Below are 54,266 nucleotides of genomic sequence, written 5' to 3' on the forward strand. Positions count from 1 at the left end.
GTGCAGGAATGCGTGCAGCAGGGAACTGGAGCCATTTTTTCTGACCACGGAGCTTGTCACCCAGCCGGCGCTGGGGTATCAGTGCAGTCGCTCCGCCCCCTGATCGAGTTCGGAATTGCCCATGACCTTCGAAGTCCCCGCCCATAGCAGCAACGGCAAGCCCGCCGGGCGCATCCGCCAGCAGAACGAAGAAGCCATCATCAAAGCCGCCGAGGAAGAGTTCGCCCGCCATGGCTTCAAGGGCACCAGCATGAATACCATCGCGCAGAATGTCGGCCTGCCCAAGGCCAACCTGCACTATTACTTCAACAACAAGCTGGGCCTGTATCTGGCCGTACTGAGCAACATCCTCGAGTTGTGGGACAGCACCTTCAACAACCTGACCGTCGACGATGACCCGGCCGAGGCACTGGACAACTACATCCGCGCCAAGATGGAGTTCTCCCGCCGCCATCCGAAAGCCTCGCGCATCTTCGCCATGGAAGTGATCAGCGGCGGCGACTGCCTGTCGCAGTACTTCAACCAGAACTACCTGGAGTGGTTCCGTGGGCGCGCGGCGGTGTTCGAAGCCTGGATCGCCGCCGGCAAGATGGACCCGGTCGACCCGATCCATCTGATCTTCCTGCTGTGGAGCAGCACCCAGCACTACGCCGACTTCGCCTCGCAGATCTGCCGGGTCAAGGAGTGCAGCCGCCTGACCAAACAGGACTTCGAGGAGGCGTCCGAGCAGTTGGTGCAGATCATCCTCAAGGGCTGCGGCCTGCGCCCAGCCACGTCACGGTAACCTCATCGTCATAAACCCGTTCTAGTCTGCCGGCCACCAACGTACGAGAGTGGCCGCACATGCACGACAACGAACTGACTGACCTGCAGCGCCTGGTAATGAGCCGTCGCCGCTTCATCGGCACTGGCGCCCTGGCTGGCGCCGCCCTGTTTCTCGCCGGCAGCCCACTGGGCCGCAGCGCTTTGGCTGCCAGCATCTCCGGTACCGGGCCGACGCTTGGCTTCGCCAACCTGGCTGCCAGCACTGCCGACACCATCACTCTGCCGAAAGGCTATCGCTTCGACCCGCTGATCAGTTGGGGCCAGCCGCTGCATGACGACTCCACCGCCTACCGCGGCGACGGCAGCCACAGCGCCGCCGAGCAGCTCGGCCAGTTCGGAGAGAACAACGACGGCATGAGCCTGTTCCCCTGGCCCGGCGACGACAGCCGTGCACTGATGGCGATCAACAACGAATACTGCAACTACCAGTACCTGCTGCAGCACGGCAAACCGCCGCAGTCGCTGGAAGACGTGCGCAAGGCGCAGGCCGCCGTTGGCGTCACCATCATCGAAGTGCGCCGCAATGCCGAAGGCAACTGGCAGTTCGTCCAGGGCTCGCCGTACAACCGCCGCATCCACGCCAACCTGCCGATGGAGTTCGGCGGCCCGGCGCGCGGCCACGAGCTGCTGAAAACCGCCGCAGACCCGGCCGGCATCGCCCCGCATGGCACCTTCCAGAACTGCGCCAACGGCATGACCCCGTGGGGCACTTACCTGACCTGCGAGGAAAACTTCACCGATTGCTTCGGCAGCAGCGATGCCAACCTCAAGCTGAGCGCGGCGCAGAAGCGCTATAGCGTCAAGCACGAAGGTGCCAGCGACAATCGCTGGCATCTGTATGACGAGCGCTTCGACATCAGCCGCCACCCCAACGAAGTGAACCGCCACGGCTGGGTCACCGAGATCGATCCGTTCGACCCGCAGTCCAAACCGATCAAGCGCACGGCACTGGGCCGCTTCAAACACGAGAACGCCGCCATCACCATCAGCCGCAACGGTCACGTGGTGGTGTACATGGGCGACGACGAACGCGGCGAATTCATCTACAAGTTCGTCAGCCGTGACCGCTTCAAGGCCAATGACCCGGCCGCCAACCGCCACCTGCTGGATAACGGCGACCTCTACGTCGCCCGTCTCGGCGGCCAGCAAGGCGAGCAGCGCGGCACCGGTCAGTGGCTCAAACTGGCATACGGGCATAACGGCCTGAACGCCGAGAACGGCTTCAGCGACCACGGCGACGTACTGATCCGCGCCCGCGCCGCCGGCAGCCATGTCGGTGCCACGCGCATGGACCGCCCGGAGTGGATCGCCGTCAGCCCGAAGGACGGCCAGGTCTACTGCACCCTGACCAACAACGTCCAGCGCGGCACCGAAGGCCAACCGGTGGACGCCGCCAACCCGCGCGCCAACAACGTCTACGGGCAGATCCTGCGCTGGCGTGAGGTCGGTGACGATGCCGCCGCCGAGCGTTTCGAATGGGACCTGTTCGTGGTCGCCGGCAACCCGGTGGCGCATGCCGGCACCGCCAACGCTGGTTCGGCCAACGTCAACGCCGACAACATGTTTAACAGCCCCGACGGCCTGGCCTTCGACAAGGACGGCCGGCTGTGGATCCAGACCGACGGCAACTACAGCGACAGCGGCGACTTCGCCGGCATGGGCAATAACCAGATGCTCTGCGCCGACCCCGTCAGCGGTGAAATCCGTCGCTTCCTGGTCGGTCCGCGAGGTTGCGAGATCACCGGCGTGGCCTTCGCCCCGGACCAGCGCGCCATGTTCGTCGGCGTGCAGCACCCCGGCGAAGACGGCAAGTCGAGCTTCCCCGAGCATCGCGACGGCATGCGCCCGCGCTCCACTGTGGTGGTGATCCGCCGTGAAGACGGTGGCGTGATCGGCGCCTGACAGCCAACAGCCATGCACGGCACGACGCCCGCCCCTATACTGGCGGGCGTTTTTCATTGAGCTGCCGTCTCCATGCCCAGTACCCTGCTTGGCCCTTGCGACTACCGTGAGGAGATCCGCAAGAGTCGCTTCCTCGCCCTCGCCGCGCCGGTCAGCAGCGCCGCCGAGGCGCAGGCCTTTATCGATCAGCACAGCGACCTCACCGCCTCGCACAACTGCTGGGCATGGAAGGTCGGCAACCAATACCGCTTCAACGACGATGGTGAACCCGGCGGCACTGCCGGCCGGCCGATTCTCGCCGCCATCGAAGGGCAGGACTGCGATCAGGTGGTGGTGCTGGTGATCCGCTGGTACGGCGGCATCCAGCTCGGCACCGGCGGCCTGGCCCGCGCCTACGGCGGCAGCGCGGCCAAATGCCTGCAACTGGGCGAACGCCAGGAACTGGTGACGCGCCTGAACCTCAGCTGCCATCTGCAATTCGCCGAGCTGCCGTTGTTCAAGGCGCGCCTCAACGAATTCGACACCCTGCTCGCCGGCGAGGAGTACGATGCCAGCGGCGCACGCCTGCAACTGGCCGTCCCGGCCGAACGCCAGGAAGCCCTGGCCCGCCTGCTGGCCGACATCAGCCGCGGCCGCGAACAGTTGCACAGCTTATGAAACGCCTGCTGCTTCTGCTGGGTTTCAGCCTGAGCGCGCAGGCGCAGGTGGAGGAACGCTTGCAGTACCAGTACTACGACGTGCTGGTCGCTTCCGGAGAGTCGCTGCGTCAGGCGGTCAACCAGGCCTCGACCATTCGCCAGGACGGACAGGTCTACCACGCCTACACCCGCTGGCGCGTGAAATGGAACTACTGGTGGCAGGAGGAGCGTGACGGGCGCTGCCGCCTGCCCCTGACACGTACCGAGCTGAGCGCCCAAATGACCCTGCCACGCCTCGGCGGCGGCGACGCGGTGCAACGCCAGCGCTTCGCCCAGTACCTGCAGGCGCTGCGTGAACACGAACTGGGCCATTACCGCATCGGCCAGGCAGCCGCCGCCGCAATCGACGCCACACTGCTGGCGACGCCTGAATATCCCAGCTGCACGGAAATGCAGGCGCAGGCCAACCAGCGCGCCAATGCCGTGCTGCAACAGCATGTCGAGCGCGAGCGCAGCTTCGACCGCGACACCGGGCATGGTCGTACACAGGGCGCCTGGCTGGCCGAGTAAGTGCGCTATGCTGGCGGCCTTTATCACCCGTCATGGAGCCTGATATGACTGCGCCCCGATCCATTCTCATCATCGGCGCCTCACGCGGCCTTGGCCTTGGCCTGGCCAGCGAGTTCGTCGCCCAGGGCTGGAACGTCACCGCCACCGTGCGTAGCGCCACTCAGCAAGCGCCGCTGCAGGCACTGCCCGGCGTGCACGTGCAGCAGCTGGAAATGACCGACCCGGCCAGCCTCGAACAACTGGCCGAGCGCCTCGGAGGGCAACGCTTCGACGTCATCTTCGTCAATGCCGGGGTTTCCGGCCCGGCGCACCACAGCAACGCACAAGCCACGGCCGAGGAAATGGGCCAGCTATTCCTGACCAACGCCGTCGCCCCGCTGCGCGTGGCCGAACGCTTGCTGCCGAACCTGGCCAGCGAGCACGGGCTGATCGTCCTGATGAGTTCGATCCTCGGCAGCATCGAGGCCGGCGCCGGCCTGGGCATGCCGCTGTACGGCGCCAGCAAGGCCGCGCTCAACCACCTGGCGCAGTGCTTCGTACGCACGCAGGACAACCCCAAGCTCGGCGTACTGCTGATGCACCCGGGCTGGGTGCGCACCGACATGGGCGGCGCCGACGCCCCGCTGGACATCGCCAGCAGCTGCAAGGGCATGGTCGAACAGGTCAGCGCCAAGGTCGGCCAAGCAGGCCTGCACTACCAGGACTACCAGGGCACGCCGCTGCCCTGGTAAACGCCCAGCGCCGGCTCGAGATCAGCGGCGGGCAACGCCAGCCCGCCCAGCTCTTCTACCTGGCGCGAAGCATTTCGCGCCAGAGCGCACAATCCAAACCACATGATCGCAGTATCCTTACCGGCGCTGAACACCCTCGCAGGATGCGAGCCTCCCACCACCGTTATCTGGATCTAGGAAATGGACAACCTCTATCAGCCCCCGAAAGCCGAACTGCTGGACGAACAATCCCCTTCCCGTAGCGCCTTCTTCGTTACCTCGGAAAACAAGCTCTATCTGCTGTATTTCGCCACCTTCGGCCTGTACGCCATCTACTGGTTCTACAAGCAGTGGGACAGCCAGCGCAGCGCGATGCTGCCGCAAAAGATCACGCCCGCGGCCCGCTCGTTCTTCCAGGTATTTTTCACCCACTCACTGTGCCGCCGGATCAGCGAGCACAAGCAGCGCCAAGGCCAGGAACCCTGGGACTACTCGAGCACTGCCTGGCTCTATATCGGACTGAGCTTGGCCAGCAATGGCCTGGCACGCATTGATTTGCAGAACGACATCCTTGACCTGCTGCTGTTGATCGGCTGCGTGATGCTGCCCGCCATTCCCCTGGCGCAAATCCAGCAGCAGGCCAACCAGGCCAGCGGCGACGATAGCGGGCAGGGCAACGCCCGCTTCAGCGCTTACAACCTGCTGCTCGTCACCCCAGGAGCACTGCTCTGGTTACTCGTACTGGTTGGCGTCTTTCTGTAACGCCACAACGAAAAAGGGGCGGCTTCATCGACCGGCGACAACGCCGGACAATGAATCCACCCCAGCCCTAAGCGCTGTACGAAAAGTGCCTGCGCTCGGTGATTTTCCTGCGCACCCTAGCCAAAAATCGAACTGACGACATTGCCGATCATTTCAAAAATGGACAGCACGCCATCGAGCAGGATTTCGAAGAAGCCGGCGACACACTCCAGCGTCGACTCGGCGCTAATCACTGCCGGCGCCAGGATGCTGCCAAAGGATGAAACCAGCACCAAGGTGGCGAGCATATTGAAACCTGCGACCGCAACGTAGGTGCCCGCCCCGATCAGCGCCAGTGATGAAGTCGCCCTAAGCAGCCGTAGCCCGACGGATCGCTGTGTTCTGCGTTTCATATCATTCCCTGAACAAGTGGCCTTACTAGCGTGCGCACACTAACCCGAAGCGTCGAGTAATACGATTTACGGACAGATTAATCGTGGTCTGTGCCCGGTTTTTCGCCTTATCCACCCTAAGTCCTGACCTCGCTGAAAAGAAGTTTAAAAGCGGCGACACCAAAGAACGCGGCAAACACCCCCTCGAACAGGGTCTTTGACTTCATGTACAGACGTCTTACCCCTGCGTGGGAAAAGACAAGCGCATAGCCCAAGAAGATCGTGGCGCTGGTCACACCGACCACCGCCACGACGGAGAAAAGCTCCTGTGGCGTTGCCGTTGCAGGGACGCCCATCGAGTACAAAGCGGCAAAGAAGAGAATGGCTTTTGGGTTAGTCAGATGGATAAGCAAACCTCTGACGTAGCTGCTTGCCTTCGAGTCGAGCTGCAGTGTCGGGATGGCTGGTGACGTCGCGCTCAGCGCAGCCTTCAGCGACTGGCAGGCAAGGTACAGCAGATAGAGAGCACCAAAGTACCTGAGGACTTCAAACAACCAGACGGTCGACTTCAGTACCGCAGCCAAACCAAAAGCTGCCAGCATCGACCAGATCAGAGACCCCGTCAGCACCCCCAGGGCCAAGTGCAGACCAAACAACCGACCTTTCGCCATGGATGCGCCAGCGATAGCCAGTGTCGCCGGTCCTGGGCTGGCAATCGCCGCTATCGCTGAAAATACGATGAGGAAATAACTGATCTCTTCCAACTCATGGCTCCATGCAAGTGAACGCCGAGCGCAGGCAGATGCTGTTCTGCACTGACCCAATAGCGGAGAAGGCGATATGGCGAGAGAGCATACGCCCTCACGGTAGGAAGCAGCCATCGAGAGTCCGTCGTTTGGGCAACTGAAAGCCAAGCATGATGAGCCAGTGCTCATGGGTTGCACCTAGCTACGAACGAGGTCGCGGCAAGCGTGCAAATACGGTGCGCGCGGCGCCCAGCTTCGATCTACGCGCACCAACATCACGCACAAAAATATCTCCTCTGAATTGGCAATCCCTCAACCACGCATTTTCTGACTCCCTGGCCAAGTTTTTGCTTTAGCCCCGCTCAGTTACTTCCACGAGCGATTTCCATGTCTGCCTCACCCGACTCCCCGCGTCTGCAGCTGACGTCCATCAGCAAGCAATACCCCGGCTGCCTGGCCAATGACCGTGTCGACCTGGCGATTGCCCCTGGCGAGATTCGCGCCCTGCTCGGCGAGAACGGCGCCGGCAAGAGCACGCTGATGAAGATCATCTATGGCGTCAACCAACCCAGCAGCGGCGAGATTCGCTGGCAGGGCGAGGCGTTGACCATGCGAGACCCGGCCATGGCCCGCAGCCTGGGCATCGGCATGGTGTTCCAGCACTTTTCGCTGTTCGAGACCCTCACCGTGGCCGAGAACATTGCCCTGGCGATGGGCGCCGACGCCGGTACACCGAAGCAGCTGGAGCCGAGGATTCGCGAGGTGTCTCAGCGCTATGGCATGGCGCTGGAGCCGACTCGCCTGGTGCACAGCCTGTCCATCGGCGAGCGCCAGCGGGTGGAAATCGTGCGTTGCCTGATGCAGGACATCAAACTGCTGATTCTCGACGAGCCCACTTCGGTACTGACTCCGCAGGAGGCCGACGAGCTGTTCGTTACCCTGCACCGCCTGGCAGCCGAAGGCTGCAGCATCCTGTTCATCAGCCACAAGCTCGGCGAGGTACGCGCGCTGTGCCAGAGCGCCACGGTGCTACGCGGTGGGCGCGTATCCGGCCATTGCGTGCCGGCCGAATGCAGCGATCTGCAACTGGCGCGGCTGATGGTCGGCGATGCCGAAGGGCTGGAAAGCAGCTACCCGAAAGTCAGCGGCGGCCTGCCACGGCTGCGCGTGGATGATCTCAGCTGGCATAACCCTGACCCGTTCGGCTGTTCGCTGCAGAACATTCGCCTGGAGGTGCGCAGCGGCGAGATCGTCGGTATCGCCGGGGTGGCCGGCAATGGCCAGGATGAACTGCTTGCCCTGCTCAGCGGTGAAATCCGCTTACCCCGTGGCGAGCGCGAACGCATCAGCCTGGATGCTGCGCCGGTGGCCAACCTGCACCCGGATGCACGGCGCCGACTGGGGCAGGCCTTCGTCCCCGCCGAACGCCTCGGCCACGGCGCGGTGCCGGAAATGAGCCTGGTCGACAATGCGCTGCTCACCGCTTTCGGCCAGGGCCTGATCAAGGGTGGCCTGGTGCAGCGCGGCAAGGCGCGTGCGCTGGCCGAGCAGATCATCCAGCGCTTCGCGGTGAAAACGCCGGATGCCGACACGGCCGCGCGCAGCCTGTCTGGCGGTAACCTGCAGAAATTCATCCTCGGCCGGGAAATCCTGCAAAACCCGAAACTGCTGGTGGCCGCGCACCCGACCTGGGGCGTGGATGTCGGCGCGGCTGCGGCCATCCACCGTGCGCTGATCGCCCTGCGCGATGCCGGCGCGGCGATTCTGGTGATCTCCGAAGACCTCGACGAACTGTTCCAGATCAGCGATCGCATCGGCGCGCTGTGCAGCGGGCGCCTGTCGCCGCTGAGTGCGACGGCGCAGGTCAACACCGTGGAAGTCGGCCGCTGGATGGCCGGTGAATTCGATCAACCCGCCGCTACCGCGGCCTGCTGACGGAGCCGTCATGCTGTTATCCCTGGAACCGCGCGGCCAGCAATCGCGCCCGATGCTTTGGCTGTCACCGCTGCTGGCTGCCGTACTCACGCTGCTCAGCGGCATGCTGCTATTCACCCTGCTTGGCCATGACCCGCTGCAAACCCTGCACACCTTGCTGATCGACCCGCTCAGCGACTGGTATGGCGTGTCCGAACTGCTGGTCAAGGCGCTGCCGATTCTGCTCTGCGCCCTCGGTCTGGCCGTGGCCTATCAGGCGCGCATTTGGAATATCGGCGCCGAAGGCCAGTTGCTGCTCGGCGCCCTGGCCGGCAGCGCCATGGCTTTGCAACTTATCGACTGGGACAGCCGTTGGGCGCTGGCCTGGGTGGTACTGGCCGGCACCTGCGCCGGCGCGGCCTGGGCCGGGCTCACCGCCTGGCTGCGCACGCAATTCAACGCCAACGAGATCCTCACCAGCATCATGCTCAACTACATCGCGCTGAACCTGCTGCTGTTCTTCGTGCATGGCCCGCTGAAGGACCCGGCCGGCTTCAACTTCCCCGAGTCGGCCATGTTCGGCGATGCCAGCCGCCTGCCGCTGGTCAGCGAGGACGGCCGCCTGCACGGTGGGCTGTACCTGGCGCTGCTGGCTCTGGTGGCGGTGTGGGTGCTGCTGCACAGGAGCTTTCTCGGTTTCCAGATCAAGGTGCTCGGCCTGGACAGCCGCGCCGCCGGCTTCGTCGGCTTTCGCGAGAAGCGCCTGGTGTGGTTCGCCCTGCTGGTCAGCGGTGCGCTGGCCGGTATGGCCGGGGTCGGTGAAGTGGCCGGGCCGATCGGCCAACTGGTGCCGCAGGTATCGCCCGGCTACGGCTATGCGGCCATCACCGTGGCCTTTCTCGGCCGCCTCAACCCGCTCGGCATCGTCGCCGCCAGCCTGCTGATGGCACTGCTGTATCTCGGTGGCGAGAACGCGCAGATGAACCTCAACCTGCCGCAGGCGATCACCCAGCTGTTCCAGGGAATGATGCTGTTCTACCTGCTGGCGTGTGACGTGTTGATCCTTTACCGGCCACGGCTGAAGTGGAAATGGGCGAAGCGCGATAACGGCGCCGAAGCACTGGCCTGAAACGAACCCGTAGGAGCCCGCTTGCGGGCGATCACCCGGTCATCGCCCGCAAGGACTAGGCGTCCCCCGGCTCCTACACAAGGCATACGCATAGGAATCCCCATGGATCTCGATCTGTTGACCAATATCTTCTACGCCATGGTGCGTACCGGCACGCCGCTGCTGCTGGTGGCGCTGGGTGAGCTGGTGTGCGAGAAGAGCGGCGTGCTCAACCTCGGCCAGGAAGGCATGATGCTGTTCGGCGCGGTGATCGGCTTCATCGTCGCCTTCAGCACCGGCAGCCTGTGGCTTGGCGTGCTGCTGGCGATGGCTGCTGGCATGCTGCTGTCGCTGCTGTTCGCCGCCGTGGCGCTGGGCTTCAACGCCAACCAGGTGGCCACCGGCCTGGCCCTGACCATCTTCGGCGTCGGCCTGTCGACTTTCGTTGGCGCGGCCTGGGTCGGCAAACCGCTGAGCGGCTTCGAGCCCATCGTCATTCCGCTGCTGTCCGACATCCCGCTGATCGGGCGCATGCTGTTCGCCCAGGACGTGCTGATCTACCTGTCCTTCGCCCTCTTCGCCCTGGTGGCCTGGGTGCTGCTGAAAAGCCGTATCGGTCTGATTATCCAGGCCGTCGGCGAAAACCCGGACGCAGCCAGCGCCATGGGCATGCAGGTGCTGCGCGTGCGCACCCTGGCGGTGCTGTTCGGCGGTGCCATGGCCGGTTTGGCCGGTGGCTACCTGTCGCTGGCCTACACGCCGATGTGGGCGGAGAACATGACCGCCGGGCGCGGCTGGATTGCCCTGGCGCTGGTGGTGTTCGCCAGTTGGCGCGTCTTGCGCGTGCTGCTCGGTGCCTACCTGTTCGGCCTGGCCAGCATCCTCCATCTGGTCGCCCAGGGCATCGGCCTGTCGATCCCCTCCAACCTGCTGGCCATGCTGCCTTATGTGGCCACCATCGTGGTACTGGTGCTGCTCTCGCGCGATGCGATCAAGACCCGGCTGTATGCACCGGTGTCGCTGGGGCAACCTTGGCAGCCGGGGCATTGAGATCCCCGTGAATCGCGGCTGAGGCGGAATGCCGCCCGGCCACTCCTACACAAGCAGCGCACGCCCGTAGGAGCGGCTTCAGCCGCGATCAACTGCTATACAGAACGGATCACGATCAGGAGGCAAAGGAATGCTTCGTCCAGACAAACCGCATGCAGGTGCATTACGCAGGGGGCGTTTTTCCGAGCCTGGCCACGCCTATTTGCTAACGGCTGTGCTGAATGAGCGTGAAGTACTGTTCGAAGAGTTTGCCCTCGGACGGCTGCTGGTCGCCGAACTACGCAATGCCCACGAGACCGGTCTAGTGAACTCATTAGCATGGGTTGTGATGCCTGATCATCTGCATTGGCTGGTGCAACTGGAGAGCACTACGTTGAATGAGCTGATGCGCCGGGTAAAAGGCCGTAGCGCACGGCAGATCAACCAGCGTTCGTCGCGAACAGGCCCATTATGGCAGCACGGCTTCCATGATCGGGCTTTGCGTCAGGAAGAGGATTTACGAGCTGTCGCGCGTTACGTGATTGCCAATCCTGTGCGGGCAGGTCTGGTGAAGCGGGTGGCGGACTACCCGCTATGGGATGCGGTCTGGCTCTAGCGTTTATCGCGGCTGAAGCCGCTCCTACAAAAACAGCACCTCCCATAGAAGCGGCTTCAGCCGCGAAAAGCTTGTTGCGGCTCCCTTACCGGCCACAACTGCGCCACGCCCCAGGCCAGCTCGAAGGCCAGAAACACCGCGATCAGTGGCGTCGCCCCTTGCATCAGCGCGTAGATCTGCCAGGTAGAGAACAGCAAACGGCCGGCGGCGTCGTAGCGGCCGAATATCAGCTGCGGATCACGAATACGCAGCACCGACCAGACGCAGACGATCGAACCCATGAGGTTGGCCAGCAGCATATGCATCGGCTCGAACGCGGGCAGCGCGCCGGGCAGACCAAGACTCTGATGCACACTCTGCAGCAAGCAGTGCAAGGCCAGGAAACTCCAGGGCGTAACGAAAGCGGCGGTTACCAGCAGGTCGTACCAACCGCTGGCGCGCACCAGGCGGCGATACTGTCGAGGGCTCCACATGGGTATTTCTCCAATCATTCAAGGAGCACCCAGGCTAAGGCCTGGAGTATGCTCCAAGGTCAATACCCAACGAGCGATGACAATGCGTATTGGAGAACTGGCCGAAGCCTGCGAGGTCAGCCGTGACACCCTGCGTTTCTATGAACAGCGCGGGCTGATCGCCGCACGGCGCAGCGCCAATGGCTATCGCGACTATCCCACAGAGACGGTGCAGCTGGTCGCCTATATCAAGACCGCACAGCGCCTGGGTTTCAGTCTCAGCGAAATTGGTGACCATGTCGGTAACCTGTGGCAAGCCAGCGACCCGGATCAGGCGGTGACCCAACTGCTGCAGGACAAACTGGCGCTGATCGAGAGCCGCATCGACGAACTGCCGCAATTGCGCCGCGAACTGCAGCAACGTCTTGCTACCACCTGCCCGTTGCGCAGCTGACGGCGATTGCATGCTGACCTGGAAGTCAGGTATCTTCGCCGCACGTCATTTGCGACGAACCTGGATCAGCAGACAGGGTCAACACTGAGCTGGCTTACCTGACATCAACCTCAGAGGAGCCACTCAATGGCTGCTACCCGTATCTGGATCAAGAACCCCCTCGCCATCTTCACCGCCAATGACCTGGACGCCTCCGGCGGCCTGGTGATCGAGGATGGCCGCATCTGCGAAGTGCTCAGCAAAGGCCGGCAGCCCGCCACGCCTTGCCAGCAAGTGTTCGATGCCGGCGAGCACGTGGTGCTGCCAGGCCTGATCAACACCCACCATCACTTCTACCAGACCCTCACGCGTGCCTGGGCGCCGGTGGTCAACCAGCCGCTGTTCCCCTGGCTGAAGACGCTCTACCCAGTGTGGGCACGCCTCACCCCGGAAAAGCTGGCACTGGCCAGCAAAGTGGCCCTGGCCGAGCTGCTGCTGTCCGGCTGCAGCACCGCTGCCGATCACCACTACCTGTTCCCCGGCGGCCTGGAGAATGCCATCGACGTGCAGGTCGAAGCCGTTCGTGAACTGGGCATGCGCGCGATGCTCAGCCGCGGTTCAATGAGCCTGGGCGAAGCCGACGGCGGCCTGCCACCGCAGCATACGGTGCAGAGCGGCGAGACAATCCTGGACGACAGCCAGCGCCTGATCGGCGAGTACCATGAACGGGGCGATGGCGCGCAGATCCAGATCGCCCTGGCACCCTGCTCGCCCTTCTCGGTCACCCGCGACATCATGCGCGCCAGCGCCGAACTGGCCGAACAGCTCGATGTGCGTCTGCACACCCACCTTGCCGAGACTCTCGACGAAGAAGACTACTGCCTACGCCAGTTCGGTCTGCGCACCGTGGATTATCTGGAGAGCGTCGGCTGGCTTGGCCCGCGCACCTGGCTCGCCCACGGCATCCACTTCAACCCCGAGGAGATCGCCCGCCTCGGCGCAGCAGGTACCGGCGTCTGCCATTGCCCCTGCTCAAACATGCGCCTGGCGTCAGGCATCTGCCCGGTACATGACCTGGAGGCAGCAGGTGTACCGGTAGGCCTGGGCGTCGACGGTTCGGCCTCCAACGACGCCTCGAACATGATCCTCGAAGCGCGTCAGGCGCTGTATATCCAACGCCTGCGCTATGGCGCCGAGGCGATCACCCCCGAGCGTGCGCTGGGTTGGGCAACCCGTGGTTCGGCACGCCTGCTCGGTCGCAGCGATATCGGTGAACTGGCAGTGGGCAAGCAGGCCGATCTGGCGCTGTTCAAGCTCGATGAACTGCGCTTCTCCGGCAGTCACGACCCGCTCTCCGCCCTGCTGCTGTGCGGCGCCGACCGCGCCGACCGGATGATGATCGGCGGCAACTGGCGCGTTATCGACGGGCAGATCGAGGGGCTAGATGTGGCCCAACTGATCGCCGATCACCGCCAGGCGGCGAAGCAACTGGTGAACGGCTGACCCCGAACCGTAGGGTGCGCCATGCGCACCGAGAGACTGCTGGTGCGCACGGCGCACCCTACGGTTTGCAGCAGGACACTCGCACCACAACGCAGCATATGCAGGCGCGGCGCACCAATAGCGCTCCGCCGCATTGCCAGCCCTTGTCCGCAGAGGCTTTCACCACGCCTATCTGTCCTATTGGTCAGCTTTTTGCAGTCATGGGATCAGCCAACCAACGGCCACCCCAACACCAAGACTGGAGCTGCACCTACCATGCACAAGAAGAGCAAGAAACCGCTGCTGCGCACCCTCGTCGCCGCCCTGGGCTTTGGCGCCATGCTCAGCGCCTCTGCCGCCGATCCCCTCAAGGTCGGCTTCGTCTACATCGGCCCCATCGGCGATCACGGCTGGACCTACCAGCATGAACAAGGCCGGCAGATGCTGATCAAGGAAATGGGTGACAAGGTCACCACCAGCTTCGTCGAGAACGTGCCGGAAGGTGCCGATGCCGAGCGCGTGATCCGCAACATGGCCAAGGGTGGCTTCGACCTGATCTTCACCACCTCCTTCGGTTACATGAACCCGACCATCAAGGTGGCCAAACAATTCCCCAAGGTGACCTTCGAACACGCCACCGGCTACAAGCAGGACAAGAACGTCGGCACCTACCTGTCGCGCTCCTATGAAGGCCGTTACGTGGGCGGTTTCCTCGCCGCGAAGATGACCAAGACCAAGAAGGTCGGTTACATCGCCTCCTTCCCCATCCCCGAGGTGATCCGCGACATCAACGCCATCCAGCTGGCGCTGGACAAGTACAACCCGGGCACCGAGATCAAGGTGGTGTGGGTCAACACCTGGTTCGATCCGGGCAAGGAGTCCGACGCCGCCAACGCGCTGATCGATCAGGGCGTGGACGTGATGTTCCAGCACACCGACAGCCCGGCCCCGATCCAGACCGCCGAGCGTCGCGGCATCTACTCCGTCGGCTACGCCTCGGACATGGCCCACTTCGGCCCAAAAGCCGTGCTCACCTCCATCGTCAACGACTGGGGCCCGCACTACGTCAAATCCGCCCAGGCGGTGATCGACGGCAACTGGCAGCCGCAGGACTTCTGGGGCGGCCTGGCCGAGGACACCCTCTCACTGCCGATCAGCGACCTGGTACCGGCTGATGTGAAGAGCGAGGCCGAGCAGATCATCGCCGACATTCGCAGCGGCAAGTTCCACCCCTTCACCGGTCCGATCAAGGATCAGAGCGGCGAAGTACGTATCGCCGAAGGCGTCAGCGCAACCAATGCCGAGCTGGCCTCGATGAACTACTACGTGGAAAACGTGAAGGCCGAACTGCCGAAGTAACAACACAAAGCATCGCGGCTGAAGCGGGATGCCGCCCAGCTGCTCCTACTTCCACACCTGTAGGAGCGGCTTCAGCCGCGATAATTTGAAAATCACCGATGCCGTCCCTGCTCTGCAGAACCGCATCAAGGGGACGTTTCAGCAGAAACGTCCTTTTTCGCTGCCCTGGGTACGAGAAGACTCGCAGCAACACCCCGGAGCTTTTATGAACAGCCTACCCATCATCAACATCGCCCCTCTGTACCGCGACGACGCCTCCGCCTGGCCGGACGTTGCAGAACAGATCGACCGCGCCTGCCGCGAATGGGGTTTCTTCTACATCACCGGACACCCGATCAGCGCCGAACGCATCGACGCACTGCTGAGCGCCGCGAAGCACTTCTTCGCCCAGCCCGCCGAAGAAAAACTCAGGATCGATATCACCCAGAGCACTCACCATCGCGGTTATGGGGCAATTGCCACCGAGCAGCTCGATCCGAGCAAGCCGAGCGATCTCAAGGAAACCTTCGACATGGGTTTCCATATGCCGGCGGATCATCCCGAAGTGCTGGCCGGCAAGCCATTGCGCGGGCCGAATCGTCACCCGGATCAGGCAGGCTGGGCCGAGCTGATGGAGCAGCATTACGCCGACATGCAAGAGCTGGCCAAGACCCTGCTACGGGCCATGGCCCTGGCGCTGGATATCGAACGCGACTTCTTCGACAAGCGCTTCGAACAACCGATCAGCGTGCTGCGCATGATTCACTACCCGCCGCGGCAGAATGCGACCAGCGCCGAACAACAAGGCGCCGGGGCGCACACCGACTACGGCTGCGTCACCCTGCTCTATCAGGACCAAGCCGGCGGCCTGCAGGTACGCGCACGCGGCGGTGACTGGATCGATGCACCGCCCATCGCCGGCAGTTTCGTGGTCAATATCGGCGATATGATGGCGCGCTGGAGCAACGACCGTTACACCTCCACGCCGCATCGGGTACTCAGCCCGCTGGGGGTGGATCGCTACTCCATGCCGTTCTTCGCCGAACCGCACCCGGACACCGTGATCGACTGCCTGCCGAACTGCTCCAGCGCCGACAATCCACCCAAGTACTCGCCCGTGACCAGCGCCGCATACCTGCTGTCGCGCTTCGCCGATACCTATGCCTATCGGCGGGAGGAGGCATAGGGCTGAATAGCCCCAACTGTAGGAGCGACTTCAGTCGCGAAATTCGCGGATGAATCCGCTCCTACAGAACGTACAACACCCTAGGGTGGATGACGCTTTTTTCATCCACCGCTTCAGCATCCGAGCCTGCACATCGGTGGACATGAAGAGCGATGTCCGCCCTTCATTCGAACACCGCGGCGTGTAAAAAGCGGATCGCCGTCCGGCCTCCCGCCCAGCAAAATCCTGTCCCAGCGGTTAAACTTTACGGCTACCTCAAGCCTGACCACGAGAAACGACCATGCCCGAATGGCTCAACGCCCTGCCCAAGGCCGAACTGCACCTGCACCTGGAAGGCTCGCTGGAGCCCGAGCTGCTGTTCGCCCTGGCCGAACGCAACCGCATCGCCCTGCCCTGGTCCGACGTCGACAGCCTGCGCGCGGCCTATGCCTTCAACAACCTGCAGGAGTTCCTCGACCTGTACTACCAGGGCGCCGACGTGCTGCGCACCGAGCAGGACTTCTATGACCTGACCTGGGCCTACCTGCAGCGCTGCAAGGCGCAGAACGTCATCCACGTCGAACCCTTCTTCGACCCGCAGACCCACACCGACCGTGGCATTCCCTTCGAGGTGGTGCTGCGCGGCATTCAGCAGGCACTGGTCGACGGCGAGAAGCAGCTGGGCATCAGCCACGGCCTGATCCTCAGCTTCCTGCGTCACCTGTCCGAAGAAGAGGCGTTCAAGACCCTGGAACAGGCCATGCCGTTCCGCGACGCCTTCATCGGCGTCGGCCTCGACAGCTCGGAAAAAGGCTTCCCGCCGCGCCTGTTCGAGCGCGTGTTCGCCAAGGCGCGCAGCGAAGGCCTGCACGCAGTGGCCCACGCCGGTGAGGAAGGCCCGCCCGAGTACATCTGGGAAGCGCTGGACCTGCTCAAGGTCAAGCGTATCGACCACGGCGTGCGCGCCAGCGAAGACGAGCGGCTGATGCAGCGCATCATCGACGAGCAGATTCCGCTCACCGTCTGCCCGCTGTCCAACATCAAGCTGTGCGTGTTCGAGCACATGGGCCAGCACAACATCCTCGACATGCTCGAGCGCGGCGTGAAGGTGACGGTGAACTCGGATGACCCGGCCTACTTCGGCGGCTATGTCGGCGAGAACTTCGAAGCGCTGCACGAGCACCTGGGCATGACCGAAGCGCAGGCCAAGCGTCTGGCGCAGAACAGCCTGGACGCACGCCTGGTCTGAGCCATCGCATCGCCGCTGAAGCGCCTCCCACAATACCCATGCTCCGTGGGAGGTGCTTCAGCCACCAGGGCCGCCCCGGATTTCATCCGGGCTACGCCCAACACCATCGCCCGCAAGCAGGCTCCTGCCGTAAGAGCCCGCTTGCGGGCGATGCGTTTGCCAAGGCTGCTCCCACATTGTTTGCCAGCTACTGTGGGAGGGGCTTCAGCCGCGACCAGGCACTCAATGACGGTCCAGCTTGCGCCGCTTGCCGGTCACCATCGACAGCGGCAAGTTCTCACGCAACCGATAGCTCTCGAACAGCGCTGCGGCGATATGCAGGCCGACCAGCGCCATCAGCGCGTTGGCGCAAAATTCGTGAATCTGCAGCGGCAGATCGGCGCCCCAGAAGTAGTCGACCTCCTCCATCAGAAAGCCGGTCACGCCCAGGCCGAGCATCAACGTCATCATCAGGATCATCACCAGCGCGCCCAGCGGCGAATGCCCAAGGCGATGGTGCGGCTGGCCGCTGAGCAGCGCGCGAATGTGCGCGCCGAGCCGTGCTCGGGTCGGCCAGAAGTCGCTCCAGCGCGCCGACCGGCTGCCGACGAAGCCCCACACCAGGCGAATCGCCAGCCAGGCTACGGCGTAGTAACCGAACCAGCGGTGCCAGCTCTCGCCCTCTTCTGTGAATAAGTAGTTGGCCAGGAAGGCACCCGCCAGCGACCAGTGGAACAACCGTACAACCGGGTCCCACAGACGCACGGTTGCGCTGCTCATCAGTCTTCCACGTTGCTCTTGACCGGCTTGCCGCTGACCGGGTCGAAGTAGATTTCGACTTTCTTGCCGTCCTTGTCGAAGCCGTAGATCTCGTAGCAATCACCGCTGGTGACCTTGAATTTCTTGATCTGGTAGCCCTGGGCTTTCAGCTCGCTCTGGAACTTGTCCTGATCCTGCCACTGAGCCTGATCGACGTTGGTGCACTGGGTGGCCGCAAAACTGGCCGGAGCAGCCAGCAGCAGGGAAAGCAGAAACATCTGGTTCATCGTGTCGTCCTCAAAGCAGTGGGAGGTGAGTGACTGCGGGAAGCACTATCGCGTGCGAACCTTAAGGCTCTATTAGCGCGCCGAAAAACGTAGCCCGGATGCAATCCGGGGCCTGTTCGATGCCCCCGGATTGCATCCGGGCTACGACGTCATAAGCGACGATTCGCCCCCTCTCCCATAAACAAGAGAGGGGAACAACAGCACAGCCACTCAGAAGTCGTAGTCGACCTTGGCCCAGAAGGTGCGCCCCGGCTCGTCGATGCGGGTGTCGGCGGGGAAGCCGAAACCGGCGTCGCCGGCCAGGTTGAGGTGCTCGGAGTAGTTCTTGTCGAACAGGTTGTCGACCCCGGCACTGAGCTTGACCTCTGAGGTCACCCGGTAGGCGCCGTTGAGCGAGAACACGGCGAAGCCGGCGCTCTCGCCCAGATCCTGGCCGACCACGTTGCCGCGCGCCTCGGCCACCCGGCCCTGCCCGTCGGCCAACCGCCACAGGCCGCCGACGCTCCAGTTGTCCTGCTGATAGGTCAGCCCCAGGCGCGCTTCCAGCGGTGGCATCTGCGGCAGCGCTTCGCCGTCGGAGCTGTTCTTGCCCCAGGCGTAGGCCAGGGTGGCGTCGGCCTTCCAGTTGGAGTCGAAGGCGTAGGCCAGGCCCAGTTCACCGCCCATGATCCGCGCATCGACGTTGTCGGCGCGGCTACCGCCCATCATGCCGGCGCCGCGGTAGTCGAACAGGATGTAATCGCGCACCTGCCCGGCATAGGCCGAGGCCCAGGCCTGCAGCGCCTCGCCCTGGTACTGGATGCCGACATCGAGCTGGGTGGTCTTCTCCGGCCTGATGCCGTCGAAGGCATTGAGCGAGCCGGCCGGGCCGTTCTCCCCGGCGGAGAACAGCTCCCAGTAATCGGGGAAGCGCTGCACATGGCCGAGGCCGGCGTAGACGGTGGTCGGCGAGCCGCTGAGGTCATGCTCGTAACGCACGAAGCCGCTCGGCAGGATATCGGCGCGGGTGCTGCCGGCGGTCGGGTTGGGCGTCGACATGCCCATCATGCTGTCGAAGCTGGGCCGGTAATCCTTGGCCTTGGCCCGGTCGAGCCGGGCGCCGCTGATCAGCCGGTCCTGCTGGCTGACATTCCAGGTGGCTTCGGCGAACAGACCGTAGTTGTGCATCAGCGCGTCCTTGTCCCAGGCGTAGCGGTCGGCATCGACATAGGGCATGCCCATCATGCCGCCGCTGGAGCTGCGCTGACGGTGTTCGCTGCGCTGCGCGTCGAGGCCGGTGATCAACTCCACGTCCTGCCATTTCCAGGTTGCCGCCAGCCGCGCGCCGAGGGTGCGGCGGTCGACCTGCGCCGCCATCGGCCCGGCCATCATGCTACTCGGATCAGGCCGGCGCAGGCGGAAGTTGTCCATGATGTGGTCGGCGTAGTTGTAGTAGAGCTTGGCCTCGACCTTATCCAGCACGCCGCCGAGGTTGCTGCGTTCGAAGCGCAAGCCGAGGCTTTCGCGCTTGAACTGGGTGCCGTCCATGCCGCGCCCGGCGTAACGCGCCTCGCCATCGCCACGGCCGGCGGTGAGCTCCAGCAGGGTATCGGCGTCGGGCGTCCAGCCGATGGCCACGTCGCCGTTCCACTTGTCCCAGCGCGAGCCGATGGTGTCGCCGTCACCGTTTTCGTAGTCATCGGAATGCGAGCGGTTGCCGGTGAAACGCAGGTAGCCCTGCGCGCCGCCCACGGCACCATCCAGCACCTGATCGAAGCGGCCGTTGGAGCCGGCCAGCACACTGGCGTGCAGACGCGCACCGAGCTCGCCGAACTGCTCCGGCGCGCGGTCGAAACGCACCACCCCGGCGGAGGCGCCCGGGCCCCAGATCACTGTCTGCGGGCCCTTGGTCACGGTCAGCTGGTCATAGGTTTCCGGCGAGATGTAGGAGCTGGGCGAGTCCATCCGCGCCGGGCAGGCGCCGAGCATCTGCCCGCCATCGGTGAGCAGCAGCAGGCGCGAGCCGAACAGGCCGCGCAGCACCGGGTCGCTGTTGCTGCCGCCACTGCGGATGGCGGAGAAACCGGGAATGGTCTTCAGATAATCCGCCGCGTCGCTGGCCGGCACCGGCTGCCGGGCATCCTTGGGATTGGCCAACACGGTCAGCGGCGACACCTGCTGCACTGCGGTGATTACTGTCGGCGGCAACTCATGCACAGGCTCTTCGGCAGCGTGCAGAGCAGTGATTGTCGACAGGCCACAGACCATGGCCAGGGCAGACAGAGCAAAACTTGGGCGCACGAAAGCGGCGCCCGGAACATAAGAAACGGACATGCGAGTACCTGAAAGATCGGTGTGTGAAGAGGCCAGATAAGGGCCTCGGTAACCAGAGAATGCTTCAGGTCAGTAACGGCGGCGCGCGTGACAGCGCATGCGGATAGTGAACACTGGCCAGCAGTGGCGGCGGCCATTGCAGGCTGCTGCTCTGCGCCAGTGACAGGCGTCCTGGCAGGGCGCAGTAACTTTCGGCCAACACCGGACAGTGGGAAAACAGCGAACAGTAGCCGCAGGGGTCAACCTGCGACACCGGCTTGCTGTCCTTGAGCGCAACAGTACTGAGGGTCGCCCCGTCGTGGCAGCTGAGTTCGTTCAGCCAACGCCAGTCAGCGGGCGCGGCACGCAGTTGCGACGCCAGTGGCGCAAAAATGATCAACACGAACGCCAGCAGCCCGAGGCGGGCTGCGAACGTACGTCTGCGCGCCGTGAGCATGATCAATGCTGATGCTTGTCCGCATCATGCCCAGCAGCATGGTCATGCTCGGCCGGCGCGTCTTTCTGCACCGCCACTTCGACCTCGACCTGACCGGCTTTTTCGAAGTTCAAGGTCAGCGGGAAGCGCTCGCCATCCTTGGCCTGCTGTTTCAGGTTGAACAGCATCACGTGGTAGCCCATGGGCGCGAACTTCACCTCACCGCCGGCGGGGATGGTCACGTCCTGCACCTTCTGCATCTTCATCACACCATCGGCGTGCACGTGCTCGTGCAGTTCGGCCTTGCCGGCCACCGGCGTGCTGACGCCGAGCAGGCGGTCGGATTCGCTGCCGTTGTTGTGGATGACGAAGTAGGCCGAGGCAGTCGGCGCCACTGGCGGCATCTCGCGCGACCAGGGGTGATCGATATGCAGCTGGCCGACATCGTACTCGTGGGCCTGGGCCAGCATCGCGGGCAGGATCAGAGCGAGGCCCAGCAGGATTTTGCGCAGGTTCATAGGGATTGTCTCCGGGTGGGTAAGGTTGAAAACATGACACTTCTTCAGTTGGCGAATCGGGTTCCGGGCAGCAGACACAGCGAGCGGTCGAGCCCCCACATCAACAACAGCGAGACGCCCACCAGCGGAAAGATCATGCCCAGCACGATCATCACGCAGATGGCGATCTTCCAGCGCGGCAGGTCGTGGCGCAGCGGCGGTACGCCGAGACGACCGGCCGGGCGGCGCTTCCACCAGATCACCAGGCCGCTGAGCGCACTGAAAATGATCAGCAGGCAGACCAGCGCCATCAGTACCTGGTTGGCCAGGCCGAACATCTTGCCTTCGTGCAGCTTCACCCCGCTCTCCACGGCCCGCGCCACCATGCCGTAGTCCGCCCAGCGCACATCGGCCAGTACCGCACCGCTGTATTGATCCAGGTGCAGGGTGGCGTCGTTGCGTGGGTCGTCGGCGAACAGTCCGATGCTGTAAACGCCCGTGGCGCCCTGCGGGAAGCTGATGCTGTAGCCGCGCTGCACGCCACGCGCATCGGCGGTGTCGACCACCTGCTGCAGGCTGATGCGCGGCGCAGCAGGGCCGTGATCCTGACGGGCATGGCCGCGGTGCGCCGCATGCGGATCGGATGCCGGCAGCGGTGTGACCTCCGCCGCCCAGGACACGGTCTGCTCGCGGCTGCTGTTGAGGCTGCCGGCAAGCTGCCCGGACTTCGGCACGTCATCCCACATCGCCGCGGGAAACTGATTCCAGGCACCGGCGAACTGGGCGCCCCAGAAGCCGGTCCAGGTCATCCCGGTGAGCAGCATGAACAACAGCAGCAGAGAGCCCCAGAACCCGGTCACCGCGTGCAGATCGCGCCACAGCAGGCGCCCTCGCGCATGCAGGCGCGGCCAGAGTACGCCGGCCAGGTTGTTGCCGCGCGGCCACCACAGGTACAGGCCGGATACCACCAGCACGATGCCCCAGCCGGCGGCCAGCTCGATCAGCCGGTCGCCCAGTGTGCCGATCATCAGGTCGCCGTGCAGGGTGCGCGCCACGACTTGCAGGTTCCATTGCCCGTCCTGCTCGCCGAGCAGCGTGCCGCGGTAGGGATCGACGAACAGGTTGAGCAGACGACCATCCTGCTCGATGACGAACTGCGCGCTGCGCCCTTCGCCAACAGGGGGCAGGTACTTGCTCACCGAGGCACCGGGGTACAGCTGCTCGACCAGTGCCAGCTGCTGGTCGGCGCTGACGCGCTGCTCGGCCGCTGGCGCCAGCATCAGATGTGGGTACAGCCAGGTGTCGAGCTGCGGCTTGAACAGATAGATCATCCCGGTGACCGACAACAGGATCATGAACGGGATGACGAACAAGCCGGCATAGAAATGCCAGCGCCAGGCCAGGTTGTAGAAAGACGGGGCCGCACGAACAGGTGCGGAGCTATCGGGGGAAGACGCCATGAAGCTCTCTCCAGCCCACCGCGGTCAGGGACGCGCGGTCAGGCATTCGCATGATAGGGACGCCCGGAGCGGGCGGACGGATCAGGCGAACAAAGGAGAAGCGCGGGGATTGGCCGGAGGCCAGCGATAACGGGTGATGCGCGGCAGATGCAGCGCGGACGCCGACCAGCTGCGCTCGACAGTCAGCAGCCCGAGCAGGCCGAAGAAGGCAGCGAGAATGCTGGCGCTGAACAGGCTGGCCAGGGCGCAGTTGGAGCCGGTGGCCGGGTTCGGCGGGACGATGCCGGAGCCGTCCAGATCTGCCCCCGCGCCGAAGTTGCCATCGAACGAGCAGTACTGGCCATCGAGACCACTGAGCTGCATACCGGCCATCTGGCCATGACTGATTGCGCAGACGAACGCACTGAACAGAATGCTGAAGTACAGCACCCAGGCAGTCAGTGAGCGGTCTTTGCGAGCCAGTTTCATGGGGCGCGACTCTAAACAGAGGATGGCGGTGCGACACTGCGGTGCGTTGCCGCAGGTGTTCGCGGCTGGAGTCTAGCAGAGGCTGAAAGCCATATCGCGAAACGCATCAATACGATTGCCACGGTGCAGCATCCAGCAAACGCTGGCAGCGCAGTTGCACGAACTCGCGCAGCAGATGCACCGCCTTGCTCAGCTGAGCACGGTGGGCGCAGACGAGGTACAGCGGCGTGGACTCGCCACGCCAATCCGGCAACAGCACTTGCAGACGGCCTTCGCGCACATCCTGGGCCACATCAAGCCAGGACTTGTACACCACGCCCTGCCCTGCAATGGCCCAGCGCCGGGTGACATCGGCGTCATCGCAAACCCGGTCACCCTTCACGCTCAGGACGACGTCGCGCTTACCATCCTGAAAGCGCCAGCGGTCATGCACGCGGCCATGCAGCATGTAGAGCAGGCAATTGTGCTGGTGCAGTTCTTCCACGGCCTGCGGCGTGCCGTGCCGGGCGAGATAGGCCGGTGAGGCGCAGAGCACACGGCGGTTATCCAGTGCCACCGGCAGCGCGACCAGGCTGGAGTCTTCCGGCGCGCCATAGCGCAGGGCGATATCCACCGGCTCGCGAAACAGATCGGCCACCCGATCAGCCAGCAGCAGGCGTAACTGCAACTGTGGATGCTCGTCCTGAAATTCGTCCAGCCAGGGCAGCAGCGTATTGCGGCCGAAATCCGACGGCGCCGACAACTGCAACAGGCCGCGTATGCCTTCCTGACTGCCGGCCAGTTGCTGGCGGCCTTCTTCCAGGCTCTGCAACGCCAGGCGCGCGTGCACCAGATACAGCTCGCCCTCAGGCGTCAGGCGCAAGCTGCGCGTCGAGCGCGCCAGCAGACGTACCTGCAGTTGCTGTTCCAGACGCTTGAGGGCGGCACTGGCCACCGCCGGCGATACATCCAGCAAGCGCGCAGCCGCAGAAAGGCTGCCGGATTCGGCAGTCCGTACGAACAGTTGCAGATCATCGAGTCGCAGCATGCACGCCACTTTCAAAAAAATAATGAAAGAGACTCTACTCGCCGGTCCTTTTTATAGCCAGTTAAACAAACGAGCATGCTCCCACACCGCTAACGGAGCGCTCCGATGCACATTCCACTGAGTCTCATCGCCACGATCAACGTCCTGCCAGGCCATACCGAGGCAGTTGCTGCCGGTCTACGAGAACTGGTTACGGCCAGCAATGCCGAGCCGGGTTGCCTGCGCTACGAACTGCATGGCAACCCGGGTAATCCCGAGCAGTTCGTGATGATCGAGCAGTGGCGCGATGAGCAAGCCCTGGAGCTGCATCGTAACGCGCCTCACTTCCAGCATTTCACCAGCACCTTCGGCGAGCGGCTCTCTGGCATCGAGCTGCTGCCCTTGCATCGCCTTGCCTGACCTTTCCATGAGGAACCAATCAATGAAAGCCGTCGCCTACTATCAGTCCCTGCCCGCCGAGCACCCTGAAGCGCTGCAGAATGTCCAACTGGCCGAGCCACAGCCCGGCCCACATGATCTGTTGGTCGAGGTCCGCGCCATTTCCGTCAACCCGGTGGATACCAAGATCCGCCAGGGTGTGGCCCCACAGGATGGCGCGGCCAAGGTACTGGGCTGGGACGCCAGCGGCGTGGTCAAGGCTGTCGGCAGCCAGGTCAGCCTGTTCCAGCCTGGCGACCGGGTGTTCTATGCCGGCGCCATCGACCGTGCCGGCGCCAATAGCGAACTGCACGTGGTCGACGAGCGGATTGTCGGCGCGATGCCCGAAAGCCTCTCCTTCGCTGAAGCCGCAGCGTTGCCGCTGACCGCCATCACCGCCTGGGAGTTGTTGTTCGAGCGCCTAGAGATCAGCGAAAGTCCGAACGATCAGGGCCAGAGCCTGCTGATCGTCGGAGCAGCCGGTGGTGTCGGCTCGATCCTCACGCAGCTGGCACGCCGCCTGACCGGGCTGACCGTTATAGGCACTGCCTCGCGACCACAAACCCAGGCCTGGGTACGTGAACTGGGCGCCCATCACGTGATCGACCACAGCAAGCCACTGAGCGAAGAGCTGGCCCGCATCGGCATCGGCCAGGTCACTCACATCGCCAGCCTGACCCAGACCGAGCAGCATTATGAGCAACTGATCGAAGCGCTGGAGCCGCAAGGGCGCCTGGCACTGATCGACGACCCGGTGCAGCCGCTGGACGTGATGAAACTCAAGCGCAAGAGCCTGTCACTGCACTGGGAGCTGATGTTCACCCGCTCGCTGTACCAGACCGACGACATGATCGAGCAGCACCGCCTGCTGCAACGTGTGTCGCAGCTGGTCGACAGCGGCGTGCTGAAAACGACGCTGGGAGAGCACTTCGGTCGCATCGACGCCGCCAACCTGCGCCGCGCGCATGCTCTGCTGGAGAGTGGCAAGGCCAAGGGCAAAATCGTGCTCGAAGGCTTCTGATAAGCGAAAGTTCGGGCGCGACAGACGTGCCCGGGCTGCCGTTCATCGCCAGACCGCCCCTGCTCCGATCACCGGTTTGATCCAGGTCAGAAAACAGTCATGCGCCAGGACTATGCTGATCGCTCCTGCAACAGACCTCGATAGATCGTCACAGCTCAGGGGGTGGTCAGCATGAACATTGTCGTCCAGCAGCACAATCAAGGCGGCGAGTACCTTTGGCAGGTACGTCTGGATCAGCACTGCGTGAGTTTTCGTAGCGAAGAGGAGGCTCGCCAGTTCGTCAACACGCTGGAAGCCCGGCTGCGTGCCCCGCACCGCCTGCCGGATCTGCCCGCCTATCGCCAGGCGAGCTGAGCGTCAGCCCTGGCGCAAGGCCGGGCTGCACAACATATCCAGCGCTGTATCGACCAGTGCGGGCGCCTGCGCGGCCAAGTCGAAGTTGGGCATCAGCAACCAGTTGGTCTCGATGCCTTCCATATAGGCGTGCAGACAAACGGCAGCGCGCGGGCAATCCAGGTCGTGCGGAAGCTGGCCTTTGCTGACCGCATTGCCCAATGCCTTGGCGATACGCTGGTCACACTCGAGGCTGAGCGCCTGCATGCGCTCACGCAGACCGAGCAGCTCGCCAGTGTACTCGCATTTGTAACGCAGGATGTCATGAGTACGGCGGGTTTGCGCATCCCGAGCCAGGCGCGTCAGTGCCTTTACCAGCAATTCGCGCATGCAACCCAGCGGGTCCGGCTCATGCTCGCTCTCGCTGGCACGCGCCAATTCCTCCAACGGTAGCCGCAAGCGCTCGAGCATGGCCTGAAACAGGTCTATCTTGTTCTCGAAGTGCCAGTAGATCGCACCGCGACTGACGCCGGCCTCCTTGGCCACCTCAGCCAGAGAGGCACGGGAAACGCCCTGGGCATGAAATACCCGCTCGGCCGCGTCGAGTATATGGACGCGTGTCGCCTGCGCTTCCTCTTTGGTTTTTCTGGCCATCTGTCTACCTGCGTGCGTATTGCCGTCACCCTCCGGTAAAGGAGAACGAGCGAGAGTATGCAGGCAGCTTTAGGCATTTACAAACATTCACGCATGTAAGTATATTTCCCGGCTACTTCCCTGCCTTCGCCCCTCTTTGCCCTCCGGGTACAGATTTCAATTAGAACGAGGTTTCTTCAGATGCACACGAAGCCAGCCTTCGCCGCCTTGGTTTCCGCCGTCGCTTTGGCTCTGCTCAGCCTCACTGGCTGCCAGGAAGACAGCGCCCCGCAAGCTCAACAAGCCCCCCAGGTCGGTGTGGTTACTCTGCAACCCCAGCCTTACGCGTTGACCACCGAAGTACCTGGTCGCACCGCCGCTTACCGCATCGCTGAAGTGCGTCCGCAGGTCAACGGCATCATCCAGAAACGTCTGTTCACTGAAGGCAGTGAAGTCAAGGCCGGGCAACAGCTGTATCAGATCGACCCGGCAACCTACGAAGCCGCATTCAAGAGCGCTCAGGCCACACAGATTTCTGCCAAGGCCCTGGCCGATCGCTACAAGTTGCTGGTCGCCGACAAGGCCGTCAGCCAGCAGGCCTACGACGAAGCCCGCGCTGCCGGCCTGCAGGCCGACGCCGCGCTGGAACAGGCGCGCATCGACCTGCGTTACACCAAGGTACTGGCGCCGATCAACGGTCGCATCGGTCGTTCCGGTGTCACCGAGGGCGCTCTGGTGAGCAACGGCCAGGCTACTGCGATGGCCACCATCCAGCAGCTCGACCCGATCTATGTAGACGTCACCCAGTCGAGCAAGGAATTGCTCAGCCTGCGTGCCGACCTCGCCGAAGGTCGCCTGCAGAAAGCCGGTGACAACTCCGCGAAAGTCCAGCTGGTACTGGAAGACGGCAGCCACTACAGCCATGAAGGCACCCTGGAGTTCTCCGAAGTATCGGTCGACGAAGGCACCGGCTCGGTGACCCTGCGCGCCGTGTTCCCCAACCCCGATCACCTGCTGCTGCCCGGCATGTTCGTGCACGCCGAGCTGCTGGCCGGCGTCAAGCAACAGGCCATTCTGGCCCCGCAGCAGGGCGTGACCCGCAACTTGCGTGGCGAGCCGACTGCCCTGGTGGTCAACGCCGAGAACAAGGTGGAGATGCGTCAGCTGAAGGCCTCGCGAACCGTCGGCAATGCCTGGCTGATCGAGGACGGCCTCAACGAAGGCGACCGCCTGATCACCGAAGGTCTGCAATTCGTGCAGCCTGGCGTCGAGGTCAAGGCGGTACCGGCAGGTAACGTCAAGACCGAGCAGAAGGCAGATGATGCCGAGCCAGGCAACGGCCAGGGCTGAACGGAGAAATACTGAATGTCCAAGTTCTTTATCGACCGGCCCATCTTCGCCTGGGTGATCGCCCTGGTGATCATGCTCGCTGGCGGCCTGTCCATCCTCAAGCTACCGATCAACCAGTACCCGAGCATCGCTCCGCCTGCAGTTTCCATCGCGGTGAGCTACCCGGGCGCCTCGGCGCAGACGGTGCAGGACACCGTGGTGCAGGTGATCGAGCAGCAACTCAATGGCCTTGATGGTTTGCGCTATGTCAGCTCGTCGAGCAACTCCGACGGCAGCATGGAAATCATCGTGACCTTCGAACAGGGGGTTAACCCCGACATCGCCCAGGTTCAGGTGCAGAACAAACTGCAGCTGGCCGCGCCGATGCTGCCGCAGGAAGTGCAGCAGCAAGGTATCCGGGTGACCAAGTCGGTGCGTAACTTCCTGATGGTCATCGGTGTCGTCTCCAATGACGGCAGCATGACCCGTGAAGACCTGTCGAACTACATCGTCTCCAACCTGCAGGACCCGATCTCGCGGACCAAGGGCGTGGGTGACTTCCAGGTGTTCGGTGCCCAGTACGCCATGCGTATCTGGCTCGACCCGGCCAAGCTCAACAGCTTCCAGCTGACTCCGGTTGACGTACGCACCGCCATCCAGGCGCAGAACGTACAGATCTCCTCCGGTCAGCTCGGCGGTCTGCCAGCGGCCCCGGGCACCCAGCTCAACGCCACCATCATCGGCAAGACCCGCCTGCAGACCCCGGAAGAGTTCCGGAACATCCTGCTCAAGGTTGCGCGCGATGGCTCCCAGGTTCGTCTGGGCGACGTGGCCAAGGTCGAACTGGGCGGCGAGAACTACTCGATCAACGCCCAGTTCAATGGCAAGCCGGCGTCCGGTCTGGCGATCCGTCTGGCCACCGGCGCCAACGCCCTGGACACTGCCAAGGCGGTACGCGAGACCATCGACAACCTCACGCCGTTCTTCCCGGCAGGCATGGAAGTGGTGTTCCCGTATGACACCACTCCGGTGATCTCCTCCTCGATCGAAGGCGTGGTGCACACCCTGTTCGAGGCGATCGTACTGGTGTTCCTGGTGATGTTCCTGTTCCTGCAGAACCTGCGGGCAACGATCATCCCGACCATGGCGGTTCCAGTGGTACTGCTGGGCACCTTCGGTGTACTGGCGGCGTTCGGTTTCTCCATCAACACCCTGACCATGTTCGCCATGGTGCTGGCGATCGGCCTGCTGGTGGACGACGCTATCGTGGTGGTGGAAAACGTCGAGCGGGTGATGCGCGAAGACGGCCTGTCACCCAAGGAAGCCACGCGCAAATCCATGGGCCAGATCCAGGGCGCGCTGGTCGGTATCGCCCTGGTACTGTCGGCGGTGTTCCTGCCAATGGCCTTCTTCGGTGGCTCCACCGGGGTGATCTACCGGCAGTTCTCGATCACCATCGTCTCGGCCATGACCCTTTCGGTACTGGTTGCACTGGTCTTCACCCCGGCGCTGTGCGCCACCCTGCTGAAACCCATCGACGGTGAGCACCACGAGGCCAAACGCGGCTTCTTCGGCTGGTTCAACCGCACCTTCGAACGCGGCACCGAGCGCTACCAGCGCGGTGTATCGGCGATGATCAAGCGCAAGATCCCGTTCCTGCTGCTGTATCTGGTCATCGTCGCCATCATGGCCTGGATGTTCTCGCGTATCCCCACCGCCTTCCTTCCGGAAGAAGATCAGGGCGTACTCTTCGCCCAGGTCCAGACCCCGGCAGGCTCCAGTGCCGAGCGTACCCAGGTGGTCGTCGACGACATGCGCAAATACCTGCTCGACGACGAAAGCGATGCGGTCCAATCGGTGTTCACCGTGACCGGCTTCAACTTCGCCGGCCGCGGTCAGAGCTCGGGTATGGCGTTCATCATGCTCAAGCCCTGGGGCGACCGTCCCGGCGCAGAAAACGGCGTCGCGGCATTGGCTCAGCGTGCACAGGGGCATTTCTTCAGCTTCCGTGATGCGATGGTGTTCGCCTTCGCCCCGCCGGCGGTTATGGAAATGGGTAACGCCACCGGCTTCAACCTGTTCCTGCAGGATCAGGCTGGCGTCGGCCACGAAGTGCTCAACGAAGCCCGTGACAAGTTCCTTCAGCTGGCCAACGCCAACCCGGTACTCGACAGCGTGCGAGCCAACGGCCTGCGTGACGAGCCGCAATACCAACTGCTGATCGACGATGAACGTGCCCGCGCCCTCGGCCTGTCGCTGTCGGACATCAACAACACCCTGTCGATTGCCTGGGGTGCCAGTTATGTCAACGACTTCATCGACCGGGGCCGGGTCAAGCGTGTGTACCTGCAAGGTACGCCGGAATCGCGCATGAGCCCTGAGGACCTGAACAAGTGGTACATCCGCAACGATCAGGGCCAGATGGTGCCGTTCAGCGCCTTCGCCAGCGGCGAATGGACCTACGGCCCACCCAAGCTGTCGCGCTACAACGGCGTCTCGGCGGTGGAAATCCTCGGCGCCCCGGCCCCTGGCTACAGTACCGGTGACGCCATGGCCGCAGTCGAGGAAATTGCCTCGCAGCTGCCGGAAGGTGTCGGCTTCGCCTGGACCGGCCTGTCCTACGAGGAACGTCTGGCAGGCTCGCAGACCACCGCACTGTTCGTGATTTCGGCGATTGTGGTGTTCCTCTGCCTGGCTGCGCTGTACGAGAGCTGGTCGATTCCGTTCTCGGTGATGCTGGTGGTGCCGCTGGGGATCATCGGTGCGCTGCTGTTCACCGAGCTGCGCGACCTGTCCAACGACGTGTTCTTCAAGGTCGGCCTGCTGACCACCATTGGTCTGTCGGCACGTAACGCCATTCTGATCGTCGAGTTCGCCAAGGCGCAGTACGAACAAGGTATGACGTTCGCCGAAGCGGCCATCGAGGCTTGCCGCATGCGTCTGCGTCCGATCGTGATGACCTCGCTGGCATTCATCCTCGGCTGTCTGCCGCTGGCCATCGCCTCCGGCGCTGGCGCCGGCAGCAAGCACGCCATCGGCACCGGTGTGATCGGCGGCATGCTCAGCGCACTGGTTCTGGCGATCTTCTGGATTCCACTGTTCTACGTGGTGGTCTGCTCGCTGTTCGAGAGGAAAAAGCAGCCGGCCGATAACAACGAGAAGGAGGTACTGCAATGAGGCAGTCCCTGTTGTCCCTGGCCGTAGCCGCTGCCCTGCTCAGTGGCTGCAGCCTGATTCCCGACTATGAGCGTCCCGATGCACCGATCGCTGCCGACTGGCCGCAAGGCGAGGCCTACGGCAACGCGGCCAGCGAAGGCAGCCGCGCGGCGGCCGACCTGCAGTGGCGCGAGTTCTTCCGCGATCCGGCCCTGCAACAGCTGGTGCAGCTGGCACTGGAGAACAACCGTGACCTGCGTGTCGCGGCCCTGAATGTCGAGGCCTATCGCGCGCTTTATCGCATTCAGCGTGCAGACCTGCTGCCGTCGGTTTCTGCCGACGGTGGCGGCACCCGTCAGCGTCTGCCTGCTGACCTCAGCCAGACAGGCAACCGCACCACCACCAGCCAGTACAGCGCGACCTTGGGCGTCAATGCCTGGGAGCTGGACTTCTTCGGCCGTATCCGCAGCCTCAGCGAGCAGGCGCTGCAACAGTACCTGGCCACCGAACAGGCGGCCCGCAGCACGCAGATCAGCCTGGTCGCCAGCGTGGCCAACGCCTATCTGCAGTGGCAAGCGGATCTCGCCCTGCTGCAACTGACCCAGGACACCCTGAAAACCTACGAAGACAGCTACCGCCTGACCCAGCGTAGCTTCGATGTCGGTGTGGCCGATGCCCTGTCCCTGAGCCAGGCTCGCAGTGCCGTGGACAGCGCCCGCGTCAGCCTGGCGCAGTACCAGCGCCTGGTGGCCCAGGACCGCAATGCCCTGACCCAACTGCTCGGCACCGGCTTGCCGGACGAGCTGCCACAAGGGCTGGCCCTGAACGCCGAACTGCTGGAACAGGTGCCGGCTGGTTTGCCTGCCGACCTGCTGCAGCGCCGTCCTGACCTGCTGCAGGCCGAGTATCAGCTCAAGGCCGCCAATGCCAACATCGGCGCCGCCCGTGCAGCGTTCTTTCCCAGCGTCAGCCTGACCGCCAACGCCGGCACGGCCAGCAGCCAGTTGTCCGGCCTGTTCGACAGCGGCTCCGGTACCTGGTTGTTCCAACCGCAGATCAGCCTGCCGATCTTCAACGCCGGCCGCCTGCGCGCCAACCTCGACTATGCCGAGCTGCAAAGCGACATCAGCGTCGCGCAGTACGAGCAAGCCATCCAGGTAGCCTTCCAGGAAGTCGCCGACCGCCTGGCGGCACGTACCACCTACCGTCAGCAGCTGGACGCCCAGCGCGCCCTGCTGGAAACCACCGAGACCTACTACGAGTTGGCCGAACGTCGTTACCGCACCGGTGTGGACAGCTACCTGACCCTGCTCGATGCCCAACGCCAGCTGTTCAGCGTGCGCCAGCAACTGATCGGCGACCGCCTGGCACAGCTGAGCAGCGAAGTGGAGCTGTACAAGGCTCTGGGTGGTGGCTGGACGAATACGGAGAACGCCGCCGCACAAGATTGATCGCGCGTAACCCGCATCAAGGAAGACCTTATCCAACGCGCCGCCCCCGCAGTTTTTGCGGGGGCGTTTTTTTGGTTCTTCGCACAGCTTGGGGAAGTACGGGGTGCCAACGTACTGGCAAGTTTGTGTGCGTATCGCTTACTGACTTAGCAGTATCCATTACCGCGCGCTAAGCGTTTGGGTTGCTCCCCTTACGGGCGCGAGCTTGCATAACTTTCACGTAATTAAACTCGTCGGTGTCTGGCTTTTGCTCTCAGGCAGCGATCACGCAGACGACGCACAAGTCCCCTTCAGGAGGCCGAGTGAAATCGCCACGTAAGGGGTTGAGCGACATGGATGTCGCGAGAGCTGCGATGGGCCAGGGACGGCCCTTCGCAGCGTGCCCCTGAAGTGGTGATGGAACGAGGGAACCCCGGCGCAGCCGGGGCCGTATGTAGGGGTGTGTTTCTTTGCTTACTTTCTTTGCACAAGCAAAGAAAGTGAGTCGCCCGTGAGGGGCGAAACCCATCAGGCCAGGCGGCGTGCTAATGGAGAGTGCCACTCATCGACAGCAGGCACTTCTTTGCCAGTCCGGTATCAAACGTATCCTCGCCGCGACAATACAAAACACCTTCCTGCGGTCGAACGTCGTGGAAAACCGTAAACCTCAGCCCAACGCGGCCAGCAGCTGCGCACAATCCTGTGCATGCAGTTCGGTCAGTTCCGGCCAGGGATTGTCCGGCAGGTTGACCAGCACACTGCGCGCACCCGCAGCCTGGGCACATTCCAGGTCGAAGCGGTAGTCTCCGACCATCACCAGCGCCTGCGGTTTGACAGCCCAGCGCTCGGCCAACTGCAACAGACCGCCCGGATGCGGCTTGGGCGGCGCTTCGTCGCGACCGAGGATGTCGGCTGTGGCGAAGCAATCATCCAGGCCGATGGCCTGCAACGTCAGCAACGCCAACTCGTGCGCATTGCGCGTGAGGATGCCCAGCTGGCAGCCGCGTTCGCACAAGGCACGCACCAGCTCGACAGCCCCCGGCGCCGGGCGCGACGCTACCGCCAGCTCCCGTTCGTGTTCCAGCAGCCAGGCATGTTTGGCTGCCGCCTCGTCCGCCGGCAGCGCGGCCAGATGATGGAGGATGTCATCTTCCAGGGGGATGCCCAGCGCCCGCTTGATCGCCGGAAAGTCGTGCACGGCCAGGGTCAGAGTGCCGTCCATGTCGAATACCCAGTGGCGGGCCTCGCGCAATGCCTTCACTTCCAGTCCTCGCGCACGCGGGTCAGGCCTTCCTGCGCCACCGAGGCCACCAACTCGCCCTGACGGTTGTAGATGCTGGCACGGGAGAAACCACGCGCATTACCGGCCCACGGGCTGTCCATGGCATACAGCAACCAGTCGTCCATGCGCAGATCACGGTGGAACCACAGCGAGTGATCGAGGCTGGCGACCTGCATGAATTTCTGGAACACCGACACGCCATGCGGCTGCATCGAGGTCGTGAGCAGGTTGAAGTCGCTGGCATAGGCCAGCAGGTACTTGTGCAGCTGCGGGTCGTCCGGCAGCTCGCCAGCGGCGCGGAACCACACATGCTTGACCGGCTCGCAGGGTTGCGGCGCGAAGGGATTGATCAGGGTGACCGGGCGAATCTCGATGGGCTTGTCGCTGATCGCCCGCTCGCGCAGACGCTCAGGAATCATCGCCGCCACCATGCGTGCCAGGTCCGTCTCCGATTTCAGGTTTTCCGGGCCAGGCACATCGGGCATCTGGCTCTGATGATGAAAGCCTTCTTCGTCGTACTGGAAGGACGCGCTGCAGAAGAAGATCGGCTGGCCCTTCTGCACGGCCACTACGCGCCGGGTGCTGAAGCTGCCGCCGTCACGGGTACGTTCGACCTGGTAGACCACCGGCAAGGTGGCGTCGCCCGGACGCAGGAAATAACCGTGCATGGAGTGCACGTGCCGCGCCTCCTCGACGGTCTGGCTGGCAGCGGAAATGCACTGGCCCAGCACCTGGCCACCGAATAGCTGGCGAAAGCCCAGATCCTGGCTGCGGCCACGGAACAGGTTTTCTTCGATCTGCTCCAGGCTGAGCAGCGCGACCAGATCGTCGAGCACCTGGGTCATGGAGTCTCTCCTCGTGCAGGGGGTAATCGCGATTGAGAATAGGCCGGCAAAGACGTCAGGCGTTCGTCCCATACGGCGCGGCCAAGAGTGAAATGGTAAAGACTTTGCCAACCGTTGTCGGCATCTCCGAGCAATTCCCGCAGAGCGTCGTCGAAATAGCAGCCAATCCCCGTGCCGGAAAGTCCCGCTGCTTCAGCCTCCAGATAGAGCAACTGGCCGATCTGCCCACACTCCCAGTACAGCCTGGGATAGCGCCAGGCGCCATTGCTCACGACCTGCTCGACCCGAGCCAGCATGGCCAAGGCAACGCAGCCGTCGGCAGCGATGTCCTGGCCGCAACTGAGAAAGCCCGCCAGCCCACGGGCATCGCCTTCGAGCAGACGATAGAGCGGGAGCTCCTCGTCCACTCGTTGCCACAGGAAGTCCGCGCGCAGCGGTTGCATACCGCGGCCAGTACGATCCAACCAGTACAAGCCAGGTGCCAGACCCTGCACACGATGAACGAACAGCAGCAGATCGACCTCGCTCGGCTCACCACTCACGGCGAACGGCACCGGCGATTGCGCCGGCATCAGGCGGCGCAACCAGGCCAGCAGCAGATCAGCCTGGATACCGCTGCGCCCATCCATGCTTTGCGCACTGCGTCGGCGGTGCAGAAGCGGCCGCAGCGGCAAGCCAGGATTCTCGGCCCGCACACTGACCACATCACGACTCCAGTCGCCAACGGAGCGAGCCGGTGCCCGACACAGCCCGTGCACTCGCAGTAGCTCGGGCCAATGCCGATAGTCACGCGACAGGCGATTGGGCCTGCCGCAACGCGGCAGTTGCGCCAGCGCGGTCAGCACCGACCCGGGCAATGCGAACTCCCGCGGCTGCGCCGACCCGACCCACAACAGGCAATCACCGTACTCGGCCTCGTGAAAACCCTCGCTATCCAGCCCCAACAGGCCATCCACACGTTTCTCGGCCACACCATGCAGCATGCGCACCTGCCAGCCCTGCACACTGGCGGCGATGGCCAGCGCCGCCAGGGCATGACCGAGATCATGCTGGCAGTAGCGATAGGCACGCTCGCCATACTTCCAGGCCTCACGCCAGGCGATGCTGCTCAGCCCCAGAAGAAAACCGCCCGGCGGCAGGCTGTCGGCAACGTGTCGGCCGAGCGGCAGCGGTAACTCACTGCGCACTTCCAGCGCGTGCACATCCGGCGCGTAATGCGCCAGCACACCCAGCTCGTCGACCGTGCCAGGCAGCAGCAGCAGGTAGGCCTCGGTCGGGTGCAGATTGCCGGACGAGGGATTGACCCGCAGCGCCCAGCGATTGCCGCCCGCCTCCTTCCACGCAGAAATCGCCAGGCTGTCGTAGAGCAGTTGCGAGACGCTGGCACGGTCCAACGGCGCTGGCGACGTTTGCGGCCCGGCGAATACCGTGTCATACGCTGGCCCCTCCTCCAGAGGGCGGTGATACAGCTCGATCAGCCGTGCACCTTCATAACGGCGAAACGGCGCTGGCTGGGTGGCCCAGTCCAGTTGCCCCGGCCCAGGTGCAAAGCGCTGTGGGGCATGCTTGCTGAGCTGATGGTAGGCGAGCACGTCCTTCATCGCCGTGCCTCCCACTGCGCGCGGCGGATGCGATAGAGCACATGGGGTTGCAACGGATGACCACCCGGCAGCTTCGGATGGCGGAAGTCGCCCGCCTCGTCACGCTGCATGCCAATGGCGCGCATCACCGCCTGCGACGGCAGATTGGCCGGTACGGTAAAACTCACCACCTGATCCAGCGCCAACTGCTCGAAGGCCACGTCCAGCGCCGCCCGCGCGGCCTCACTCGCATAACCCTGGCGCCAGTGCGCCCGCGCCAGGCGCCAGCCGATCTCCACGGCCGGCACGAAGGGCGCAGCGAAACTGACCCGCGCCAGACCGGTAACACCGATCAACTCGCCACCGTCACGTTTCTCCAGCGCCCAGAAGCCGAAACCGTGCTCGGCAAAGTGCGCACGCATGCGCGCCAGCAACTGTGCGCTCTGCTCGGCATCCAGCGGCGAAGGAAAATGGCGCATCACCTCGGCATCGGCATTCAGCGCGCTCAACGCAGGCAGGTCGCTGTCACGCCAGGCGCGCAGCAACAGCCGCTCGGTGGAGGTTTCGATCGGGGTCATGGCGATTGTTCCTCAAGGCTGCGACCATAGTGAGCCGTCTGAACGAGCACCCATTGTATGCCGCTACCGCTGGTCTACCACGAGGATTACAGTCCGCCCTTCCCGGCCGGGCATCGTTTCCCCATGGAGAAATTCCGCCTGCTGCGCGATCACCTGGTTGCCAGCGGGCTGACCACGGATGCCGCGCTGCAACGTCCCGAGCCGTGCCCGGCGGAGGTTCTGGCCCTGGTGCATTGCCCGGACTACATTGCCCGCTACATGGCCGGCGAGCTGGCGCCGGAAGATCAGCGACGCCTCGGTCTGCCCTGGAGCGACGCCCTGGCGCAACGTACCGTGCGCGCCGTGGGAGGCTCGCTGCTGACCGCCGAACTGGCGCTGCAGCACGGCCTGGCCTGCCACCTGGCCGGCGGCACGCACCACGCGCACTATGACTGCCCCTCGGGCTTCTGCATCTTCAACGACCTGGCGGTAATTGCCCGCTATCTGCTGGCAGCCGGCCGGGTGCAGCGTGTGCTGATCTTCGACTGCGACGTGCACCAGGGCGACGGCACCGCACGCCTGCTGGAAAACGAACCAGATGCCATTACCGTATCGCTGCATTGCGAGCAGAACTTCCCGGTACGCAAGGCGCAGAGCGACTGGGACATTCCCCTGCCGCGCGGCATGGGCGACGCCGATTACCTCAAGGTGGTCGACGATACGCTCAACTACCTGCTGCCGCTCTACCAGCCGGACCTGGTGCTCTACGACGCCGGAGTCGACGTGCACAAGGATGACGCCCTGGGTTATCTGCAACTGACCGACGCCGGCATCGCCGCCCGTGACGAAGCCGTGCTCGAACACTGCCTGGGCCGCGACATCCCGGTATTGGGGGTGATTGGCGGCGGCTACTCCAAGGACCACGCCGCCCTCGCCCGCCGCCACGGCATCCTGCATCACAGCGCAGCCCGGGTCTGGGCCGCGCGAGGGCTGCGTTGACGCGCAAGGTCTGACGACACGTCGGCATAATCTCACTCTGTCCCCTTAAGGAAGCAAGGTCATGGACGATTCATTCGAGCTGAACAAGGCCAACTGGAACGAACGCGCTGCGCTACATGCGGCCTCCCCCGACTATCAGGTGCAAACACTCATCGAGTCGGCCGCACATCTGTCCGATGTCGTGCGCTTCGATCTGCCCCGCCTCGGCGATATACGAGGATTAGAAGCTCTGCATCTGCAATGCCATATCGGTACTGACACCCTGTCCCTTGCTCGCCGGGGTGCGCGGCTTACCGGCCTGGACTTCTCCAGCGCCTCGCTGGAGCAGGCGCGCCACCTCGCTGACGCATGCCAGCAGAAGATCCGCTTCGTCGAGGCGTCGGTCTACGATGCGGCACGGGTGCTTGGCGAGCAGCGCTATGACCTGGTCTACACAAGTATTGGTGCCCTCAACTGGCTGCCACGTATCGATGAGTGGGCGCGGAATGTCGCGGCATTGCTCAAACCCGGCGGGCGGCTCTTCCTGCGCGAGGCGCATCCCGTTCTATTGAGCCTGGATGAGAGCTGCGAGCATGAGTTGCGTATTGCCCATCCGTACTTCGAACAGCGCGAGCCGATGATCTGGGACGACGAACAGACTTATGTGCAGACCGACGCGACACTCACCGCCACCGTCACCCACGAATGGAATCATGGCCTCGGCGAGATCATCACAGCTCTGCTGCATCACAGCATGACGCTTACCGCGCTGGAAGAACACGACTGCGTGCCGTGGGAAGCCCTGCCCGGACAGATGCAACAGGGCGCAGACGGCGAATGGCGCCTGCGCACGCGGCCCGAGCGCCTGCCGCTGAGCTACACGCTGCAGGCCGTGAAGAATCGCTGACGCAACAGGTGCTGCTCAGCCGGCCAGCACCTTGTCCAGCGCCTGTTCCAGAGTCGCCACGCTGCGCTCGACATTGCCCAGCTTGTCCAACCCGAACAGGCCCAGGCGGAAAGTCTGGAAGTCCGCCGGTTCGTCGCATTGCAGCGGCACGCCAGCGGCGATCTGCAGGCCGACGGCGGCGAACTTGGCACCGGTCCTGATCTGCGCATCGTCGGTGTAGCAGACCACCACACCCGGGGCCTCGAAGCCGTTGGCCGCGACGCTCTTGAAGCCGCGCGTCGCCAGGAGCGCGCGCACGCGATCACCAAGCTCCTGCTGTTGCTGGCGCACCTTGGCGAAGCCAATGGCCTTGGCCTCGAGCATGGCGTCACGGAAGCGCGCCAGGGCGTCGCTGGGCATGGTGGCGTGATAGGCATGACCGCCCTGCTCGTAAGCCTGCATGATTTGCAGCCACTTCTTCAGGTCGCAGGCGAAGCTCGTGCTCTGCGTCGTTTCGACGCGCGCCTGGGCCGCCTCGCTGAGCATCACCAGCGCGCAGCACGGCGAAGCGCTCCAGCCCTTCTGCGGGGCACTGATCAGCACGTCGATGCCACAGGCCTGCATGTCCACCCAGAGGGTGCCGGAGGCGATGCAGTCAAGCACGAACAGGCCACCGACCGCATGCACGGCGTCGCTCACCGCGCGCAGGTAGTCGTCCGGCAGGATCATCCCCGAGGAAGTCTCCACGTGCGGGGCGAACACCAGCTGCGGCTTCTCCGCGGCGATGGTGGCCAGCACCTCGTCCAGCGGCGCCGGGGCGAAAGCGGCCTGCGGGCCATCGACAACCGGGCGCGCCTTGAGCACCTGGGACTCGGCGGGAATGCCGCCCATGTCGAAGATCTGCGTCCAGCGGTAACTGAACCAGCCATTGCGCAGCACCAGGCACTTCTGCCCGGTCGCCAACTGGCGTGCCACCGCCTCCATACCGTAGGTGCCGCTGCCGGGCACCACAGCCACCGCATACGCGTTGTAGACCTGCTTCAGGGTGCTAGAGATATCGCGCATCACGCCCTGAAACGACTGCGACATATGGTTCAGCGAGCGATCGGTGTAAACCACCGAATATTCAATCAGGCCATCGGGATCGATGTCAGGGCAGATATGGGACATAACGGACTCCAGCCGAAAAGGTTCGAGCAGAACCTGCCCTAAGCCTGAGCAAATGACAAGGCTGCGGGGCACTCGGGTAGAATGCGCTGCCATTTGCCAAACGCCCGCCGTCATGACCCGCTCCCCGCAATCCACCGCTCCTCTCGTCGCCATCATCGGCGGAGGCCCTGCCGGACTGATGGCCGCCGAAGTACTGGCTCAGGGTGGACTGCGCGTGGAACTGTTCGACGCCATGCCTTCGGTGGGGCGCAAGTTCCTGCTGGCCGGGGTCGGTGGCATGAACATCACCCATTCCGAGCCCAAGGACGCCTTTATCGGGCGTTACGGCGAGCGCCAGGCTGAGGTCGCGGCTCTGCTCAGCGACTTCGATGCCGATGCCCTGTGCGCGTGGATTCACGGCCTGGGTATCGACACCTTTATCGGCACCTCCGGCCGCGTATTCCCGACCGACATGAAAGCCGCACCGCTGCTACGCGCCTGGCTGCGCCGGCTGCGTGAACTGGGCGTGGTCATCCACACGCGCAACCGCTGGCTGGGCTGGAACGCTGACGGCAGCTTGCGCATCGCCGACGCAGACGGTGAACGCGCATTGGCGAGCGACGCCTGCCTGCTGGCCCTCGGCGGCGGCAGCTGGGCACGCCTGGGCTCCGACGGTGCCTGGGTGCCGCTGTTGCAAACCCGAGGTATCGAGGTGGCGGCCCTGAAACCGAGTAACTGCGGTTTCGAGGTCTCGGGCTGGAGCGCTCACCTCAAGGAAAAATTCGCCGGCGCACCGCTGAAGAACGTCGCCCTTGCGCTACCCGGCCAAGCAGCCCGCATCGGCGAGTTCGTACTCACCGCTGGCGGCATCGAGGGCAGCCTGGTGTATGCCTTCTCCGCCGCCATCCGCCGCGCCATCGAGAGCGACGGCCAGGCGCTGATCCATCTCGACCTGTTGCCGCAGATGCCGCTGGCCAAACTGCAGCAGGCGCTGAGTAAACCGCGTGGTAAAAACTCGATGGCCAAGCACCTGCACCGCCAGGCCGGGCTGGATGGCGTCAAGGCCGCTCTGCTGCGCGAGCTGGCGCCGGCCGAGGCCTTCGCTGATCCAGCTGAGCTGGCATCGCGGATCAAGGCGCTGCCCATCACCCTGCTGCGCACCCGACCGCTGGACGAGGCGATCAGCAGTGCCGGCGGGGTGCCGTTCGAAGCACTGGATGCAGGTCTGATGCTCAAGTCCCTGCCCGGCGTGTTCTGCGCCGGCGAAATGCTCGACTGGGAAGCCCCCACCGGTGGCTACCTGCTCACCGCCTGCTTCGCCAGTGGCCGGGTGGCGGCGCAGGGCGTACTGGACTGGCTCGCGCGATAGTCAGCTCGTAGCCCGGATGCAATCCGGGGCATCCTCGAAACATTCCCCGGATTGCATCCGGGCTACTACGCCGCGTGGCTCCGTCTATGCTCAGTTGCAGCGTTTCCTTACACAGGTAATCCCCCAACGTGATCCCGCTGCTGGTCTGCGACGACTCCAATATGGCGCGCAAGCAACTGATCCGCGCCCTGCCGGCACAATGGCCGGTCACCCTCAGCCAGGCCGCCAATGGCGAGGAGGCCCTGGCTCTGCTGCGCCAGGGCCTGGGGCAGGTCATGCTGCTCGACCTGACCATGCCGGTGCTCGATGGCTATCAGACGCTGGCTGCTCTGCGTGCCGAAGGCCTGAGCAGCAAGGTCATCGTGGTCTCCGGCGATGTGCAAGACGAAGCGCTGCGCCGCGTGCGCGAACTCGGCGCCCTGGCCTTCATCAAGAAGCCTGCTGATCCGGAGGTTCTGCGTCAGACGTTGATCGAGCTGGGCCTGTTCGACCCGCAGGCCACACAAGCCGCGCCGCCCCCGGCGGTGCCGCTGGCGGAGCTGAAAGTCAGCTTCCGCGATGCCCTGCGCGAGGTGAGTAACGTCGCCATGGGCCGCGCTGCCGCGTTGCTGGCCAAGGTGCTTGGCGTGTTCGTGCAGTTGCCGGTGCCGCAGGTGAATATCTTCGAGGTCAGCGAACTGCACATGACCCTGCTCGACGCCCAGCGCGGCGAGCGCTTCAGCGCCATCTGCCAGGGTTTCATCGGCGAGGCCATCGCCGGCGAGGCGCTGCTGCTGTTCCATGATTCGGAAGTGGACGACATGGCGCGCCTGCTCGGCTGGCAACCGGAGAACCAGGCGCAAACCTCGGAGATGCTGCTGGACCTGGCCAGCATCCTGATCGGCGCCTGCCTCGCCGGCGTCGCCGAGCAGCTCGATCTGCGTTTCTCCCAGGGCCATCCACAGTTGCTCGGCCAGCACGCCAGCCTCGACCAGCTCATCCAGGTCAACCGCCAACGTTGGCGCAAGACCCTGGCCGTGGAGATCAGCTACAGCCTGGAGGGCCACGCCATCCATTTCGACCTGCTGCTGTTATTCACCGAAGACTCGATCAAACGCCTCACCAGCAAGATCGATTACCTGATGGAGTGAGACGATGCCCGCGCAGATCGATATCAAGGAAGTTCACTGGCTACTCGACATCGTGCAGTGCATCGATGTCGGCGTGGTGGTGCTGGACCGCCAGTACCGGGTCGAGGTGTGGAACGCCTTCATGGAAAACCACTCCGGACTGGGGCCGGACCAGGTGCAGGGACGCTCGTTGTTCGAGCTGTTCCCTGACATCGACCGCCCCTGGCTGGAGCGCAAGGTGGAGAGTGTGGTGCAGCTGGGCACCCGTGCCTTCAGCCTGTGGCAGCAACGCCCTTACCTGATGCGTTTCAAGAGTTACCAGCCGATCACCGGCCAGGCCGACTTCATGTACCAGAACGTCACTCTGCTGCCGCTGGCCGGGCAGCCCGTGGAACATGTCTGCCTGGTGATCTACGACATGACTGCAGCAGCCGTGGCGGCGCAGGCACAATCCACGGGTTGAATCATCGTAGCCCGCGTACAATCCGGGCCAGATTCAAAAGAAAAAGGAATTTACATGCTGCGAAGCGTCGAACTGAAAACCTTCGTCCCGGCGCGGGACTTCAGCCTGAGCAAGGATTTCTACCAGGCCATGGGCTTTCGGCCAGGCTGGTCGGACGAACAGATGGCCTACTTCAGCCATGGCGAGAATTGCGCCTTCCTGCTGCAAAACTTCTACGTGAAGGAACAGGCGGAGAATTTCGTCATGCATCTGCTGGTGGAAGCCGTCGACGACTGGTGGCAACAGATCAGGGCGGCGCGCCTGGACGAACGTTTCGGCACGCGCCTGATAGCGCCGCAGGACCAGCCATGGGGCATCCGTGAGTTCATCGTGTTCGATCCCAGCGGCGTACTCTGGCGGATCGGGCAGAACATCTGAGCGCCCTAGGTTCTATCGCGGCTAAAGCCCCTCCCACGGGCCGTGCACTGTCATGTGGGAGCGGCTGGGCGGCATTCCGCTTTAGCCGCGAGCGCTCCCCCGGATTTCATCCAGGCTACGTGACTGGCGGGGTTCCCCCTCCCTACAGTTTGTGTCCCCGTAGGGCGGGTGCAACCCGCCAACGCTACTTCTTGCCGCCTTTGGGCTTGCTGCCGAAGCTCGGCACCTTGCGCACGGCCTTGGCCTTGGGCTTGCTGTCCTCTTCCTCGAACCAGCGGCCGAGGTGGATATTGCCCTTGCCGGCGCTTTTCGCCGCGCCGGCACCGGGGATCAGCTTCTGCTTGGGCTTCTTCGGTTTCTTCAGCACCTGGCCGTCGATGGTGGTCTGCGGGACGCGGTGATCGGGGATGAAGTCCGGCTCTTCGCGGCGCTGCAGCACCTGGCGGATCAGCCGTTCGATGGCGGCGAGCAGCTCCACTTCATCGGCGCACACCAGCGACACCGCCTCGCCCGTGCTGCCGGCGCGGCCGGTACGACCGATGCGGTGCACGTAATCCTCGGCGTTGATCGGCAGGTCGAGGTTGACCACCAACGGCAGGTCGTCGATATCCAACCCGCGCGCGGCCACGTCGGTGGCCACCAGAATCTGCACCTCGCCGGCCTTGAACCGCTCCAGCGCGCGCAGGCGGCTGGGTTGCGGCTTGTCGCCGTGGATCGAGTCGGCGGCCACGCCCATGGCCAGCAGCTCCTGCTCCAGCTGATCGACACCCTTGCGCGTCTTGGCGAACACCAGCACCTGGCCCCAGCGCTTCTGCTGCAGCAGATGCAGGAACAGCTCGCTCTTGCGCTTCTTGTCCACCGGGATCAGCCACTGCTTGACGCTCTTGGCCGCGGCGTTGCGCGGGCTGACTTCCACCGACAGCGGGTCGCGCAGCAGCTCGCCGGCCATCTGCCGGATCACATCGGAGAAGGTCGCGGAGAACAGCAGAGTCTGGCGCTTTTTCGGCAGCGCGCTGAACAGCTCGTCCAGCTCGCGGGCGAAGCCGAGGTCGAGCATGCGGTCGGCCTCGTCCAGCACCAGGGTTTGCAGCTGGGCGAACTTCACCGCGTTCTGCCGGTACAGATCGAGCAGGCGCCCCGGGGTGGCCACCAGTACATCGACGCCCTTGCGCAGCTTCATCATCTGCGGGTTGATGCTGACCCCGCCGTACACCGCGTAGCTGCTCAAAGGCAGGTGCTGGCCGTAGACCTGGAAGCTCTGCAGCACCTGCTCGGCCAGCTCGCGGGTCGGCGTCAGCACCAGCGCGCGCACCGAGTTGCTCGCCACCTGCGGACCTTCCAGAGTCAGGCGCTGCAGCAGTGGCAGGGCAAAGCCGGCGGTTTTGCCGGTGCCGGTCTGCGCCGCCGCCATCAGGTCGCGGCCCTTGAGCACGGCCGGGATGGCCTGACTCTGCACCGGGGTCGGGGTCTGGTAGTCGAGTTCGGTGAGCGTGCGCAGCAGGGGCTCGATCAAACCGAGGGAGGCGAAAGTCATGGGGCAACCGGCGAGGCAATGGGAACAGGCGCGCAGTTTACCCTTTCCCCACCTGCAGGAGCGGCTTTAGCCGCGATAAACGCTCGCGGCTGAAGCCGCTCCTACAAACCGCGCAGCGCTAGCCCGCCGCCAGCAGCGCCCGTACCTTGGCCGCCGAGAGGCTCTGCAGTTGGCAGAGGAAGGCATGATCGGCCTGCCGCCCATGCCGCTCGCGCAGCAGGCCAAACAGGTGCAGGGTCAGATTGGCGGCCATTTCGGCATCGGCCAGGGCGCGGTGGGCACGCCCTGTGTCGGGCAACCCGGCCCAGGCGTTGAGGTTGCCCAGTTTGTGACTTGGCGCTTCCGGCAACAGACGGCGCGAGAGCAGCAGCGAGCAGGCAAAAGGTTGCGAACGACGACGTCGCACACGCGCCAGCTCGGCATCCCAGAACTTCTGGTCGAATGAGGCATTGTGCGCCAGCAGCGGCCGCTCGCCGATAAAGTCGGCCACCTCGTTCATCACCTGCGCGGACGGCGGCGCATCACGCAACATGGCATTGCTGATGCCTGTCAGTTGCTCGATAAAGGGCGATACCCAGGCGCCGCTGTGCATCAGGCTCTGGTAACGGTCGACGATGCGCCCGTCTTCGATGATCGCCACACCGATCTCGGTGGCGCGCGCCTGATTCGGCGACACGCCGGTGGTTTCGAAGTCGATGACGGCAATGGATTCCACGTAAAACCTCAGTGATTGCGCAACAGCAGGTCGCCCTCAATGGGCACGTACAGACTGGCCGCGCGGATCAGCGACTGCGCCGTCAGCCCCGGCGCGCCGAAGGCGATGGCTTCGACGCCCCGACTGCGCACGCGTTCGAGCAACAGATCGAAGTCACCGTCGCCGGAGGCCAGGACGATTTCGTCGACCCGTTCGGCGGCATCCAGCACGTCGATGGTGATGCCCACGTCCCAGTCGCCTTTGGCCGAGCCGTCGCTGCGCTGAATATAGGGCTTGAGCTTCACGGTGAAACCGAGCTTGCGCAGGATCTGCTGGAACTGCTGCTGCTTGGCATCGCCGCGGTCGATGGCGTAAGCGTAGGCCTCGACGATCACGCCACGGCGGCTGACCTCGGCCCACAGCACGCTGTAATCGAAGTGGCAGCCATACACCTGGCGCACCGTGTAATAGAGGTTCTGCACATCGGCGAATACGGCGATCTTCTTCACCGGGAGTCCTCGTACGGGCAACGAAGGCGCCAGTATGCCAGAGCCGGCCAGCGGACGCGTCCGAGACTGGCCTGGGTGCGCTGCAGCCCCTATCCTTGACGCATGACACCTTTAGCCAGCCTCTGCCAACGCAATCTCGACCTGCTTCAACGCCTGGATATCCAGCATCGCCTGGTCGAACACGAAGCCGTACTCGACTATCCCACCGCCCACGCCGTGCGCCAGCGTTTTGGCCTGCGTGGGGTGGAGAGCAAGAGTCTGTTCCTGCGTATAGGCGCACAACGTCATGCCATGTTGGTCACCGTCGAAGGCGCCCGGGCCGACTGGGGCAGACTCAAGGCGCTGCTCGGCAGCCGGCCGCGCATTGCCAGCGACGAAGAACTGACCGCACTCACTGGCTGCGTGCCAATGTGCGCCTGCCCGTTCGGCCATGACGCCAGCATCACCCTGCTGATCGACCGCGCGGTGCTCGCCTGCGACTATCTGCTCTACTCGCCCGGCCCGCCCGAGCTGACCTTAGAGGTACCGGGCAGCGAGCTGCCACGCCTGCTGGCCGCGCAGCCCAACGCGCAACTGGAGTATCCTTGAACCTCTCCCGGCAACCAGCCAGAGTGCTGATGCCCAGTCATTCGGTAGCCTGTCGATGAACCCGCTTTCCATCCTGCGCGACGCCTGGTTTTTCTCCAGCCACAACCTGGCAGCAATCGCCCGCCTCACCCTGCCCCTGTTACTGCTCGAGGCCATCGCCCAGACGATCCTCGCAGCCCAGCTCGGCGCAGAGGCCAACCCGGCCTACGGCGTACTGCTTGGCGTGCTCTTCTACCCGCTGTATGCCGCGCCCTTGATCCTCTTTCTGCATGCGCGCAGCAACGGACAAACGCCAGATGGCGGCAAACTGTTCGCCGCCGGCCTGCAGCTATGGCCGAGTTTTGCGCTGATGACAGGCCTGAGCACCCTGGCGATCATGCTCGGTCTGTCGCTGTTCATCGTACCGGGTATCTGGATCATGATGCGCCTGGCCTTCTCCGAACTGATCCTGGTGCTGCGCCAGGAGCCGCCGCTGCGCGCCCTGCAGGCCAGCTTCGCGTTGACCGAGGGCCGCTTCTGGCCAGTCTTCGCCTGCCTGGCCAACGTACTGGTGCCGCTGTGGCTGCTCGACTGGTGGACGCAGCCGAACCACAGCGACACCCTGCTCTGGGTGCTGCACCAGGCCGGCAATGGCTTCCTCCAGCTGTTCGCCATCGTGGTGCTGTTCCGCCTGTTCATGCTGCTCGAACCCGAGCGACCGGCAGCGCCGGAGAACAACGACTGACAGGTCGTTGAAAAACCACCTGCTAGTCTTGCTGTTTTGCCCCACGCGGAGCGCGCCATGAGCGACAGCAACCCGAGCATCCTGTCCCACGTTTCCATCGGTACGAACGACTTCGCCGCCGCCAGCGCCTTCTACGCCAAGGTGCTGGCAACCCTGGGCTGCCGGGAGATCATGCGTCACCCTGGGGCGGTGGCTTTCGGTCGCGAATTCCCGGAGTTCTGGGTGCAGACACCGGTCAACGGCCAGGCCGCCACACTCGGCAATGGCACTCACTTCGGTTTCGTCGCCCCGGACAAAGCCTCGGTGCATGCCTTTCACCAGGCCGCGCTGGCAGCCGGTGGCCGCGACGAAGGCCTGCCAGGTCCACGCCCGGACTATGGCGAGCCGTACTACGGATGCTTCGTCAGGGATCTGGATGGCCACAAGATCGAAGCCGCCTTCTGGGACATGGCGTTGCTGCCGCAGCCCGAACAGGACTGAGGCAACGGGCTGTCACTGATGTGCGACCCTGGGCTGATAGCGCAGGGCGGCATTGGCGACCCACCCCTCACGCAGCAGGCTTTGCAGTGCAGCCGCCAACTGCGGCATGCGCTCCAGACGCTTGCGCGAAAAACCGATGTACAGGTCGGTACGCGTCTCGGGGTCATAGGCCGCCTTGACGATACGGCCGGCGAACCGGGGGTCGAGCAGTGCATAGTCGACCTGACAATCGGTCCCTACCAGCGCGTCGATACGACCACGCACCAGCATGCCCAGCAGTTGGCTTTCATTGCTCACGCCGACCTTGTCCAGCGACTGATCGTCGTCGAATGGCTGAAAATAGACGGACTCCAGCACATAACCGATACGCAACCCACGCAAGGCCGAATAGTCCCTGAGGCGCATGGCCTGCACCGGACTGGCGTAGAGACGGGGTGAACAGGCGTAGTAAGGGACATCGAGATACTGGATGTAACGCTCACGCTCCGGCGTCCTGGCCAGACCGGTCATCATGTCCGCAGTGCCTTGCTCCAACGCAGCCAGGCCTCTCGCCCACGGCGCACGCTGCACGTCGAAACGCAGGCCGGTTCGACGCGACAGTTCCTCGAGCAAATCGATATCCAGCCCCTGCAACTGGCCATCGTCCCTGATCATGCGAAACGGCGGCCAGAGATCGGTCATCACGCGCAGCGATTGCGCTTCTTCGGCCCGGCAAAGAGGCGCCAGCAGGAGCAGGGCCAGCAGCCAGATGCGCATCAGAGACTCCCTGAATCCCGCGGTTTCAGGCCGGACAGGCGCGGTAGCAGCACACGCTCGAACAACCGTGGGAAGAAGCGCGCCAGCACCCGCGCCCGCCAGTCGACATTCGACAGCACCAGCAACCGCCTGCGCTTGAGCGCGCCTTGATAGATGGCATCGGCGACGTCCTGCGGCGACGCGACCTTGCCCATTGCCAAGGGTGGCTGGGCAGCGACCGAGCCGTCACCGACCAGCGCGTTCTTGCGCAGATCGGTCGCGGTGAACCCGGGACACACCAGCATCACGTTCACACCCGAACCCTTGAGTTCGAAACGCAAGGTCTCGAACAGCCCGTGCAGCGCATGCTTGCTGGCGTTGTAGGCACTGCGATAGAGCAGTGGCGCGATGCCCGACAGAGAACTCAGCACGATGATCTGCCCGCGCCGGGCGATCAGGCTGGGCAAGGCCGCCTGGGTGCAGTGCAACGCGCCGAAGTAATTGACGGCCATGACCCGCTGGAACACGTCCAGGCGCGTCTCGGCGAAGGTGCTGCGGTGGGTGATGCCGGCATTGTTGACCAGCACATCGATACCCCCGAAACGCTCGCATGCCAGCGCCACGGCACGCTGCACCGCCTCGGCGTCGGCGACATCGCAGAGCAGGCCCAGTGCCTCGGCATTGTGGTGGTCGGCCAGGTGCTGCACCAGGCTGTCCAGCGCCGCCTGCTGCAGATCGAGAATCACCAGACGCGCTCCGGCCTGCGCCAGTCGCACGGCCAGCGCCCGGCCGATGCCCGCGCAGCCGCCGCTGATCAACACCACCTTGCGGTCGAATACCTTGTTGGCGAATACCTTGCGATACATGTACAGCTCCCGGAACCCAGTGTGACCGATGCCACCCGTCATCCTTCTTCAGGGCGACCAATAAGACCGTCTTTCGAAGCTCGAAGCATGTTACTGCAGCTCACGCCTGGCGTTCCTCGTCCCGGACGACCGCCATCCTCGGGCGAGTGCTCGGCAATCGACCGCAGATGCCTGGGCCGATCCGACACACTCGGGTATCCTCGCCTCCTTCCAGCATAGCCGCCCGCGTTGCCATGTCTCTGCCTCGCTTTATTCGCCTGCCCCTGTTCGCTGCCTTGCTGCTCGGCCTTCTACTACTCCTGGTCCATCTCCTGGCCTGGAGTCCGGCAGCGCAAGAGACCGCGCCCGTGTCCTGCAGCGGGCAGGTCGCGCAGCTGCAGCCCGGCCAGGCACTGAAGGTGATGACCTGGAACGTGCAATATCTCGCCGGCAAGGAGCACGTGTTCTGGTACGACCTGCCGAACGGCGACGGTCCGGATGAGCGGCCGAGCAGCGAAGATCTGGCGCGAACACTGGACGAAGTGGAGCGCATCCTGCGGGACGAACAACCGGATATCGTGCTGCTGCAGGAACTGCACGACAACGCCAAGGCCAGCGATTACCAGGACCAGTTGGCGCTGCTGCACGAACGCCTGGCCGATATCTACCCCTGCAGCAGTCAGGCCTTCTACTGGAAGTCCGCTTTCGTACCGCACCCACAGATTCTCGGCAGCGTCGGCATGAAACTGGGCACCCTCAGCCGCTTTCAGATCAGCCGGGCCGAGCGCCTGCAGTTGCCGATGCTGGCCAGCAACCTGCTGACTCGCCCGTTCCAGCTCAAGCGCGCGCTGCTGGTCAGCTACCTGCCGCTGCGTGGTGGCGGCGAGCTGGTGGCGATCAACACCCATTTCGATGCCTTCGCCCAGGGCGAGGACACCATGCAGCGCCAGGTACAGATGACCGACAAACTGCTGCAACAACTGCAGCAGGCGGGGCAACCCTGGATTTTGGGAGGCGACCTGAATCTGTTGCCGCCGGGCCAGTTCGAACGCCTGCCGGTCGACCAGCGCGGCTGGTATGCCGCCAACAGCGAGCTGCAGGACATGGCCAGGCGCTACCCGATGATCCCCAGCCTGTTACAGGCCAGCGGAGTGGACCAAGCCAGGTGGTATACGCATTTCCCCAACGACCCCGCCGCCAGCGGCCCGGATCGCACCCTCGACTATCTGTTCTACAGCCCACGCCTGACGCCGCTGGCCAGTCAGGTACGGCAGGACGACACGTTGCAGATTTCTGACCACCTGCCGGTCATCGGGCGTTTCTTTCTGCCTACCTCGCAATAGTCGTGACGGGGCTGGACAACAGCGCCACGACTTGTCCATTCTCGGCGGGCACGCGCTCCCGAACGACAAGACGGTAAACAGCCGCGATATCCGCATGCCAAGACGCTTCTACCTGCTACTGCTCACTCTGCTCTGGTTGCCTGCCAGCCATGCCGTCGATTTCCAGCGACGCATCCATGTCGGCTACTACGAGTTCCCACCCTATTCCTACACCGACGATCAGGGTCATCCCAGTGGTTCCGGAGTTCGCCTCACCGCGCGTCTGCTCGAAAAAGCGGGCTACCAGGCAGAGTTTCGCGCCTATCCCGGCGCGCGCCTGTACAACGGCCTGCTCGACGGCAGCATACAGCTCTGGTTCGGCGCAGCGGGCAAAGCCGAGTTGGCAGGGCACACGTTCGAGAGCCGTCACTCACCAGGCGATATCATCCTTAACCTGTACTACCGCCAGGACACGCCCAGGCCCCACTTACCGGATGACCTGCATGACAGCGGAGTCATCCTGATCACCGGCTACAGCTACTGGCAGGACATCAACCACTGGCTGCAAGATCCGGCCCGCAACATCACCCAGCACCGCACATCCAGCCATGCCTCGGCGCTGCAAATGCTGCTGCGCCAGCGCGCCGACTACCTGCTGGACTACCAGGCACCGGTGGACCAGGCCAGACGTGAACTGGGCATCAGCAGCCTGCCGTCGGTCGAGGTGCAGCGCGTGCCGCTCAAGCTGATCGTTTCACGTCACGCCGAGCATGCAGAAGCGCTGCGCGACGCACTCGACGAGGCCTACCAGCAGTTGCAGGACGAAGGCGCAGACCTGCAGTTGCCCTGAAGCACAGGCATGGCCAACAGCTACTCAATGCGATAGCTGAAGGTGTTCTTCACATTGGCCACCGCCACGGCCTGGCCGTTGACCACGCGCGGCTGATAGCGAAAGGTCTTGGCCGCCGCCAGCGACGGTTTGACGAAGAACGGGTGGCAGTCACCGACCACCTGCGGATCTTCCACGCGCCCGGCGGCATTCACCGTGTAAGCCACCGTGCATTCGCCCTCGATCTTGCGTTGCAGCGCACGCGGTGGATAGTCCGGCGCCTGCTTGGCGATGGGCAGGTACTGGCGGCTCGCCGCCTGCGCTTCGGCGCGCGCCGCTGCGGCAGCATTCGCGGCAGCCACGCGCTCGGCTTCGGCCTGACGCGCCGCGGCCAGCCGCTGCTCTTCGAGTTGCGCCTGGCGCTGTTGTTCTTCACGTGCCTGGCGCTCCTCACGCAACGCCTGTTCACGCCGCTGCTGACGTTCGCGTTCACGCTTCTGCGCCAGCTCGAGACGCTCCTGCTCCACCCGTTTGAAGGCCAGATCGGCTTGTTCCACCTGCGGCGTTTCGACCACCGGTTGTGGCACCGGCTCGGGCGCAGGGGGCTCAGGCTCCACGGGCGCAGGCGGCGCCACCACTGGCGCAGGCAGGGTGATCAGTTCAGTGGTGATCACCGAGGCCAGTGGTGTCGGCATCGGCGCCTGATGAGCCAGATTGAGCAGCACGTAAGCCAGGCCGGCATGCAGCGCAACGGCGCTGGCCAGCGCCAGGCCATGTTCACGCCAGGCCGGCCAAACGATGCGTGGGGCGGGCATATCCAGGGTCAGGCTGCTCATCTCAGGGCGCCTCGGTGATCAGGCCCAGGCGGCTGACGCCACCACGCTGCAGCTCCGCGATACCCGCCACCACCGAGGCATAGTCGGCGTTCTGATCAGCGCGCACGTAAACCTGAGTGTCCGGGCTGGCAGCGACGAGTGCGGCGATCTTTTCGCGCATCTCTTCCTTGTTCACTGCGCTGTCGGTCTGCGTCTCGATGTCCACTTCGCTGCCAAGGTTCCAGTAGAAGCTGCCATCGTCCTTCACCGAGAGCGTGACGATGCGCTGCTCGCCGGGCGTCGGCAGGGCTTCTGCGGCTACCTTGGGCAGCTCGATCTGCACCCCCTGCACCAGCATCGGCGCGGTGACCATGAAGATCACCAGCAGTACCAGCATCACGTCGATGTAGGGCACCACGTTCATTTCGGCCTTCAGGCCGTGCTTGTGCGTCGGTCGAACCAGCATTGCTCAATCCTCCTCAAGCCGCTGCGGCCATGCTCGGCGCTGCGCCGTTCAAACGCCGATGCAAACGCCCCTGCAGCTCGTTGGCGAAGGCGTAGTAACGGGCGATCAGGGTCTGGCTGCGCGCCGAAAAACGGTTGTAGGCCATCACCGCCGGGATCGCCGCGAACAGACCGATGGCCGTGGCGATCAACGCTTCGGCGATGCCCGGTGCGACGGTGGACAGCGTGGCCTGCTGCACCTGCGACAGCCCCAGGAAGGAGTTCATGATGCCCCACACGGTGCCGAACAGGCCGATATAGGGGCTTACCGAACCGACGGTGGCGAGGAATGGCAGGCCTTTCTCCAGACGCTCCTCCTGCTCGGCGATGGCCACCGCCAGGCTGCGCTCGACGCCATCGAGCACCGTATCCGTATTGCCCGGGGCATGCGGTTGCAGCTGGTTGAAGCTCTGGTAACCGGCCAGGAAGATACGTTGCAGGGCGGCATCGGCGGGCAGCTCCTGCTGCATGCCTTCGCGATACAGGGCACCGACCTCGTCAGTGCGAAAGCGCTTGAGAAAGTGCTTCGCCGACTGCTCGGTGCGGCGCAACACGCCACCGCGCTGAACGATCAGATACCAGCTGATCAGGGAGGCCAGTACCAGGCAGAGCATCACCGCCTGCACGACGATGCTGGCTTCGCTGATCAGCCCCCAGACGGTCATGTGTTCGAGGTGGGCTTGGTTTTGCATCGGAATTTCCTTCAATGGCTCGAGCCGCATGGCTCACATTTCAAGACACTGGCGTTACGCCTGGATGACAGACGCAATACCGTCCGTCTCACTCCAGGCCCAAGGCTGCGGCGACCGCCGTCCAGGGCACGTACTTGTAGTTCTGGTTGCCTTCGGGCATGCGCTTGCGGCCGTCCTGCACCACCAGCAAACCGCTGCTCCAGGGCCCACCGAGATTGACCGAGGTCACTTCCAGACCGTCGGTTTCCGAAGCACCGTCGATGCCGCGCGCAGCGTTCAGGCCGATGCGGAAACTGCCGCGCAGCCGGTAAGGTGCCTGCGCCTCGACCACCACGTAGCTGTCATTGCCCTGGCTGGAGATCATCAGGTAATCGCGCTGCTTGCCGTGGTAGAGGGCCAGGCCCTCGATGTCATCCTTGAGCGGACCACCGATGGCGATGACCTGCTCCAGCGCGGTCGATGCATCGGCGCGGGCATCCAGCGCCCACACCGCCACATCCTCTTCGCCGATATACAGGCGCTCGTT

General features: G+C 64.0%; 59 protein-coding genes (1 of these 59 cut by a window edge). 32 read left to right on the forward strand and 27 right to left on the reverse strand.

Features of this window, described 5'->3' with window-relative positions:
• Positions 1–121 precede the first annotated feature (121 nt).
• The 5 genes from ACJRW5_RS19155 to ACJRW5_RS19175 all read left to right on the forward strand — a co-directional run bounded on the left by ACJRW5_RS19155 (position 122) and on the right by ACJRW5_RS19175 (position 4,666).
• On the forward strand, positions 122–784 hold the full coding sequence (locus ACJRW5_RS19155; RefSeq protein ID WP_484572077.1) for a TetR/AcrR family transcriptional regulator: 663 nt from the start codon (positions 122–124) through the stop codon (positions 782–784).
• Between the two features lie 59 nt (positions 785–843).
• Entirely contained in the window at positions 844–2,727 is a 1,884-nt protein-coding gene (locus ACJRW5_RS19160) for a PhoX family protein (protein WP_484572078.1), read from the forward strand.
• A 72-nt stretch (positions 2,728–2,799) separates the two neighbouring features.
• Positions 2,800–3,384: an IMPACT family protein gene (locus ACJRW5_RS19165; protein WP_484572079.1), complete on the forward strand. Its 585-nt coding sequence runs from the start codon at positions 2,800–2,802 to the stop codon at positions 3,382–3,384.
• Positions 3,381–3,935, forward strand: coding sequence for a DUF922 domain-containing protein (locus tag ACJRW5_RS19170; protein WP_484572080.1), 555 nt, complete (start codon positions 3,381–3,383; stop codon positions 3,933–3,935). The genes ACJRW5_RS19165 and ACJRW5_RS19170 overlap by 4 nt, the downstream gene beginning before the upstream one ends.
• A gap of 44 nt (positions 3,936–3,979) precedes the next feature.
• Positions 3,980–4,666 (forward strand): SDR family oxidoreductase, encoded by a 687-nt coding sequence (locus tag ACJRW5_RS19175; RefSeq protein WP_484572081.1) that lies wholly within the window; start codon positions 3,980–3,982, stop codon positions 4,664–4,666.
• Here ACJRW5_RS19175 and ACJRW5_RS19180 read toward each other — a convergent pair.
• A complete protein-coding gene (locus tag ACJRW5_RS19180) occupies positions 4,639–4,770 on the reverse strand; it encodes a hypothetical protein (protein ID WP_484572082.1) in 132 nt (43 codons plus the stop codon). The two genes, ACJRW5_RS19175 and ACJRW5_RS19180, sit on opposite strands and share 28 nt — an antisense overlap.
• Before the next feature lie 76 nt (positions 4,771–4,846).
• On the opposite strand from ACJRW5_RS19180, the gene ACJRW5_RS19185 reads away from it, so the two are divergent.
• The gene (locus ACJRW5_RS19185; protein WP_484572083.1) at positions 4,847–5,407 is read left to right on the forward strand and encodes an MFS transporter permease; all 561 of its coding nucleotides are present in this window, start codon (positions 4,847–4,849) and stop codon (positions 5,405–5,407) included.
• 116 nt (positions 5,408–5,523) lie between these two features.
• On the opposite strand, the gene ACJRW5_RS19190 is transcribed toward ACJRW5_RS19185, so the two are convergent.
• Positions 5,524–5,799: a hypothetical protein gene (locus ACJRW5_RS19190; protein WP_484572084.1), complete on the reverse strand. Its 276-nt coding sequence runs from the start codon at positions 5,797–5,799 to the stop codon at positions 5,524–5,526.
• Between the two features lie 116 nt (positions 5,800–5,915).
• A complete protein-coding gene (locus ACJRW5_RS19195; protein ID WP_484572085.1) occupies positions 5,916–6,542 on the reverse strand; it encodes a LysE family translocator in 627 nt (208 codons plus the stop codon).
• Between the two features lie 369 nt (positions 6,543–6,911).
• Between ACJRW5_RS19195 and ACJRW5_RS19200 the strand changes: the two genes are divergently transcribed.
• The 4 genes from ACJRW5_RS19200 (at position 6,912) to ACJRW5_RS19215 (ending at position 11,191) form a co-directional block, all read left to right on the forward strand.
• The gene (locus ACJRW5_RS19200; RefSeq protein ID WP_484572086.1) at positions 6,912–8,459 is read left to right on the forward strand and encodes an ABC transporter ATP-binding protein; all 1,548 of its coding nucleotides are present in this window, start codon (positions 6,912–6,914) and stop codon (positions 8,457–8,459) included.
• A 10-nt stretch (positions 8,460–8,469) separates the two neighbouring features.
• Positions 8,470–9,567, forward strand: a complete 1,098-nt coding sequence (locus ACJRW5_RS19205) for an ABC transporter permease (RefSeq protein WP_484572087.1) — start codon at positions 8,470–8,472, stop codon at positions 9,565–9,567.
• 102 nt (positions 9,568–9,669) lie between these two features.
• A complete protein-coding gene (locus ACJRW5_RS19210) occupies positions 9,670–10,596 on the forward strand; it encodes an ABC transporter permease (protein ID WP_484572088.1) in 927 nt (308 codons plus the stop codon).
• 130 nt (positions 10,597–10,726) lie between these two features.
• Positions 10,727–11,191 (forward strand): REP-associated tyrosine transposase, encoded by a 465-nt coding sequence (locus tag ACJRW5_RS19215; protein ID WP_484572089.1) that lies wholly within the window; start codon positions 10,727–10,729, stop codon positions 11,189–11,191.
• Positions 11,192–11,247: 56 nt separating this feature from the next.
• Here ACJRW5_RS19215 and ACJRW5_RS19220 read toward each other — a convergent pair whose 3' ends face one another.
• On the reverse strand, positions 11,248–11,664 hold the full coding sequence (locus ACJRW5_RS19220) for a hypothetical protein (protein ID WP_484572090.1): 417 nt from the start codon (positions 11,662–11,664) through the stop codon (positions 11,248–11,250).
• Positions 11,665–11,746: 82 nt separating this feature from the next.
• On the opposite strand from ACJRW5_RS19220, the gene ACJRW5_RS19225 reads away from it, so the two are divergent.
• The 5 genes from ACJRW5_RS19225 (at position 11,747) to ACJRW5_RS19245 (ending at position 17,310) form a co-directional block, all read left to right on the forward strand.
• Positions 11,747–12,097 (forward strand): MerR family transcriptional regulator, encoded by a 351-nt coding sequence (locus ACJRW5_RS19225; protein WP_484572091.1) that lies wholly within the window; start codon positions 11,747–11,749, stop codon positions 12,095–12,097.
• A gap of 126 nt (positions 12,098–12,223) precedes the next feature.
• Complete coding sequence (locus tag ACJRW5_RS19230; RefSeq protein WP_484572092.1) at positions 12,224–13,579, forward strand: 8-oxoguanine deaminase; 1,356 nt, start codon at positions 12,224–12,226, stop codon at positions 13,577–13,579.
• Positions 13,580–13,834: 255 nt separating this feature from the next.
• Positions 13,835–14,917 (forward strand): BMP family ABC transporter substrate-binding protein, encoded by a 1,083-nt coding sequence (locus tag ACJRW5_RS19235; protein WP_484572093.1) that lies wholly within the window; start codon positions 13,835–13,837, stop codon positions 14,915–14,917.
• A gap of 205 nt (positions 14,918–15,122) precedes the next feature.
• A complete protein-coding gene (locus tag ACJRW5_RS19240) occupies positions 15,123–16,082 on the forward strand; it encodes a 2-oxoglutarate and iron-dependent oxygenase domain-containing protein (RefSeq protein ID WP_484572094.1) in 960 nt (319 codons plus the stop codon).
• Between the two features lie 280 nt (positions 16,083–16,362).
• On the forward strand, positions 16,363–17,310 hold the full coding sequence (locus ACJRW5_RS19245) for an adenosine deaminase (protein WP_484572095.1): 948 nt from the start codon (positions 16,363–16,365) through the stop codon (positions 17,308–17,310).
• Between the two features lie 222 nt (positions 17,311–17,532).
• Here ACJRW5_RS19245 and ACJRW5_RS19250 read toward each other — a convergent pair whose 3' ends face one another.
• The 8 genes from ACJRW5_RS19250 to ACJRW5_RS19285 all read right to left on the reverse strand — a co-directional run bounded on the left by ACJRW5_RS19250 (position 17,533) and on the right by ACJRW5_RS19285 (position 24,515).
• The gene (locus ACJRW5_RS19250) at positions 17,533–18,069 is read right to left on the reverse strand and encodes a cytochrome b/b6 domain-containing protein (protein WP_484572096.1); all 537 of its coding nucleotides are present in this window, start codon (positions 18,067–18,069) and stop codon (positions 17,533–17,535) included.
• Positions 18,069–18,335, reverse strand: coding sequence for a PepSY domain-containing protein (locus ACJRW5_RS19255; protein ID WP_484572097.1), 267 nt, complete (start codon positions 18,333–18,335; stop codon positions 18,069–18,071). Before ACJRW5_RS19255 ends, ACJRW5_RS19250 begins: the two co-directional genes overlap by 1 nt.
• Positions 18,336–18,545: 210 nt before the next feature.
• Positions 18,546–20,648: a TonB-dependent copper receptor gene (locus ACJRW5_RS19260; RefSeq protein ID WP_484572098.1), complete on the reverse strand. Its 2,103-nt coding sequence runs from the start codon at positions 20,646–20,648 to the stop codon at positions 18,546–18,548.
• 64 nt (positions 20,649–20,712) lie between these two features.
• Positions 20,713–21,084 carry a DUF2946 domain-containing protein gene (locus ACJRW5_RS19265; RefSeq protein ID WP_484572099.1) on the reverse strand — a complete coding sequence of 124 codons (372 nt, stop codon included), beginning with the start codon at positions 21,082–21,084 and terminating at the stop codon, positions 20,713–20,715.
• A gap of 2 nt (positions 21,085–21,086) precedes the next feature.
• On the reverse strand, positions 21,087–21,581 hold the full coding sequence (locus tag ACJRW5_RS19270) for a copper chaperone PCu(A)C (protein ID WP_484572100.1): 495 nt from the start codon (positions 21,579–21,581) through the stop codon (positions 21,087–21,089).
• 44 nt (positions 21,582–21,625) lie between these two features.
• Complete coding sequence (locus ACJRW5_RS19275; protein WP_484572101.1) at positions 21,626–23,020, reverse strand: PepSY-associated TM helix domain-containing protein; 1,395 nt, start codon at positions 23,018–23,020, stop codon at positions 21,626–21,628.
• Positions 23,021–23,101: 81 nt separating this feature from the next.
• On the reverse strand, positions 23,102–23,488 hold the full coding sequence (locus ACJRW5_RS19280; protein ID WP_484572102.1) for a DUF2946 domain-containing protein: 387 nt from the start codon (positions 23,486–23,488) through the stop codon (positions 23,102–23,104).
• Positions 23,489–23,594: 106 nt separating this feature from the next.
• Positions 23,595–24,515 (reverse strand): LysR family transcriptional regulator, encoded by a 921-nt coding sequence (locus tag ACJRW5_RS19285; protein WP_484572103.1) that lies wholly within the window; start codon positions 24,513–24,515, stop codon positions 23,595–23,597.
• A gap of 105 nt (positions 24,516–24,620) precedes the next feature.
• Here ACJRW5_RS19285 and ACJRW5_RS19290 point away from each other — a divergent pair, with 105 nt between their 5' ends.
• From ACJRW5_RS19290 to ACJRW5_RS19300, 3 genes are all read left to right on the forward strand, one after another.
• Positions 24,621–24,914: a putative quinol monooxygenase gene (locus ACJRW5_RS19290; RefSeq protein WP_484572104.1), complete on the forward strand. Its 294-nt coding sequence runs from the start codon at positions 24,621–24,623 to the stop codon at positions 24,912–24,914.
• Between the two features lie 22 nt (positions 24,915–24,936).
• Complete coding sequence (locus ACJRW5_RS19295) at positions 24,937–25,953, forward strand: zinc-binding alcohol dehydrogenase family protein (RefSeq protein ID WP_484572105.1); 1,017 nt, start codon at positions 24,937–24,939, stop codon at positions 25,951–25,953.
• Positions 25,954–26,124: 171 nt separating this feature from the next.
• Positions 26,125–26,307 carry a hypothetical protein gene (locus ACJRW5_RS19300; protein ID WP_484572106.1) on the forward strand — a complete coding sequence of 61 codons (183 nt, stop codon included), beginning with the start codon at positions 26,125–26,127 and terminating at the stop codon, positions 26,305–26,307.
• A gap of 3 nt (positions 26,308–26,310) precedes the next feature.
• Here the strand turns inward: ACJRW5_RS19300 and ACJRW5_RS19305 are convergent, their stop codons facing one another.
• On the reverse strand, positions 26,311–26,940 hold the full coding sequence (locus ACJRW5_RS19305) for a TetR family transcriptional regulator (RefSeq protein WP_484572107.1): 630 nt from the start codon (positions 26,938–26,940) through the stop codon (positions 26,311–26,313).
• Positions 26,941–27,120: 180 nt separating this feature from the next.
• On the opposite strand from ACJRW5_RS19305, the gene ACJRW5_RS19310 reads away from it, so the two are divergent.
• Genes ACJRW5_RS19310 through adeC form a run of 3 tightly spaced genes read left to right on the forward strand, consistent with a single transcriptional unit; the run spans position 27,121 to position 32,855 of the window.
• Positions 27,121–28,269: an efflux RND transporter periplasmic adaptor subunit gene (locus tag ACJRW5_RS19310; protein WP_484572108.1), complete on the forward strand. Its 1,149-nt coding sequence runs from the start codon at positions 27,121–27,123 to the stop codon at positions 28,267–28,269.
• A gap of 15 nt (positions 28,270–28,284) precedes the next feature.
• Positions 28,285–31,425 (forward strand): efflux RND transporter permease subunit, encoded by a 3,141-nt coding sequence (locus ACJRW5_RS19315; protein WP_484572109.1) that lies wholly within the window; start codon positions 28,285–28,287, stop codon positions 31,423–31,425.
• Positions 31,422–32,855: an AdeC/AdeK/OprM family multidrug efflux complex outer membrane factor gene (gene adeC, locus ACJRW5_RS19320; protein ID WP_484572110.1), complete on the forward strand. Its 1,434-nt coding sequence runs from the start codon at positions 31,422–31,424 to the stop codon at positions 32,853–32,855. Before ACJRW5_RS19315 ends, adeC begins: the two co-directional genes overlap by 4 nt.
• A gap of 646 nt (positions 32,856–33,501) precedes the next feature.
• Here adeC and ACJRW5_RS19325 read toward each other — a convergent pair.
• The 4 genes from ACJRW5_RS19325 to ACJRW5_RS19340 are packed head-to-tail and all read right to left on the reverse strand — an operon-like array spanning position 33,502 to position 37,119.
• Entirely contained in the window at positions 33,502–34,095 is a 594-nt protein-coding gene (locus ACJRW5_RS19325) for an HAD family hydrolase (RefSeq protein ID WP_484572111.1), read from the reverse strand.
• Positions 34,092–34,961 (reverse strand): acyl-CoA thioesterase II, encoded by an 870-nt coding sequence (gene tesB, locus ACJRW5_RS19330; RefSeq protein ID WP_484572112.1) that lies wholly within the window; start codon positions 34,959–34,961, stop codon positions 34,092–34,094. The genes ACJRW5_RS19325 and tesB overlap by 4 nt, the downstream gene beginning before the upstream one ends.
• The gene (locus tag ACJRW5_RS19335; protein ID WP_484572113.1) at positions 34,958–36,562 is read right to left on the reverse strand and encodes a SagB/ThcOx family dehydrogenase; all 1,605 of its coding nucleotides are present in this window, start codon (positions 36,560–36,562) and stop codon (positions 34,958–34,960) included. The genes tesB and ACJRW5_RS19335 overlap by 4 nt, the downstream gene beginning before the upstream one ends.
• Positions 36,559–37,119 (reverse strand): GNAT family N-acetyltransferase, encoded by a 561-nt coding sequence (locus ACJRW5_RS19340; protein ID WP_484572114.1) that lies wholly within the window; start codon positions 37,117–37,119, stop codon positions 36,559–36,561. The genes ACJRW5_RS19335 and ACJRW5_RS19340 overlap by 4 nt, the downstream gene beginning before the upstream one ends.
• 57 nt (positions 37,120–37,176) lie before the next feature.
• Between ACJRW5_RS19340 and ACJRW5_RS19345 the strand changes: the two genes are divergently transcribed.
• Together ACJRW5_RS19345 and ACJRW5_RS19350 are read left to right on the forward strand one after the other, a co-directional pair.
• Entirely contained in the window at positions 37,177–38,097 is a 921-nt protein-coding gene (locus ACJRW5_RS19345; RefSeq protein ID WP_484572115.1) for a histone deacetylase family protein, read from the forward strand.
• A 61-nt stretch (positions 38,098–38,158) separates the two neighbouring features.
• The gene (locus ACJRW5_RS19350; protein ID WP_484572116.1) at positions 38,159–38,983 is read left to right on the forward strand and encodes a class I SAM-dependent methyltransferase; all 825 of its coding nucleotides are present in this window, start codon (positions 38,159–38,161) and stop codon (positions 38,981–38,983) included.
• A gap of 15 nt (positions 38,984–38,998) precedes the next feature.
• Here ACJRW5_RS19350 and ACJRW5_RS19355 read toward each other — a convergent pair whose 3' ends face one another.
• A complete protein-coding gene (locus ACJRW5_RS19355) occupies positions 38,999–40,132 on the reverse strand; it encodes an aminotransferase class V-fold PLP-dependent enzyme (protein WP_484572117.1) in 1,134 nt (377 codons plus the stop codon).
• Between the two features lie 112 nt (positions 40,133–40,244).
• Here ACJRW5_RS19355 and ACJRW5_RS19360 point away from each other — a divergent pair, with 112 nt between their 5' ends.
• From ACJRW5_RS19360 to ACJRW5_RS19375, 4 genes are all read left to right on the forward strand, one after another.
• Positions 40,245–41,480: a TIGR03862 family flavoprotein gene (locus ACJRW5_RS19360; RefSeq protein ID WP_484572118.1), complete on the forward strand. Its 1,236-nt coding sequence runs from the start codon at positions 40,245–40,247 to the stop codon at positions 41,478–41,480.
• A gap of 128 nt (positions 41,481–41,608) precedes the next feature.
• Entirely contained in the window at positions 41,609–42,610 is a 1,002-nt protein-coding gene (locus ACJRW5_RS19365) for a response regulator (RefSeq protein ID WP_484572119.1), read from the forward strand.
• A 4-nt stretch (positions 42,611–42,614) separates the two neighbouring features.
• Positions 42,615–43,052 carry a PAS domain-containing protein gene (locus ACJRW5_RS19370; RefSeq protein ID WP_484572120.1) on the forward strand — a complete coding sequence of 146 codons (438 nt, stop codon included), beginning with the start codon at positions 42,615–42,617 and terminating at the stop codon, positions 43,050–43,052.
• A 54-nt stretch (positions 43,053–43,106) separates the two neighbouring features.
• Positions 43,107–43,469 (forward strand): VOC family protein, encoded by a 363-nt coding sequence (locus tag ACJRW5_RS19375; protein WP_484572121.1) that lies wholly within the window; start codon positions 43,107–43,109, stop codon positions 43,467–43,469.
• 184 nt (positions 43,470–43,653) lie between these two features.
• Here the strand turns inward: ACJRW5_RS19375 and rhlE1 are convergent, their stop codons facing one another.
• The 3 genes from rhlE1 to ACJRW5_RS19390 form a co-directional block, all read right to left on the reverse strand.
• Entirely contained in the window at positions 43,654–45,003 is a 1,350-nt protein-coding gene (gene rhlE1 / locus ACJRW5_RS19380) for an RNA helicase RhlE1 (protein ID WP_484572122.1), read from the reverse strand.
• Between the two features lie 118 nt (positions 45,004–45,121).
• Entirely contained in the window at positions 45,122–45,718 is a 597-nt protein-coding gene (locus ACJRW5_RS19385; RefSeq protein ID WP_484572123.1) for a 3'-5' exonuclease, read from the reverse strand.
• An 8-nt stretch (positions 45,719–45,726) separates the two neighbouring features.
• Positions 45,727–46,206, reverse strand: a complete 480-nt coding sequence (locus tag ACJRW5_RS19390) for a LabA-like NYN domain-containing protein (protein WP_484572124.1) — start codon at positions 46,204–46,206, stop codon at positions 45,727–45,729.
• A 102-nt stretch (positions 46,207–46,308) separates the two neighbouring features.
• Between ACJRW5_RS19390 and ACJRW5_RS19395 the strand changes: the two genes are divergently transcribed.
• Genes ACJRW5_RS19395 through ACJRW5_RS19405 form a run of 3 tightly spaced genes read left to right on the forward strand, consistent with a single transcriptional unit; the run spans position 46,309 to position 47,998 of the window.
• Positions 46,309–46,794 carry a YbaK/EbsC family protein gene (locus ACJRW5_RS19395; RefSeq protein WP_484572125.1) on the forward strand — a complete coding sequence of 162 codons (486 nt, stop codon included), beginning with the start codon at positions 46,309–46,311 and terminating at the stop codon, positions 46,792–46,794.
• A 55-nt stretch (positions 46,795–46,849) separates the two neighbouring features.
• Complete coding sequence (locus tag ACJRW5_RS19400) at positions 46,850–47,518, forward strand: YciC family protein (RefSeq protein ID WP_484572126.1); 669 nt, start codon at positions 46,850–46,852, stop codon at positions 47,516–47,518.
• Between the two features lie 57 nt (positions 47,519–47,575).
• Positions 47,576–47,998, forward strand: coding sequence for a VOC family protein (locus tag ACJRW5_RS19405; RefSeq protein ID WP_484572127.1), 423 nt, complete (start codon positions 47,576–47,578; stop codon positions 47,996–47,998).
• A 12-nt stretch (positions 47,999–48,010) separates the two neighbouring features.
• Here the strand turns inward: ACJRW5_RS19405 and ACJRW5_RS19410 are convergent, their stop codons facing one another.
• On the reverse strand, positions 48,011–48,754 hold the full coding sequence (locus ACJRW5_RS19410) for a substrate-binding periplasmic protein (RefSeq protein ID WP_484572128.1): 744 nt from the start codon (positions 48,752–48,754) through the stop codon (positions 48,011–48,013).
• Positions 48,754–49,599, reverse strand: coding sequence for an SDR family oxidoreductase (locus ACJRW5_RS19415; protein ID WP_484572129.1), 846 nt, complete (start codon positions 49,597–49,599; stop codon positions 48,754–48,756). The genes ACJRW5_RS19410 and ACJRW5_RS19415 overlap by 1 nt, the downstream gene beginning before the upstream one ends.
• Before the next feature lie 233 nt (positions 49,600–49,832).
• On the opposite strand from ACJRW5_RS19415, the gene ACJRW5_RS19420 reads away from it, so the two are divergent.
• Both ACJRW5_RS19420 and ACJRW5_RS19425 read left to right on the forward strand, forming a co-directional pair.
• On the forward strand, positions 49,833–50,921 hold the full coding sequence (locus ACJRW5_RS19420; RefSeq protein WP_484572130.1) for an endonuclease/exonuclease/phosphatase family protein: 1,089 nt from the start codon (positions 49,833–49,835) through the stop codon (positions 50,919–50,921).
• A 94-nt stretch (positions 50,922–51,015) separates the two neighbouring features.
• Positions 51,016–51,750 (forward strand): substrate-binding periplasmic protein, encoded by a 735-nt coding sequence (locus tag ACJRW5_RS19425; protein WP_484572131.1) that lies wholly within the window; start codon positions 51,016–51,018, stop codon positions 51,748–51,750.
• A gap of 20 nt (positions 51,751–51,770) precedes the next feature.
• Here ACJRW5_RS19425 and ACJRW5_RS19430 read toward each other — a convergent pair whose 3' ends face one another.
• The 4 genes from ACJRW5_RS19430 to ACJRW5_RS19445 form a co-directional block, all read right to left on the reverse strand.
• Positions 51,771–52,565, reverse strand: a complete 795-nt coding sequence (locus ACJRW5_RS19430; protein WP_484572132.1) for an energy transducer TonB — start codon at positions 52,563–52,565, stop codon at positions 51,771–51,773.
• A gap of 1 nt (position 52,566) precedes the next feature.
• Complete coding sequence (gene tolR / locus ACJRW5_RS19435; protein ID WP_484572133.1) at positions 52,567–53,010, reverse strand: protein TolR; 444 nt, start codon at positions 53,008–53,010, stop codon at positions 52,567–52,569.
• Positions 53,011–53,023: 13 nt separating this feature from the next.
• Positions 53,024–53,740, reverse strand: a complete 717-nt coding sequence (gene tolQ, locus ACJRW5_RS19440; RefSeq protein WP_484572134.1) for a protein TolQ — start codon at positions 53,738–53,740, stop codon at positions 53,024–53,026.
• Between the two features lie 88 nt (positions 53,741–53,828).
• On the reverse strand, positions 53,829–54,266 hold the 3' portion of the coding sequence (locus ACJRW5_RS19445; protein WP_484572135.1) for a phytase. 1,476 nt of this gene lie beyond the right edge of the window; 438 of the gene's 1,914 nt are visible here — the last part of the coding sequence; the start codon falls outside the window, past its right edge; it ends in the stop codon at positions 53,829–53,831.

This window comes from Pseudomonas pichavaramensis (genome assembly GCF_050473265.1).
Lineage (GTDB): Bacteria > Pseudomonadota > Gammaproteobacteria > Pseudomonadales > Pseudomonadaceae > Aquipseudomonas.

Bases quoted from the DNA above. Each gene is read 5' to 3' on its own strand.
- ACJRW5_RS19310 (WP_484572108.1), top strand. From the start codon at position 27,121: ATGCACACGAAGCCAGCCTTCGCCGCCTTGGTTTCCGCCGTCGCTTTG.
- ACJRW5_RS19360 (WP_484572118.1), top strand. From the start codon at position 40,245: ATGACCCGCTCCCCGCAATCCACCGCTCCTCTCGTCGCCATCATCGGC.
- ACJRW5_RS19160 (WP_484572078.1), top strand. From the start codon at position 844: ATGCACGACAACGAACTGACTGACCTGCAGCGCCTGGTAATGAGCCGT.
- ACJRW5_RS19340 (WP_484572114.1), bottom strand. From the start codon at position 37,119: ATGACCCCGATCGAAACCTCCACCGAGCGGCTGTTGCTGCGCGCCTGG.
- ACJRW5_RS19295 (WP_484572105.1), top strand. From the start codon at position 24,937: ATGAAAGCCGTCGCCTACTATCAGTCCCTGCCCGCCGAGCACCCTGAA.
- adeC (WP_484572110.1), top strand. From the start codon at position 31,422: ATGAGGCAGTCCCTGTTGTCCCTGGCCGTAGCCGCTGCCCTGCTCAGT.
- tolQ (WP_484572134.1), bottom strand. From the start codon at position 53,740: ATGCAAAACCAAGCCCACCTCGAACACATGACCGTCTGGGGGCTGATC.
- tolR (WP_484572133.1), bottom strand. From the start codon at position 53,010: ATGCTGGTTCGACCGACGCACAAGCACGGCCTGAAGGCCGAAATGAAC.
- rhlE1 (WP_484572122.1), bottom strand. From the start codon at position 45,003: ATGACTTTCGCCTCCCTCGGTTTGATCGAGCCCCTGCTGCGCACGCTC.
- ACJRW5_RS19250 (WP_484572096.1), bottom strand. From the start codon at position 18,069: ATGAGCAGCGCAACCGTGCGTCTGTGGGACCCGGTTGTACGGTTGTTC.
- ACJRW5_RS19300 (WP_484572106.1), top strand. From the start codon at position 26,125: ATGAACATTGTCGTCCAGCAGCACAATCAAGGCGGCGAGTACCTTTGG.
- ACJRW5_RS19375 (WP_484572121.1), top strand. From the start codon at position 43,107: ATGCTGCGAAGCGTCGAACTGAAAACCTTCGTCCCGGCGCGGGACTTC.
- ACJRW5_RS19175 (WP_484572081.1), top strand. From the start codon at position 3,980: ATGACTGCGCCCCGATCCATTCTCATCATCGGCGCCTCACGCGGCCTT.
- ACJRW5_RS19225 (WP_484572091.1), top strand. From the start codon at position 11,747: ATGCGTATTGGAGAACTGGCCGAAGCCTGCGAGGTCAGCCGTGACACC.
- ACJRW5_RS19245 (WP_484572095.1), top strand. From the start codon at position 16,363: ATGCCCGAATGGCTCAACGCCCTGCCCAAGGCCGAACTGCACCTGCAC.
- ACJRW5_RS19265 (WP_484572099.1), bottom strand. From the start codon at position 21,084: ATGCTCACGGCGCGCAGACGTACGTTCGCAGCCCGCCTCGGGCTGCTG.
- ACJRW5_RS19260 (WP_484572098.1), bottom strand. From the start codon at position 20,648: ATGTCCGTTTCTTATGTTCCGGGCGCCGCTTTCGTGCGCCCAAGTTTT.
- ACJRW5_RS19335 (WP_484572113.1), bottom strand. From the start codon at position 36,562: ATGAAGGACGTGCTCGCCTACCATCAGCTCAGCAAGCATGCCCCACAG.
- ACJRW5_RS19290 (WP_484572104.1), top strand. From the start codon at position 24,621: ATGCACATTCCACTGAGTCTCATCGCCACGATCAACGTCCTGCCAGGC.
- ACJRW5_RS19355 (WP_484572117.1), bottom strand. From the start codon at position 40,132: ATGTCCCATATCTGCCCTGACATCGATCCCGATGGCCTGATTGAATAT.
- ACJRW5_RS19315 (WP_484572109.1), top strand. From the start codon at position 28,285: ATGTCCAAGTTCTTTATCGACCGGCCCATCTTCGCCTGGGTGATCGCC.
- ACJRW5_RS19270 (WP_484572100.1), bottom strand. From the start codon at position 21,581: ATGAACCTGCGCAAAATCCTGCTGGGCCTCGCTCTGATCCTGCCCGCG.
- ACJRW5_RS19200 (WP_484572086.1), top strand. From the start codon at position 6,912: ATGTCTGCCTCACCCGACTCCCCGCGTCTGCAGCTGACGTCCATCAGC.
- ACJRW5_RS19415 (WP_484572129.1), bottom strand. From the start codon at position 49,599: ATGTATCGCAAGGTATTCGCCAACAAGGTATTCGACCGCAAGGTGGTG.
- ACJRW5_RS19430 (WP_484572132.1), bottom strand. From the start codon at position 52,565: ATGAGCAGCCTGACCCTGGATATGCCCGCCCCACGCATCGTTTGGCCG.
- ACJRW5_RS19350 (WP_484572116.1), top strand. From the start codon at position 38,159: ATGGACGATTCATTCGAGCTGAACAAGGCCAACTGGAACGAACGCGCT.
- ACJRW5_RS19285 (WP_484572103.1), bottom strand. From the start codon at position 24,515: ATGCTGCGACTCGATGATCTGCAACTGTTCGTACGGACTGCCGAATCC.
- ACJRW5_RS19205 (WP_484572087.1), top strand. From the start codon at position 8,470: ATGCTGTTATCCCTGGAACCGCGCGGCCAGCAATCGCGCCCGATGCTT.
- ACJRW5_RS19410 (WP_484572128.1), bottom strand. From the start codon at position 48,754: ATGCGCATCTGGCTGCTGGCCCTGCTCCTGCTGGCGCCTCTTTGCCGG.
- ACJRW5_RS19405 (WP_484572127.1), top strand. From the start codon at position 47,576: ATGAGCGACAGCAACCCGAGCATCCTGTCCCACGTTTCCATCGGTACG.
- ACJRW5_RS19275 (WP_484572101.1), bottom strand. From the start codon at position 23,020: ATGGCGTCTTCCCCCGATAGCTCCGCACCTGTTCGTGCGGCCCCGTCT.
- ACJRW5_RS19165 (WP_484572079.1), top strand. From the start codon at position 2,800: ATGCCCAGTACCCTGCTTGGCCCTTGCGACTACCGTGAGGAGATCCGC.
- ACJRW5_RS19230 (WP_484572092.1), top strand. From the start codon at position 12,224: ATGGCTGCTACCCGTATCTGGATCAAGAACCCCCTCGCCATCTTCACC.
- ACJRW5_RS19155 (WP_484572077.1), top strand. From the start codon at position 122: ATGACCTTCGAAGTCCCCGCCCATAGCAGCAACGGCAAGCCCGCCGGG.
- ACJRW5_RS19210 (WP_484572088.1), top strand. From the start codon at position 9,670: ATGGATCTCGATCTGTTGACCAATATCTTCTACGCCATGGTGCGTACC.
- ACJRW5_RS19215 (WP_484572089.1), top strand. From the start codon at position 10,727: ATGCTTCGTCCAGACAAACCGCATGCAGGTGCATTACGCAGGGGGCGT.
- ACJRW5_RS19420 (WP_484572130.1), top strand. From the start codon at position 49,833: ATGTCTCTGCCTCGCTTTATTCGCCTGCCCCTGTTCGCTGCCTTGCTG.
- ACJRW5_RS19240 (WP_484572094.1), top strand. From the start codon at position 15,123: ATGAACAGCCTACCCATCATCAACATCGCCCCTCTGTACCGCGACGAC.
- ACJRW5_RS19370 (WP_484572120.1), top strand. From the start codon at position 42,615: ATGCCCGCGCAGATCGATATCAAGGAAGTTCACTGGCTACTCGACATC.
- ACJRW5_RS19400 (WP_484572126.1), top strand. From the start codon at position 46,850: ATGAACCCGCTTTCCATCCTGCGCGACGCCTGGTTTTTCTCCAGCCAC.
- ACJRW5_RS19170 (WP_484572080.1), top strand. From the start codon at position 3,381: ATGAAACGCCTGCTGCTTCTGCTGGGTTTCAGCCTGAGCGCGCAGGCG.
- ACJRW5_RS19280 (WP_484572102.1), bottom strand. From the start codon at position 23,488: ATGAAACTGGCTCGCAAAGACCGCTCACTGACTGCCTGGGTGCTGTAC.
- ACJRW5_RS19180 (WP_484572082.1), bottom strand. From the start codon at position 4,770: ATGTGGTTTGGATTGTGCGCTCTGGCGCGAAATGCTTCGCGCCAGGTA.
- ACJRW5_RS19190 (WP_484572084.1), bottom strand. From the start codon at position 5,799: ATGAAACGCAGAACACAGCGATCCGTCGGGCTACGGCTGCTTAGGGCG.
- tesB (WP_484572112.1), bottom strand. From the start codon at position 34,961: ATGACCCAGGTGCTCGACGATCTGGTCGCGCTGCTCAGCCTGGAGCAG.
- ACJRW5_RS19255 (WP_484572097.1), bottom strand. From the start codon at position 18,335: ATGAACCAGATGTTTCTGCTTTCCCTGCTGCTGGCTGCTCCGGCCAGT.
- ACJRW5_RS19345 (WP_484572115.1), top strand. From the start codon at position 37,177: ATGCCGCTACCGCTGGTCTACCACGAGGATTACAGTCCGCCCTTCCCG.
- ACJRW5_RS19220 (WP_484572090.1), bottom strand. From the start codon at position 11,664: ATGTGGAGCCCTCGACAGTATCGCCGCCTGGTGCGCGCCAGCGGTTGG.
- ACJRW5_RS19185 (WP_484572083.1), top strand. From the start codon at position 4,847: ATGGACAACCTCTATCAGCCCCCGAAAGCCGAACTGCTGGACGAACAA.
- ACJRW5_RS19425 (WP_484572131.1), top strand. From the start codon at position 51,016: ATGCCAAGACGCTTCTACCTGCTACTGCTCACTCTGCTCTGGTTGCCT.
- ACJRW5_RS19395 (WP_484572125.1), top strand. From the start codon at position 46,309: ATGACACCTTTAGCCAGCCTCTGCCAACGCAATCTCGACCTGCTTCAA.
- ACJRW5_RS19305 (WP_484572107.1), bottom strand. From the start codon at position 26,940: ATGGCCAGAAAAACCAAAGAGGAAGCGCAGGCGACACGCGTCCATATA.
- ACJRW5_RS19235 (WP_484572093.1), top strand. From the start codon at position 13,835: ATGCACAAGAAGAGCAAGAAACCGCTGCTGCGCACCCTCGTCGCCGCC.